This is a genomic window from Pseudomonas sp. XP2, from assembly GCF_053557975.1.
This window is the reverse complement of record NZ_JBNRIK010000019.1, coordinates 1-57,671: the sequence shown is the minus strand read 5'-3', so window position 1 is coordinate 57,671 and position 57,671 is coordinate 1. Positions and strand designations below refer to the sequence as shown.

Annotated in this window: 40 protein-coding genes and 1 pseudogene (1 of these 41 running past the window's edge); 25 read left to right on the top strand and 16 right to left on the bottom strand. The window is 62.4% G+C overall.

Annotation, left to right across the window (positions count from 1 at the left end; genetic code table 11):
- Positions 1 to 211, top strand: the final stretch of a protein-coding gene (locus ACK1VC_RS19560) for a TetR/AcrR family transcriptional regulator (protein WP_191087860.1). It extends 500 nt beyond the left edge of the window; only the last 211 of its 711 coding nucleotides appear in the window; its start codon lies beyond the left edge, outside the window; it ends in the stop codon at positions 209 to 211.
- Between the two features lie 183 nt (positions 212 to 394).
- Positions 395 to 1,621: an MFS transporter gene (locus tag ACK1VC_RS19555; RefSeq protein WP_024717803.1), complete on the top strand. Its 1,227-nt coding sequence runs from the start codon at positions 395 to 397 to the stop codon at positions 1,619 to 1,621.
- A gap of 255 nt (positions 1,622 to 1,876) precedes the next feature.
- On the opposite strand, the gene ACK1VC_RS19550 is transcribed toward ACK1VC_RS19555, so the two are convergent.
- The 4 genes from ACK1VC_RS19550 to ACK1VC_RS19535 form a co-directional block, all read right to left on the bottom strand.
- Positions 1,877 to 2,260 carry a DUF2493 domain-containing protein gene (locus ACK1VC_RS19550; protein ID WP_016486148.1) on the bottom strand — a complete coding sequence of 128 codons (384 nt, stop codon included), beginning with the start codon at positions 2,258 to 2,260 and terminating at the stop codon, positions 1,877 to 1,879.
- Positions 2,261 to 2,281: 21 nt separating this feature from the next.
- The gene (mgtA, locus tag ACK1VC_RS19545) at positions 2,282 to 4,996 is read right to left on the bottom strand and encodes a magnesium-translocating P-type ATPase (protein ID WP_191087514.1); all 2,715 of its coding nucleotides are present in this window, start codon (positions 4,994 to 4,996) and stop codon (positions 2,282 to 2,284) included.
- A 765-nt stretch (positions 4,997 to 5,761) separates the two neighbouring features.
- On the bottom strand, positions 5,762 to 7,387 hold the full coding sequence (locus tag ACK1VC_RS19540) for a methyl-accepting chemotaxis protein (RefSeq protein ID WP_016486146.1): 1,626 nt from the start codon (positions 7,385 to 7,387) through the stop codon (positions 5,762 to 5,764).
- A 155-nt stretch (positions 7,388 to 7,542) separates the two neighbouring features.
- A complete protein-coding gene (locus tag ACK1VC_RS19535; protein WP_016486145.1) occupies positions 7,543 to 8,433 on the bottom strand; it encodes an alpha/beta fold hydrolase in 891 nt (296 codons plus the stop codon).
- 226 nt (positions 8,434 to 8,659) lie between these two features.
- Here ACK1VC_RS19535 and ACK1VC_RS19530 point away from each other — a divergent pair, with 226 nt between their 5' ends.
- The gene (locus ACK1VC_RS19530; RefSeq protein ID WP_191087513.1) at positions 8,660 to 9,904 is read left to right on the top strand and encodes a DUF1835 domain-containing protein; all 1,245 of its coding nucleotides are present in this window, start codon (positions 8,660 to 8,662) and stop codon (positions 9,902 to 9,904) included.
- Positions 9,905 to 10,066: 162 nt separating this feature from the next.
- Here ACK1VC_RS19530 and pdxR read toward each other — a convergent pair whose 3' ends face one another.
- Positions 10,067 to 11,542 (bottom strand): MocR-like pyridoxine biosynthesis transcription factor PdxR, encoded by a 1,476-nt coding sequence (pdxR, locus tag ACK1VC_RS19525; RefSeq protein ID WP_016486143.1) that lies wholly within the window; start codon positions 11,540 to 11,542, stop codon positions 10,067 to 10,069.
- Between pdxR and ACK1VC_RS19520 the strand changes: the two genes are divergently transcribed.
- The 4 genes from ACK1VC_RS19520 (at position 11,543) to ACK1VC_RS19505 (ending at position 23,446) form a co-directional block, all read left to right on the top strand.
- The gene (locus ACK1VC_RS19520; RefSeq protein WP_060518577.1) at positions 11,543 to 13,327 is read left to right on the top strand and encodes an NAD(P)H dependent flavin oxidoreductase family protein; all 1,785 of its coding nucleotides are present in this window, start codon (positions 11,543 to 11,545) and stop codon (positions 13,325 to 13,327) included.
- A complete protein-coding gene (locus tag ACK1VC_RS19515) occupies positions 13,299 to 13,751 on the top strand; it encodes a GNAT family N-acetyltransferase (RefSeq protein ID WP_060518579.1) in 453 nt (150 codons plus the stop codon). Before ACK1VC_RS19520 ends, ACK1VC_RS19515 begins: the two co-directional genes overlap by 29 nt.
- Positions 13,752 to 13,982: 231 nt before the next feature.
- Positions 13,983 to 22,628, top strand: a complete 8,646-nt coding sequence (locus tag ACK1VC_RS19510) for a GH36-type glycosyl hydrolase domain-containing protein (protein ID WP_191087512.1) — start codon at positions 13,983 to 13,985, stop codon at positions 22,626 to 22,628.
- A gap of 92 nt (positions 22,629 to 22,720) precedes the next feature.
- The gene (locus ACK1VC_RS19505) at positions 22,721 to 23,446 is read left to right on the top strand and encodes a Crp/Fnr family transcriptional regulator (RefSeq protein WP_016486139.1); all 726 of its coding nucleotides are present in this window, start codon (positions 22,721 to 22,723) and stop codon (positions 23,444 to 23,446) included.
- 195 nt (positions 23,447 to 23,641) lie between these two features.
- On the opposite strand, the gene ACK1VC_RS19500 is transcribed toward ACK1VC_RS19505, so the two are convergent.
- The 7 genes from ACK1VC_RS19500 to dapA all read right to left on the bottom strand — a co-directional run bounded on the left by ACK1VC_RS19500 (position 23,642) and on the right by dapA (position 30,899).
- Positions 23,642 to 26,065 carry a TonB-dependent siderophore receptor gene (locus tag ACK1VC_RS19500; RefSeq protein WP_449118021.1) on the bottom strand — a complete coding sequence of 808 codons (2,424 nt, stop codon included), beginning with the start codon at positions 26,063 to 26,065 and terminating at the stop codon, positions 23,642 to 23,644.
- Positions 26,066 to 26,137: 72 nt separating this feature from the next.
- Positions 26,138 to 27,097, bottom strand: coding sequence for a FecR family protein (locus tag ACK1VC_RS19495; RefSeq protein ID WP_016486137.1), 960 nt, complete (start codon positions 27,095 to 27,097; stop codon positions 26,138 to 26,140).
- A complete protein-coding gene (locus ACK1VC_RS19490; RefSeq protein ID WP_016486136.1) occupies positions 27,090 to 27,614 on the bottom strand; it encodes a sigma-70 family RNA polymerase sigma factor in 525 nt (174 codons plus the stop codon). Before ACK1VC_RS19490 ends, ACK1VC_RS19495 begins: the two co-directional genes overlap by 8 nt.
- Positions 27,615 to 27,899: 285 nt before the next feature.
- Positions 27,900 to 28,286 carry a cupin domain-containing protein gene (locus tag ACK1VC_RS19485; RefSeq protein WP_016486135.1) on the bottom strand — a complete coding sequence of 129 codons (387 nt, stop codon included), beginning with the start codon at positions 28,284 to 28,286 and terminating at the stop codon, positions 27,900 to 27,902.
- Positions 28,287 to 28,358: 72 nt separating this feature from the next.
- On the bottom strand, positions 28,359 to 29,183 hold the full coding sequence (locus tag ACK1VC_RS19480) for an AraC family transcriptional regulator (RefSeq protein ID WP_023049340.1): 825 nt from the start codon (positions 29,181 to 29,183) through the stop codon (positions 28,359 to 28,361).
- Positions 29,184 to 29,265: 82 nt separating this feature from the next.
- Positions 29,266 to 29,817 (bottom strand): YdeI/OmpD-associated family protein, encoded by a 552-nt coding sequence (locus ACK1VC_RS19475; protein WP_060518599.1) that lies wholly within the window; start codon positions 29,815 to 29,817, stop codon positions 29,266 to 29,268.
- A gap of 212 nt (positions 29,818 to 30,029) precedes the next feature.
- Positions 30,030 to 30,899 (bottom strand): 4-hydroxy-tetrahydrodipicolinate synthase, encoded by an 870-nt coding sequence (gene dapA, locus ACK1VC_RS19470; RefSeq protein WP_095114886.1) that lies wholly within the window; start codon positions 30,897 to 30,899, stop codon positions 30,030 to 30,032.
- Positions 30,900 to 31,261: 362 nt separating this feature from the next.
- Between dapA and ACK1VC_RS19465 the strand changes: the two genes are divergently transcribed.
- Positions 31,262 to 33,115 carry an ABC transporter ATP-binding protein gene (locus tag ACK1VC_RS19465; RefSeq protein WP_191087511.1) on the top strand — a complete coding sequence of 618 codons (1,854 nt, stop codon included), beginning with the start codon at positions 31,262 to 31,264 and terminating at the stop codon, positions 33,113 to 33,115.
- Positions 33,116 to 33,277: 162 nt separating this feature from the next.
- Here the strand turns inward: ACK1VC_RS19465 and ACK1VC_RS19460 are convergent, their stop codons facing one another.
- On the bottom strand, positions 33,278 to 34,048 hold the full coding sequence (locus ACK1VC_RS19460; protein WP_016486129.1) for an IclR family transcriptional regulator: 771 nt from the start codon (positions 34,046 to 34,048) through the stop codon (positions 33,278 to 33,280).
- A 153-nt stretch (positions 34,049 to 34,201) separates the two neighbouring features.
- On the opposite strand from ACK1VC_RS19460, the gene ACK1VC_RS19455 reads away from it, so the two are divergent.
- From ACK1VC_RS19455 to ACK1VC_RS19440, 4 genes are read left to right on the top strand one after another with little or no spacing between them, the layout of a single operon-like run.
- Positions 34,202 to 35,011 (top strand): shikimate dehydrogenase family protein, encoded by an 810-nt coding sequence (locus ACK1VC_RS19455; RefSeq protein WP_145914363.1) that lies wholly within the window; start codon positions 34,202 to 34,204, stop codon positions 35,009 to 35,011.
- 4 nt (positions 35,012 to 35,015) lie between these two features.
- Entirely contained in the window at positions 35,016 to 36,749 is a 1,734-nt protein-coding gene (locus ACK1VC_RS19450; protein ID WP_016486127.1) for an FAD-dependent oxidoreductase, read from the top strand.
- Positions 36,734 to 37,054 carry an NIPSNAP family protein gene (locus ACK1VC_RS19445; RefSeq protein ID WP_060518607.1) on the top strand — a complete coding sequence of 107 codons (321 nt, stop codon included), beginning with the start codon at positions 36,734 to 36,736 and terminating at the stop codon, positions 37,052 to 37,054. The genes ACK1VC_RS19450 and ACK1VC_RS19445 overlap by 16 nt, the downstream gene beginning before the upstream one ends.
- 42 nt (positions 37,055 to 37,096) lie before the next feature.
- Positions 37,097 to 38,779: an FAD-dependent oxidoreductase gene (locus tag ACK1VC_RS19440; protein WP_197884266.1), complete on the top strand. Its 1,683-nt coding sequence runs from the start codon at positions 37,097 to 37,099 to the stop codon at positions 38,777 to 38,779.
- A 19-nt stretch (positions 38,780 to 38,798) separates the two neighbouring features.
- Here ACK1VC_RS19440 and tssM read toward each other — a convergent pair whose 3' ends face one another.
- From tssM to vasI, 3 genes are read right to left on the bottom strand one after another with little or no spacing between them, the layout of a single operon-like run.
- Positions 38,799 to 42,425, bottom strand: a complete 3,627-nt coding sequence (gene tssM, locus ACK1VC_RS19435; protein WP_191087509.1) for a type VI secretion system membrane subunit TssM — start codon at positions 42,423 to 42,425, stop codon at positions 38,799 to 38,801.
- Positions 42,422 to 43,885, bottom strand: a complete 1,464-nt coding sequence (tssA, locus tag ACK1VC_RS19430; protein WP_070086878.1) for a type VI secretion system protein TssA — start codon at positions 43,883 to 43,885, stop codon at positions 42,422 to 42,424. The genes tssM and tssA overlap by 4 nt, the downstream gene beginning before the upstream one ends.
- Entirely contained in the window at positions 43,873 to 44,523 is a 651-nt protein-coding gene (gene vasI, locus ACK1VC_RS19425; protein WP_172455913.1) for a type VI secretion system-associated protein VasI, read from the bottom strand. Before vasI ends, tssA begins: the two co-directional genes overlap by 13 nt.
- Before the next feature lie 327 nt (positions 44,524 to 44,850).
- Between vasI and tssB the strand changes: the two genes are divergently transcribed.
- The 13 genes and pseudogenes from tssB to ACK1VC_RS19360 all read left to right on the top strand — a co-directional run.
- Positions 44,851 to 45,354, top strand: a complete 504-nt coding sequence (gene tssB, locus ACK1VC_RS19420) for a type VI secretion system contractile sheath small subunit (RefSeq protein ID WP_102689613.1) — start codon at positions 44,851 to 44,853, stop codon at positions 45,352 to 45,354.
- Between the two features lie 17 nt (positions 45,355 to 45,371).
- Positions 45,372 to 46,862 carry a type VI secretion system contractile sheath large subunit gene (tssC, locus tag ACK1VC_RS19415; protein WP_102689612.1) on the top strand — a complete coding sequence of 497 codons (1,491 nt, stop codon included), beginning with the start codon at positions 45,372 to 45,374 and terminating at the stop codon, positions 46,860 to 46,862.
- Positions 46,859 to 47,269: a type VI secretion system baseplate subunit TssE gene (gene tssE, locus ACK1VC_RS19410; RefSeq protein ID WP_031312002.1), complete on the top strand. Its 411-nt coding sequence runs from the start codon at positions 46,859 to 46,861 to the stop codon at positions 47,267 to 47,269. Before tssC ends, tssE begins: the two co-directional genes overlap by 4 nt.
- 3 nt (positions 47,270 to 47,272) lie before the next feature.
- Positions 47,273 to 49,039 (top strand): type VI secretion system baseplate subunit TssF, encoded by a 1,767-nt coding sequence (tssF, locus tag ACK1VC_RS19405; protein ID WP_023048043.1) that lies wholly within the window; start codon positions 47,273 to 47,275, stop codon positions 49,037 to 49,039.
- On the top strand, positions 49,003 to 50,019 hold the full coding sequence (tssG, locus tag ACK1VC_RS19400; protein ID WP_096425931.1) for a type VI secretion system baseplate subunit TssG: 1,017 nt from the start codon (positions 49,003 to 49,005) through the stop codon (positions 50,017 to 50,019). Before tssF ends, tssG begins: the two co-directional genes overlap by 37 nt.
- Positions 50,016 to 50,585, top strand: a complete 570-nt coding sequence (locus tag ACK1VC_RS19395; RefSeq protein ID WP_096425930.1) for an FHA domain-containing protein — start codon at positions 50,016 to 50,018, stop codon at positions 50,583 to 50,585. The genes tssG and ACK1VC_RS19395 overlap by 4 nt, the downstream gene beginning before the upstream one ends.
- Entirely contained in the window at positions 50,582 to 51,379 is a 798-nt protein-coding gene (tssJ, locus tag ACK1VC_RS19390) for a type VI secretion system lipoprotein TssJ (protein WP_023048046.1), read from the top strand. Before ACK1VC_RS19395 ends, tssJ begins: the two co-directional genes overlap by 4 nt.
- A gap of 55 nt (positions 51,380 to 51,434) precedes the next feature.
- Positions 51,435 to 52,772 (top strand): annotated as a pseudogene (gene tssK / locus ACK1VC_RS19385) (type VI secretion system baseplate subunit TssK).
- 1 nt (position 52,773) lies between these two features.
- A complete protein-coding gene (icmH, locus tag ACK1VC_RS19380; RefSeq protein WP_096425928.1) occupies positions 52,774 to 53,643 on the top strand; it encodes a type IVB secretion system protein IcmH/DotU in 870 nt (289 codons plus the stop codon).
- Positions 53,644 to 53,774: 131 nt separating this feature from the next.
- Positions 53,775 to 54,299: an Hcp family type VI secretion system effector gene (locus ACK1VC_RS19375; protein ID WP_023048048.1), complete on the top strand. Its 525-nt coding sequence runs from the start codon at positions 53,775 to 53,777 to the stop codon at positions 54,297 to 54,299.
- 71 nt (positions 54,300 to 54,370) lie between these two features.
- Positions 54,371 to 56,539: a type VI secretion system Vgr family protein gene (locus tag ACK1VC_RS19370; protein WP_191087508.1), complete on the top strand. Its 2,169-nt coding sequence runs from the start codon at positions 54,371 to 54,373 to the stop codon at positions 56,537 to 56,539.
- Positions 56,536 to 57,459: a DUF4123 domain-containing protein gene (locus ACK1VC_RS19365; protein WP_191087507.1), complete on the top strand. Its 924-nt coding sequence runs from the start codon at positions 56,536 to 56,538 to the stop codon at positions 57,457 to 57,459. Before ACK1VC_RS19370 ends, ACK1VC_RS19365 begins: the two co-directional genes overlap by 4 nt.
- Positions 57,452 to 57,671: toxin VasX (locus tag ACK1VC_RS19360; protein WP_449118020.1), on the top strand; the 220-nt coding region annotated here is incomplete at its 3' end. The genes ACK1VC_RS19365 and ACK1VC_RS19360, both read left to right, overlap by 8 nt.

The following is a 57,671-nucleotide window of genomic DNA, read 5'->3' as shown; positions in this document are numbered from 1 at the left end:
TGGCCGGTTGGCGCCCTGTGACCCCGAACACCTGATGATTTTCATCTGGTCGGCAACGCGTACCTATACCAATCTTGCCTGGCAAATGTCGCAGCTCAGAGGCGTGGCTATACCTGACAAGTTGGACTTTGATCGCGCCACCCGCACGGTCACCCAGATGGTGCTGGGCGGTGTCTTACCGGTGAAGCAAACGGCTGTGACACCGCCCTGAAACTGGCTTCGTGGCCCCACAACGCAATAGTTTCCGCTCTAAACCAGGGGTTTCATCGATTACGCTGATGATGACTATCAAGCGGCCTGCCTGTCGGCCTGGCAAGGCCATCCCTATAATCGCCTGCAAATCCCTCCGCTCCTGCGCCTGCTACAGGCGCCATCCCTCATGGAACCGACCCCCATGCCAAGCAACCGCCAGGCCCCTCGCGGCCTTCCCGAACATAATCAGCAGAGCGTCACACAGCAATGGCTGGCAATCCTCTCGGTCGCCGTGGGTGCCTTCGCCCTGGTCACCAGCGAGTTCCTCCCGGTGGGGGTGCTCAACGATGTGGCCAGTGACCTCGGCATCAGTGCAGGCCTTGCCGGCCTGATGGTGACCTTGCCCGGTATCATGGCCGCGCTGGCCGCGCCGTTGATTTCCGTGGGGGTCGGCGCGCTGGACCGGCGCTACCTGCTGATCGGCCTGACGCTGATCATGATCATCGCCAACACCATCGTGGCCTACGCCGTCGACTTCAATTTGCTGTTGGTCGGCCGCGTGCTGCTGGGTGTCAGTATCGGTGGTTTCTGGGCAACCGCCATCGCCCTCAGCGGCCGCCTGGCCCCCGACGGCATGGGCGTAGCCAAGGCCAACTCGATCATCATGGCCGGCGTAACCCTGGCGACCGTAGTGGGCGTGCCCGTGGGCACCTGGCTGAGCGGCCTGATGGGCTGGCGCATGACGTTCCTGGTCACCGCACTGGTGGGCATACCTGTGCTGCTGGCGCAGGTATTCCTGCTGCCGCGGCTGCTGCCGGAAAAGGCCATTCGCATCAGCGACCTGCCGGCCTTGTTCATCAACCCACAAGCGCGGGTCGGGCTGATTGCCGTGCTGCTGATCGGCCTGGCGCACTTTGCCGCGTACACCTATGTTGCCCCGTTCTTCAAACAGAATGCCGGCTTTGACGGGCCTACGATTGGATCGCTGTTGCTGCTGTATGGCGTTGCCGGGTTCATGGGTAACATTTTCGCGGGCTACGCTGCCAACCGCAGCGTGCGGCATACCCTGATGCTGGTTGCGCTGATGATTGCTGTCAGCACCGCCCTGTTCCCGCACTTCGCCACCGGCATGACGGGCGCTGCCATGCTGATCGCGCTGTGGGGCTTCGCTTTCGGTGCGTTCCCGGCCTGCGCCAACATCTGGATGTTCGTGGTGGCACCTAAGGATGTTGAACGTGGCATGCCGCTGTTCGTAGCCATGTTCCAGGTGATCATTGCGCTGGGCTCTTTCTTCGGCGGGCAGGTGGTCGACCATATGGGCACGGCGGTGCTGTTGAGCCTGGCTACCGCGTTGGTGGGCTGTGGTTTTGTCACCGTGCTGGTGCTGGGGCGCAACGTGAGCAATAACCTTGCTGCGCAGCCGGGCTGAGCAGCTCGGCACCGAGGCGCCGCAAGTACAGCGCCGGCTTCGGCCCACGCTGTACTTGTACCAGCGACTGTCTCGCAAAAAACGTGAAACCTAGCGCGGTCATTGTGGGCGCAACTGTCTTGTTCAACTTCTAAAAGCTGGCGCGATCCCTGTGGGAGCGGGCTTGCCCCGCGAACACGGGCGAAGCCCGTGCCATCCACGGCGGTGTCTTCTTCGCGGGTGAATCCGCTCCCACAGGACTGGTGGCAGGCAGGCTTATCCCACGCCAGGTTCATCCCGCTCGGGCCGCCGTGGTTGCCTGCCGCAAATCACCGGAACCTCCGCGCCGCGAGCCCTGGCCAGCAGTTCCTCTGTGTCATCGCCCCCGGGCAGTGCAAGCAACAGATCAGGGCGACTGTCGTTAAGCATGAACAGGTTGCGCAGGCGTTCGGCCTGCTTGCCGTGCAACTGCCAGTTCGGCGGGTAGCGCACCAGATCGGCACCGTGCTCACGTGCCCAGCTTTCGATCTCGCCGCCCAGGAACTGGCTGCCACCGTGGATCAACACCCGGATCGGCCGCTGGCGCTGAACGTCATCCAGGGCCTGGCGGCAGCGCCGGGTGTCGGCATAGTTGCGTCCCGCACAGATCAGTACTCGCATGCTCTGCTCTCCTCGCCTGGCTCAGAACCACTGCCCGAAGCGGCGGATGTAAAGGGTCTTCATCCCTTGCGCGACCACGCAGTAGCCCAGCAGGGTAGCAACCAGCCAAGGGAAGTATGCCCATGGCAGCGGCACCAGGCCCACCATCGCGCCCACCGGCGAGAACGGGATGTAGATACCGAATGCCATCACCAGCCCCGTTGCCAGCACCACCGGCAGCGCAGCGGTGCTTTGGAAGAACGGCACCTTGCGGGTGCGCAGCATGTGCACCACCAAGGTCTGTGACAGCAACCCTTCGATGAACCAGCCAGACTGGAACAGCGCCTGCATCTCGACGCTATTGGCGGCGAACACAAACCACATCAGGGCAAAGGTGGTGATGTCGAAGATCGACGAAGTAGGGCCGATCCACAGCATGAAGCGGCCGATGTTGCGGGCGTCCCATTTGCGGGGCTTGCTGAGAAACTCCTTGTCCATGCGGTCCCACGGCAGCGACAGCTGGGAGAAGTCGTACATCAGGTTCTGCAGCAGCAGGTGGATCGCCAACATCGGCAGGAACGGAATGAACGCACTGGCCACCAGGACCGAGAACACGTTGCCAAAGTTGGAACTGGCAGTCATGCACAGGTACTTCATGATGTTGCCGAAGGTTTCGCGGCCTTTGAGCACCCCCTCCTCCAGTACCATCAGGCTTTTTTCCAGCAAGATGATATCGGCCGACTCCTTGGCGATGTCGGTGCCGCTGTCCACCGAGATACCGACGTCGGCATCGCGCAGGGCGGCGGCGTCGTTGATACCGTCGCCGAGGAAGCCGACCGTGTGACCATTGGCCTGCAGGGCCTTGAGCACACGTGATTTCTGCAGCGGGGTGAGCTTGGCGAAGACAGTGCGTTCCTCGACCTGAAGCTTCAGGGTGGTGTCGTCCATGCGCTCGATGTCCTGGCCGAGCAGTGGCAGGCCTGGCTCCAGGCCCACCTCACGGCAGACCTTACAGGTAACCACCGGGTTGTCGCCGGTCAGCACCTTCACCCGCACCCCCATGTCACGCAGGGCGGCAATGGCCGGGCCGGCAGTTTCCTTGGGTGGGTCGAGGAAGGTCAGGAAGCCCTGGATCACCAAGTCGCGCTCATCGTCGGTGTGGTACTGCGCCTTGCCTTCGGCCGACGGGATCTCGCGGGTGGCGACCACCAGCACGCGGAAGCCGTCCTGGTTGTAGGCATCGGCGCTGGCCAGAAGCTGCTGGCGGCGGAGCGGGTCCAGGGTAACGACACGGTCGCCCTCCTGCACATGGGTGGCGATGGCGAGCATTTCCTCGACCGCCCCCTTGCTTACCAGCAGGTGATCGCCAAGTGCATTTTTCACTACCACGGACAGGCGACGGCGGATGAAGTCGAACGGTAGTTCGTCTACCTTTGCGTAAGCGTAAGGCACCTGGAACTGGCTGTCCTGGCCAGCAAAATGCAGCACGGCCTGGTCCATCAGGTTGCGGATGCCGCTTTGGTGGTGGCTGTTGAGCCAGGCCAGTTCAAGGATATGCCGATCGCGCTGGCCATCGAAGCGCACGTGGTGTTCGAGGATGATCCGGTCCTGGGTGAGCGTGCCGGTCTTGTCTGTGCACAGTACGTCCATGGAGCCCAGGTTCTGGATGGCGTTCAGGCGCTTGACCACCACCTTGCGCCGGGCCATGGCCACAGCGCCCTTGGCCAGGTTGGCACTGACGATCATCGGCAGCATTTCAGGGGTCAGGCCCACTGCCACGGCAAGCGCGAAGAGGAAGGCATCCCCCCAGTCGCCCTTGACCACACCGTTGATCATGAACACTACCGGTACCATCACCAGCATGAAGCGGATCAGCAGGCTGCTGACGCTGTTCACGCCGCGATCGAAGGCGGTCTGGCTGCGGGAACCGGCGATGGCCTTGGCCAGCGAGCCGAAATAGGTACGTCGGCCGGTGGCGACCACCACAGCGCGCGCGCGGCCGCTGACGACGTTGGTGCCCATGAAGCAGATGTTTGGCAGCTCGAGCAGGTTGTCCGGGTTGGCGCCATGCCCGGTGGCGGACTTCTGGGCGACATTGCCCAAGGTGTCGTACTTCTCGACCGGCAGCGCTTCGCCAGTGAGCACCGCCTGGCTGATGAACAGGTCGCGCGATTCAAGCAGGCGGATATCGGCCGGGATCATGTCGCCTGCAGATAGCTGCACGATGTCGCCGGCCACCAGTTTGTCCATGGGCACTTCGCGCAGGCGCGGGGCCTGCCCGACCTGCTCGCGGCGTAGCACGGTTGCGGTAGTGCGCACCATTGCCTTGAGCGCGTCGGCGGCCTTGTTCGAGCGGTATTCCTGCCAGAAGCGCAGCAGGCTGCTAAGGCTGACCATGGTCATGATGATGATGACCTTGGTCAGGTCGGCGTCGTCCGTTTCGCCTGCGCTGACCGGCAGCCAGTAGTCGGTGACGAAGCTGATCCCGGCCAGAATCAGCAGTACATAGATGAACGGGTTATGCAGGGCCTTGAGCAATTGCACCAAGGCGTGGGGTTGCGGATCGTGGGCAACCTGGTTGGCCCCATCGCGCTCCAGGCGCTTGGCAGCTTCGTGCTCGGTCAGGCCCTGCTCGCTGGCATCGAGGTTGGCGAGGGTAACGGCCAGGCCATTGCGCGCTTCACGGGCGGCGCGGGTAGACAGGCGAGTTTCGCGTTCGGCCTTGGCCGATGAGGTGTTGCGGTGTTTGACAGTCATGTTGCTGTGCTCCTGCCGCTGCGGCGGCACGACACACAGACGTTTCACTCAGCCAGTGAACGAAGGCATGTCGGGTCGCAGAAAAATGCTGGGTTTTTCCGACAGTTGTCTGTCCGCTGCCGAGGGTCGGAAGTTGTGTCGGCAGCGAACTTTCTACTCGCGCAGTCCATGGATTGATTCCTTTTCATAAACACGGGGCAATAGTTACCCGGCAAACTTTCAACTTAGTAAGTTCGGGAGGGAAGATACCGCTGAATATCTTTTATTCAGTGAGAAGTCTGGGGGCTCAAGCGGGCATGAAGACGCGCCAGCGGCCCGCATCTACTTGGGGGCTCCTGGCTGTCGTCAGGGTACCCGTGCAGGCGGCACGGCCGGGCACGGGCCAGCTGCGGCGCAAGGCCGGCGAACAGGCGGTGTGAAGCGAATGAAGTGAGGTTCATGAGCTTGCCTCCAACCGGCAGACACCGGTGGCGGCAAGTCACGACGGAGCATCAGGCTCTGGCGCGGCTTGCCCGACCAGGGTGTCGGGACCGGTGTTCCGGTTCAAGTGCCTGACCAGGCCATACGGCAGGGGTCAGGCAGCGACTAGATACTGTGTCCATTGAATTCTTCAGTGAATGGAAAAAAGGCCCTTTCTCGGGGCGATCGAACTTTATTCAAGGGTAGTATCGAAGTCAACCCGCAAGGGGAACTTTAAATAAGTTTCACCCACTTTTAATGTAACAACGATCAGGTGCGAGTTTTACGCCCGTCGCCCGGCTACCCTTACACCCTGAACCGCCCCACCAATGCCGTCATCTCCCCCACCAGCCCCGACAGCGCCTTGCTCGCCTCGCTGGTCTGCTGCGCTCCTGTCGCCGAGTTGATCGACAGCTCGCGAATGTTCAGCAGGTTGCGGTCCACTTCCCGCGCCACCTGAGCTTGCTCTTCGGCCGCACTGGCGATGACCAGGTTGCGCTCGTTGATTTCGCCAATCGCACTGTAGATACCTTCCAGCACCTGCCCCGAGGCCAAGGTCACGTCCAGTGTCGACTGGGCGCGGTTGGTGCTGGCCTGCATCGACGCCACCGCCGCCTCGGTGCCCGCCTGCACGCGGCCGATCATCTGTTCGATTTCCTGGGTCGATTGTTGGGTGCGGTAGGCCAGCGTGCGTACCTCATCTGCCACCACCGCAAAGCCGCGCCCGGCCTCACCGGCGCGGGCCGCCTCGATGGCAGCATTGAGTGCCAGCAGGTTGGTTTGCTCGGACACCGAGCGGATCACTTCCAGTACTTTGCCGATATCCCGGACCTGCCCCACCAATTGCTCCAGGTGCGCACTGCTGGTCTGGATCTCGCGGGTCATGGCCTCGGTGCCATCGATGTTGTCGCTGACTTGCTGGCGGCTTTGTGCGGCCAGCTGGTTGGACTCGCTGGTGGTTTGCGATGTAGTGATAGCGTTGCGCGCAACTTCCTCCACGGCCGTGGTCATTTCGGTCACAGCAGTAGCTGCCTGCTCCAGCTCCTGCCCCTGCTGACGCAGGTTGCTGGCGCTTTCCTCGGTAACCGCGTTCAACGCAGTGGCGGCTGCGTCCAGCTGCCGGGCACAGTGGTTGATCTGCCCCAGGGTGTCGCGCTGGCTCTGCTGCATACGCTGCAGTTCATGGAATAGCTGGCCGATCTCGTTGTTGCCCTGCCCTTGCACCGGCACGCTCAGGTCACCACCGGCAATGCGCTGGAAGTGCCGACCGGCTTCACGCAGCGGATGCAGCACTCGCTGGGCAATGAAGGCCCAGCACAGTGCAGCCAGCAGCAAGGTCACCCCTAGCAGCCCCAGGCTCAGCATTTGTGCACGCGCCAGACGACGGTCTGACTCCAGCATGATCTGCTGGCCACGTTCGCTCAGTACGCCAACCAGCTGCTGGCGTAGCGCTTGCAGTCGGCCCATGGCATTGCCGGCATCGATGTTGACCTTGAAGTACTGCTCCAGCGAACGCTGGCGGGTCGCTTCGCGCTGCCCGGCTACCGCCTTGGCATATTCGGCAAAGGTAGCCTGCAGCTCGGTTGCCAGCGTGCGAAGGGCTGGCTCGCGGACATTTTCAACGAACTCGTCGACCAGCTTCTGGCTCTTGTCGTTCAGCTCGACTGACAGCGCCATGCGCTTGCCTGCACTCTCGTCATGGCCGCCCAACTGCTCGATGAAGCCCGAGGACACATTGGCGCTGGAACGGATTGCCATCAACAACGCATTGTTCAACCGGTCCGACTGGTGTGCGGTCTGGTCCAGTTCGGTGATCTGCTGACCGCTGCCCACGGCTGCCCGCCAGGCACTGACGGTGGAAAACAGCAGGGTCAGGCTGAACAACGACAGCACCCAGAACATTCCGGTACGTATCTTGAGGTTGGCAAGCATGCGGGCAGTACTCCTTATTGGCACCACTTCTGGTCGAAATTCGACGGTGGGTGTGCTGCTATCGGAGGTACCGGCGCAGGCTTGAGGCGCAGGAAGCAGGTTATGGGCGATAACCGAACAGATGTTGCCGGGCGCAGGCTGCGCCGCGGCCAACCTCAGCGATCGAGGAAATTGACTACCGTCTGCGCGAAGGCCTGCGGTTGGTCCAGCATGACGAAGTGGAAGCTGCCATCGATACGTTTGAAGCTGATGTTTCGCGTCCCGGCATAGGCGTTTGCGAAGGTTGCATCGACGCTGGTAGCGGGTATGCCATACAAGGGGTCATAGGCATAGACGACCTGCACCGGCGCCTGGATATCGCCAAGCTCCGGGCGCAGGTCGGTGGTCATCAGTTCATAGGTAGCGTCGGCTACCGCCTTGCGGTCCGAGCGCAGCGCGGCCTCTACCAATGCGGGCCTGGCCGCAGCGGTCTTGGCCAGCCGGTCAATGGCCGCACGCTGCATGGCTTCGGCCTGCGCTGCCGGGGCCAGCAGCATCCCATCACGGAATGTGGCAGCCTGGGGTGCAGCCGTTTCGGCAGTGGCCGTGGGGTCCATCAATAACGTGTAAAACGGCAGCGCATCGACAACCATCAGCCGCCCGACCTGCTCCGGGTGGCGTGCGCCAAGCATCAGCGCCACCTCACCGCCCAGCGAATGGCCAATGATGGCCGGCGCCTCAAGGCGCTGGCTACGGATATAGTCAGCAACCGCCTCGGCTACAGGAGCGGCCACGCGCCCGTCCACAGCGGGCACGGCAGGCGAACCGGCAAAGCCTGCAACCTGCACAAGGTGCAGGCGATGCTGCTGGCGCAGTGTGCTGGCGAGCCCCGCCCAAACCTCACGGGAAGAGGCCAGCCCGGGGATCAGGATGACGTCCGGCCCGGTGCCCTCGACCTTTACCGAAATACGTTCGCCCGCTACAGGCACTGGCTGGCTTGGCGCAGCCAATGCCGAGCCCAGCGACAAGCTGGTCCCGATTGCTGCAAGCAGGGTGCGTATGCGCATGGTCGCCATTCCTTTGACTTCAACGGAGAAAAGCCCGCCACTATAAAGCGCACGGCAACCCATGGGAAAACTATCATTTGCAACCCGCTGCGCTGCACCGTTAAAGTCGTGGCCTGGGCGCCGGCTGCGCCTGCGGTCCGCGCAAAGGGGTTGCCCGAGCCATGCTTCACTCCATTTCCATACCAGCTCCCGGCTTGTCGGCGGACCGAGCCCCAAAGGAGTTGGCATGCCCGCCATCAATGCTTCCCGCCACCACGGCTTGCTCGACCTGCCCGCCTTGCGCAAACGCGCCAAGCGCTTGCTGACCGAACTGAAAACCCACCAAGCCGACGACACCCGCGAGCAATTGCGCACGCTTGGCCTGCCCGGCCCCGACTACCGGCTTGCCGATACCCAATGGCTGGTGGCCCGCGAGGCCGGTTTTGCCAGCTGGCCCAAGCTCAAGGCCCATGCCGATGCCGTGGCTTTTGCAGCACGCCACCCCGGTTTTTCTGCCGATGACGAGGCTAACGTGCAGCACTGGCGCTGCGGCAACGACATCGCCCACAGCTTGCGCACCGCCGGGTTTGCCGGCGCTTTCCAGATGTTCGACGACCCCATGGTGATGGGGCCTGTACCGGCACGGCCTGATGAGCAGTACTGGCAGGTTCGCAGCGCCTACGTTCAACAAGCGTTCCGGCTGAGCCCCCAAGACCTTGAACAGCGCCAGGCAGCACAACGTAGCGCATTGGCAGGGCTTAACCGCGACAGCGAAATTGTGCTGTGGTGCGAGGCCGACGCTTACGACCAGCTGTTCCTGATTCGCGTACTCGCCAGCCTGCCTGGCCTGCCGCGTCGGCTGGAGCTGATCGAAATTGACCAGGTGCCCGGCATCGAGCGCTTTATCGGCATTGGGCAACTGGCCCCCGACCTGCTGGCTTGGTTGTGGCCGCAACGTCGCGCGCTGGGTGAGGATGCATTCGCCCTGGCCCGCGAGGCATGGGCGGCCTACACCGCACCCAATCCAAAAGGCTGGGCGAGCCTCGCTGGCCACGCACACCCGGCCTTGCCGTTGCTGGGCGGGGCATTGGCGCGCCAGCTGCAGGAGCTACCGGGGGCACATGACGGTTTGAGCCTTACCGAACGCCTGCTGCTGCGCGTGCTGGCTTCACGCGGCGCGCTACCGGCCGGCCGCGTGTTTGGCCAGTTGATGATGCAGGATGACCCGCTGCCTTACCTCGGTGACCAGATGTTCCATGTGCTGCTGCAGCCGTTGATCCACGCGCCACACCCGCTGCTGGTTGAAGGCCCGGGAGAAGCTTGGGCGCAGCGACTGCTGCGGCTGACGCCGCTTGCCGAGCAAGTGCTTGCAGGCAAGGCCCACTGGCTGGATCACAACCCTGCGCAGCGCTGGGTTGGCGGGGTGCTGGTGGATGCGGCTGACAGGCCTTGGGTAGTGACCGAACAAGGCGAGGTGTGGCAACGCCGATAACCTGCTCAACCGCAGGGCCGCTGTGCGGCCCTGCGCCGGCAAGCCAGCTCCCACCTGGACCGCATTGACCTCAGGTCTTGCATGAATGCTGTGGGGGCTGGCTTGCCGGCGATGAGGCCAGTCCAGGCGGCACCAGACAATTGAATCCCCGTGGTCGTGACATCACCTTTCTGCTGCCTGCGCCAGGCGCTGGGTGGCCTGCCGGAGCTCATCGACATCCAGCGAAGCAAAACCCAGGCGCAAGGCATTCTCGGCATGACCAAACGGCGAGAACTGGCGACCGCTGCGCACCACCAGGTCCAGCTCCAGTGCCTTGTCGACCAACTGATCCACATTGATCGTGTCGGCAAACCGCACCCACAGCGCCAGCCCACCTTCCGGCTCCTGCACGGTAATCTGCTCGCCAAACGCATCGTGCAGGCAAGCCAACAGGGTCTGCCGACGCCGACGGTACTCGCGGTTGACCCGGCGCAAGTGCTTCTTCAGCTCGCCATCATTGATCAAGTCCGCCAGCATCCGCTGCATCACCGCATCGCCCTGCCCCAGGGTCAGCGTCGCCCTGCGCTCCAGCACTGCCGTTACCTCCACCGGTGCGACGATATAACTGCAACGGAACGTGCTGCCCAAGGGCTTGGACAGTGTGCCGATGTAAATCACATGCCGCTGCTGCCGGTCGCTGGCCAAAGGCAGATAGGGCCGCCCGGAAAAGTGGTACTCGTAATCGTAGTCTTCCTCGACCACGCAGAAATCGTGCAGCCGCGCCAGCTCCAGCAACTGCTGCCGGCGCCCGGCTGGCAAGCTGACCGTGGTCGGAAACTGGTGATGGGGCGTCAAATACATCATCCGCACCTTGTGCTGCCGGCACAGGGCATCGATCTGGTCCACCCGGCAACCCTCATGGTCCAGGTCCACGGTCACCAGTCGGGCCCCCAGCTGGCGGAAAATCTCCCACGCCGGCGGATAACTCAGGCGCTCGACCAGCACCGCATCCCCCGGCTTGAGCAACACGCTGGCCAACAGTGATAGTGACATCTGCACACCCTGGGTCAGGCAGATATGCTCGGCGCCAACGTTCAGGCTGCGGTTGTGCCTGAGCATGTCGGCCAAGGCGGCGCGCAGGTAGAGGCTGCTGCAATCACTGCCGTGGCGCACGCTGTTGCTGGCAAAGCTGTTGCGCAGGGCATTGCGGTAATAGCGATGCAGAACAGCCTGGGGCAGCAGGCGATGGTCACAGGCACCGTTGTCGAAGAACAAGGCCTCTGGCCGCCCCTGCTGCGCTGCCGCCCGTTCGTTTGCCTCGAAATAGGCAACGGCGGGCTCCTCTGGCAGCGCCAAGGCGAAGGAGCGCGAGGCGGCGGGCGCCGTGATTGTGCCAGTCGCCAGCTGCTGGCTGACGAAGGTACCCCGGCGCTGCACGCTCTGCAGCCAGCCTTTGGTTTCGGCTTCCTCATAGGCAAGGATCACCGTTTTGCGGTTGACGTTCAGCAGTTGCGCCATCTCCCGCGTGCCCGGCAACGGCGTGCCAGGGCGCAGGCGGCCCTCGCTGATCGCGGCCACCAGGCCTTCGACGATCTGCCGGTATGAAGCCTGCGCGCCATCGAGCCTGAGCAGTGGCTGCCATTTGCGAAGCTGGACCATGTGAATTATCCAAAACTGGAGGTTCTGCTGGTCCTGGACTATAGCAACAATCGAACCTTCAATTGCCCCGAGGTGTTCATGCAAAACCGCCACGTCATCGAATTGTCGCCCTCGGGCAAAACCTTCGAAACCCGCCAGGAACTGCTGCTCGACGCCATGCTCGCCAGCGGCCTGCCGGTACCGTTCTCCTGCCGCCGCGGCGCCTGCGGGTCCTGCAAGGTCAAAGTCGTGTCGGGGCGGTATCAGGACAAGCAGCGAGATGCGGACACCCCCGCGCCCTCCTACCCCCTGGCCGCCGATGAGATGCTGCTGTGCCAGAGCCACGCCTGCAGCGACATGCGTCTGGAGATCCCCGGCTGGTCGCTGGACGCCCCGTCGCTGGCGTTTCACGCACAGGTTCACAGCAAGCGCGAACTCAGTGCAGATATCGTCGAACTGGTGCTGCAACCGGCTCAACCACTGGAAGTGCGGGCCGGCCAATACGTGAGATTTCGGCTCGACAACGGTGACAGCCGCTGCTTCTCCATCGCCAACCTGCCCGCTCAGGATCAGGGGCAACTGGTGTTTCACATCCGTAAGGTCAGCGGCGGCGTGTTCACCGAAGGCCTGCTGCCCACCCTGCAAGCAGGCGCTGTACTGAAGCTTGAGGGGCCGGTGGGCGCCTGTACCTGGCAGCATGAAGACCAACGCCCGCTGGTGCTGTTCGCCACCGGCACAGGTTACGCCGGCATCAAGCCATTACTGCTGACGGCCATGGCCCACGCTGCCGAGGTCACGCTGTACTGGGGTGGTTCATCGACGGCGGACTTCTATGACCGCGCGTTTCTCGAACAGGCCAGCCTTGAATACCCCCACTTTCGCTGGCACCCGGTGCTCTCGGCTGAGGCACGCGTGCAGCAGGTGGCGCTGGGCCAGGCGCATCGGTGGGCCGACACCCAGGTCTACGCGTGCGGTAATGCCACGATGATCAGCCAGGCCCGCGAGCAATGCCTCGCCGCAGGCGTGCCACCCCACCGTTTTGTCGCGGAGGCCTTTGTCGCCAGCGGCGCACTGGCGCCCCAGCTTTCAACCGCCAACACACTGCACCCAGAGCTGGAAAAGGTCGGCCCGCGTTACTCACTGGATGGCATGCTCGCTGCCCGCGAGCAGTCAGTACGGGCCGTGGCCGCGATCGCCAGCCAATTGCACGTCGGCATGACCACCGCCCAGGCACTGGAGATGGCGGCGCAAACACTGCAGGCAATGGGCGCGTCCCACACCTGGCACCCCACCTACATCCGCTTTGGCGACGACACCGTACGTACACCGCGCCAAGGCATCGACCCGGATCGTGTATTACGTACTACGGACATTGTCGTGGTCGATGTCGGCCCGGTTTGGGATGGCTACGAAGGCGACTATGGCGACACCTTCGTGTTTGGCCAGCACGAGCTGCACCACGCCTGCGTCAAGGCACTGCACGCGGTGTTCGACGAAACCCGCCTGGCGTGGGGCCGTGGGTTGACCGGACGCGAGCTCTATGACTTCGCCGAACGCAGTGCCCAGGCCAAGGGCTGGCAGCTGGAACGCAACCTGGCCGGGCATCGCGTCGCCGACTTCCCGCACGTACTGTATGGCCAGGACAAGCTGGCCGAGGTGGAAATCGTCCCGAGCGAAGTGGTGTGGGTACTGGAAATACAGTTGTGCCACCCCACCGAACCGATCGGGGCGTTTTTCGAAGACATCCTGATTACGTTTACAGACATGGACGAGCAATATGCAAATACGCAACCTCACCCCCGATGACCTCCCCCACGTCAGCGCCTTGTGCCTGGACGCCTTCACGCAGGCGGTCGCACCCTCGCTGTCTGCGCAGGGTGTCGAAACCTTCACCAGGGTGGCAGCGCCACAAGCCTTTGCCGAGCGCATGCAAGGTGACAACCTGATGCTCGCCTGTGTCGCGCAGGGCGCTATCGCGGGGCTGATCGAGCTCAAGGAAGGCCGCCACGTTGCGATGCTGTTCATTGCTCCGGGCTGGCAACGCCAGGGCATCGGCACGCGCCTGATGAATGCAGCGCTGGAACATGCCCGGGTTGACGTGGTGACGGTCAAGGCGTCGTTGTCTTCGGTGCCGGCCTACCAACGCTACGGTTTCACCCTGGCAGGCGAAGTGGGCGAATTTGAGGGACTGGTCTACCAGCCAATGGAAAAGCGCCTGCCGACAGTGTAGGCGCGCCCGTGTGGCGCAGGGATGCCTGGCTTTCAGCTGATGCGGGCATTGCTGCCCCTGCCGGATGGGCAGGCATGAAAGCACCGCGCGCCATGGCAAAAGGGTGCAGGGATTGCGGGGATTCAGCATAGGCGCAGCGCCGTGGCGGGTCTGTTCGCTAACGTACAGACGCTGCCAGGGCAACCGCCGCAGACTGAGTGCTGAAAGGCCAGATCGGCAACCCGGCACACCATGGACAATCCTTGGCTACGCGCACGCAGCTACCTTCGACGCCTGTACGCCCACGCGGGGCGCTGGCGTTCACCCCGGCATACCTTCACCTATGAAAGCCTGCTGCGCTCGGAGCTGTACAACGCCGACCAGATGGCCGAGCACGGCCTGCGGCTGGCCCAGCAGCACCACTTGAGCCTGCGGCCGGCCAAAGACGCCCTGCTGGACCGCCTGGCCGACAACGAACGCATGCTCTCTGCCAGTTGCACTGCCCTCGCAGGCGCCCTGCCCAGCTCCCGGCCAGCGTTACCGGCCGCGCAGTGGTTGCTCGACAACTTTTACCTGGTCGAAACCCATATCCGCATTGCCAAGCACGACCTGCCGGCCAACTACAGCCTGCAGCTGCCGCAACTGGACAACGGCCCTTCGACCGGCCTGCCGCGTGTCTACGACATTGCCCTGGAAACCATTTCCCACGGTGACGGGCGCATCGACGCGGAAAGCTTCAGTCGTTTCGTCGAGGCTTATCAGCAGGCCTGCACCCTGACCCTGGGTGAGCTCTGGGCCATCCCGATCATGCTGCGCCTGGCCCTGATAGAAAACCTGCGCCGTGTAGCAGCCCGGGTCATGGCCAACTGGGCTGACCGCGACCTGGCCAATGTCTGGGCCGACCGGCTTGGCGAAACCGCCGAGCGCGACGCCAAGAGCGTGGTACTGGTGGTCGCCGACATGGCCCGCTCGCAACCGCCGATGACCGCTGCCTTCGTCGCCGAACTGGCCAGGCGGCTACAGGGTCACAGTGCCTCTCTGACCCAGCCGCTGCTGTGGGTGGAACAGATGCTCAGTGAGTCGGCGCGCAGCATCGAAGGCCATGTGCAGCTCGATGCCCAGCAGCAGGCCATCGACCAGGTGTCCATCAGCAACAGCATCGGCAGCCTGCGCCTGCTGTCGACCATCGATTGGAAGCTGTTCGTCGAGCAACTGAGCCATGTCGAACAAGCGCTGAACCGCGACCCTACGGGCATTTACCCCGCCATGGACTTCACCAGCCGTGACCACTACCGGCACAGCGTCGAGCGCCTGGCGCGCCATAGCGCATTCAGCGAGGTCGCGGTGGCGCGCACGGCCATCGAACTGGCCCAGGCAGCAGGCACCGCGCCGGGCGAACCGGCTGAGCATGTGGGTTTCTACCTGGTGGGGGGCGGCCTGCCGTTGCTGGAACAGCGCCTGGCCGTACGGGTGCCGCTGGCCGAGCGCTGGCAACGCCTGCTGCACCGGGCGCCGCTGGCGTTCTACCTTGTGCCTGTGACACTGCTGTCCTGCCTGCTGGCGTGGGGCTTCATGCGCGCCATTGACCAGGAGGGCTGGCCTTTGGCAGTGCTGGCCGCCATGGCCCTGCCGGTTCTGCTGAGCACCAGCCGTCTGGCCATCGGCCTGGTGAACTGGCTGGTGACACTGACCGTCAAACCCTCCTTCCTGCCAAGGCTGGACTACACCACCGGTATTCCCGCAGACGCCCTCACGCTGGTGGTGGTGCCCACCCTGCTGGCCAATGCCGGCGATGTCGAAGAGCTGGTCGAAGGGCTGGAAGTACGCTTTCTGGCCAACCGTGACGAGCACCTGCACTTTGCCCTGCTCAGCGATTTCATGGATGCCCGTGAACAAAGCCGGCCCGAGGATGAGGCGCTGCTCGAGCAGGCCAGTGAAGGTATCCGGGCCCTCAACCGCAAGTACCCAAGCCCGGGCGGCGCGCGCTTTTATCTGTTTCACCGGCCACGCGTATGGAACGCCGCCGAGCGCTGCTGGATGGGCCGCGAGCGCAAGCGCGGCAAGCTCGCCGAGTTGAACGCGGTGCTGCGCGGGCACGGCCACGCGTGCTTCATGCGTATTGTCGGCGACCTGCAAGCACTCGGCCATGTGCGCTATGTGATCACCCTGGACACCGACACCCAATTGCCTCGCGGTGCCGCACAGCAATTCGTTGGTGCCATGCAGCACCCTCTGAACCGCCCACGGTTCGACGCGCACACGGGGCGGGTCCAGGCAGGCTACGCCATCCTGCAACCGCGGGTAGGCATCAGCCTGCCCAGCGTGTCGCGCTCGCGCTATGCGCGCCTGTTTGGCAGTGACGCCGGTGTCGACCCCTACACACGGGCCGTTTCGGATGTTTATCAGGACCTGTTTCTCAGCGGCTCCTTCATTGGCAAAGGCATCTATGCGGTGGACGCCTTCGAGCAGTCGCTGGAGGGCCGTTTTCCCGACAACCGTGTACTTAGCCACGACCTGATCGAAGGGTGTTACGCGCATTCGGGCTTGCTCAGCGATGTGCAACTGTTCGAAACCTATCCGGCCCGCTACAGTGCCGACAGCAAGCGCCGACACCGCTGGATACGCGGCGACTGGCAACTGCTGCCGTGGCTGGTGCCCTGGCTGCACACGGGCAGCCACAGCGTGGCGCAAAGCCCGCTCAGCGCCTTGTCGCGCTGGAAGATTTTCGACAACCTGCGCCGCAGCCTTGAGCCGGCGGCGCTGCTGGCCCTGCTGCTGTGGGGTTGGCTGGCCAGTGCTACGCCGCTCGCCTGGACGCTGGCCCTGCTGGCCTTGTTGCTGACGCGGCCAGTGCTGGATTCGCTGCTCGAAGTGCTGGGCAAGACCACCGATGTACCTCTGTCAGAGCACCTGCTGGCCGCTTTGCGCACCTCGGGTACCTACTTCGTGCGCGCCGGCCTGTCGCTGGCCTGGTTACCCTTCGAGACCTGGTACAGCCTGGATGCCATCCTTCGCACCTTGTGGCGGCTGGCGGTCAGCAAACGAAGCCTGCTGCAATGGAACCCCTCGCGCGAGGACGAACGCAGCAGTGCAGATACCTTGCAGGCAGTGTATCGCGAGCAATGGGGGCAACCGGCCCTGGTGGCGGTGCTGACCGGTGCCTTGGCGATGCAGCCGATGGTACTGCTGATTGCCTCGCCGATCCTTGCGCTGTGGTTGCTCGGCCCGGCGCTGGCCTGGTGGCTCAGCCGCCCGAGTGCCCTGACCGCCCTCATGCCCGGCGCCGAAGACATGGTCTTCCTGCATCGCCTCGCCCGCGCCAACTGGGCCTTCTTCGACCGTTACGTCTGCCCTGCCGACAACTGGCTGCCCCCCGACAACATCCAGGCACCGCCCTTCGCCAGCATCGCTCACCGCACCTCCCCAACCAACATGGGCATGGCCCTGCTCTCGCACCTGGCGGCACATGACTTCGGCTACCTCAGTACGGGCCGCCTGTTCGAGCGCCTGGCCTGCATGCTTGACAGCATGGCCCGCCTGGAACGCTTCAAAGGGCACTTCTACAACTGGTACGACACCCAGACCCTCAAGCCATTGCCACCGCTGTATGTCTCCAGCGTGGACAGCGGCAACCTGGCCGCCCTGCTGCTGACGCTCAGGCCCGGCCTGCTGGAAATGGCCGACACATCCCTGCTCGACCGGCGACTGACCCAGGGGTTGCTCGACACCTTCGACACGCTGCTGGCCGCCTATGCCCGCACAAGCGCGGACACCCAACCGATCACGGCCCTGCGCGAGCAGGTGCGGCTCGCTCATGGACAAGTGGGCGACGTATACGCCACGCTGTTGCCGATGCTGGTCGAACAGTTGCAGCCGCTGATCACGCAACGGGCTGCCTTGGCGCCTGGCACAGAAGCGGCCGACGATTGTACGTTCTGGCTGAATGCCCTGAATGAGCAATGCCTGGACCTGAACCGCGAACTGCAGCAGCTGCAATTGCCCCCCGGTAACGATCAGGCCCCCCACGCTCCGCTGACCTGGCGCCAGCTGGCACAGCTTGACGCAGACCAGTGGCCGCCCCCCGAGCGCCTGGCGGTGGCCAATGTCCGGGCAGTTGCCCGCCAGCGCATCGCCCAGGCGCACGCCTTGGCCAACCGCATTGACGCGTTGGCCAGCATGGACTTCACCTTCCTGTACGACAGCCACCGCGACCTGTTCGCCATCGGCTACAACGCCGACGAACACCGCCTGGACACCGCGTTCTATGACCTGCTGGCATCGGAGATGCGCCTGACCAACTTCGTCGTCATCGCCCAGGGCCAGGTGCCCCAGGACAGCTGGTTCGCCCTCGGCAGGCTGCTCACCAGCAATGCCGGCGTGCCTGTGTTGTTGTCCTGGTCCGGCTCGATGTTCGAGTACCTGATGCCGCTGCTGGTGATGCCGAACTATGAGGGCACACTCCTCGACCAAACCTGTCATGCCGCCGTCAAACGGCAGATCGAACACGGCAAACTGTCGGGCCTGCCCTGGGGTGTCTCGGAATCGGCCTACAACGCGCTGGACGCGCAGTTCAACTACCAGTACCGGGCATTCGGCGTACCAGGGCTTGGCCTCAAGCGTGGCCTGGGAGAAGAGCGCGTGGTGGCGCCCTATGCCAGCGCACTGGCCTTGATGGTGACGCCCGCTGCCGCCTGCCATAACCTGCAGCGGCTGGCCACACTTGGTTTGGCTGGCCGGTTCGGGCTCTACGAGGCCGTGGACTACAGCGAGGCACGCCTGCCCCCCGGGCAAGACGCCGTCGTGATCCGCTCCTTCATGGCCCACCATCAGGGCATGGGTTTTTTGGCCCTGACCGCGTTGCTGCTGAACAAGCCCATGCAACGGCGCTTCGCCTCCGACCCGCGGTTCCACGCCAGTATGCTGCTGTTGCAGGAGCGCGTGCCGAAAACCGCTGCGCCGTACCTGCATACCCTCCAGGCCCCGGCCGAGGACGCCGCCGAACGCGACCCCGAGGCACGGCTGCGGGTGTTCAAAGAGCCAAACCGGGCCCAACCGGCTGTGCAACTGCTGTCCAACGGCCGTTATCACGTCATGGTCAACCACGTGGGCAGTGGCTACAGCCAGCGCAACACACTGGCGGTGACCCGCTGGCGCGAAGACGCCAGCCGCGACGACCTGGGCAGCTTCTGCTACCTGCGCGATGTCGCCAGCGGCGCCTACTGGTCCACCTCCTACCAGCCAACACGGCACCGCACCAAACTCCAGGAAGCGATCTTCAGCGACGGCCGCGCGGAGTTTCGCGTGCGCGAACACGACTTCGACTGCCATACCGAAATTGCCGTGTCGCCCGAAGACGACATCGAACTGCGACGCCTGCACCTGACCAACCATGGCGACCAGCCCCGCACCCTGGAGCTGACCAGCTACGCCGAAGTGGTGTTGGCACCGGCCTTGAGCGATGCCCTGCACCCGGCGTTCAGCAAGCTGTTCATCCAGACCGAACTGATCCGCCCGCTGCAAGCCATTCTGTGCACGCGGCGGCCGCGCTCGCAGCTGGACGCCGTGCCGTGGATGTGCCACGTGCTGGCGGTGCACGGGGCCGACATCGAGGCGTTGTCCTACGAAACCGATCGGGCCCGCTTCATCGGCCGCGGGCGCACCCTGGCGCGGCCGGCGGCCATGGATCAAGACAGCGAGGCGCTGTCCGATAGCGCGGGGGCGGTGCTGGACCCGATCGTGGCCATCCGCTGCCGCATTACCTTGATGCCCGGCCATGCGACCACGGTCGACCTGGTCACAGGCATCGCCGACAGCCGCGACGCCTGCCTGCAGCAAGTGGCCAAGTACCGCGACCGGCACTTGGCCGACCGGGTGTTCGACCTCGCCTGGCCGCACAGCCAGGTTTTGTTGCACCAGCTCAACGGCTCGCTGGCCGACGCCAGGCTGTTTGAACAGATGGCCGCCTCGGTGCTGTACCCCAACGCCAGCCTGCGGCCCAACGCAGCGCTGCTGGCCAGCAACCGGCGCAACCAGTCCGGCCTGTGGGGCCAGGGGGTATCGGGCGACTTGCCGATCGTGCTGGTGCAGATCGGCGACCCGGCCAACATTCATCTGGTCAAGCAAATGGTGCTGGCCCATGCCTACTGGCGCCAGAAAGGGCTCGCACTCGACCTGCTGATCTGGAACGAAGACCAGGCCGGTTACCGCCAGCAACTGCAAGACCTGATCATGGGGATCGTCACCTCCGGCAGTGAAGCGGCCCTGCTCGACCGCCCCGGCGGCATTTATGTAAGGCCTGCGCAGCAACTGTCTGCCGAGGACCGGCTGCTGACCTTGTCCGTCGCCCGGCTGGTGCTTGACGACACGCTCGGCACGCTGGAAGAGCAACTGCAGCTGCGCCGTCAGCCAAAGGTCCCGGCGGCTGTTCAAGCCAACCCTGCCAGCCGCCGACCGGCACCTGCCAACCCCTCACCGACCGAACAAACCACGGTGATGCTGGGCAATCGCTATGGCGGGTTCAGCGCCGACGGCCGCGAGTACGTCATTGCGCTGCTACCCGGCTCACCGCCACCCGCGCCATGGGTCAACATCCTGGCCAACCCGCAGTTCGGCAGCGTGCTCTCCGAGGCCGGCAGCGCTTACACCTGGTACGAAAACGCCCACGAGTACCGCTTGACGCCCTGGCACAACGACCCCGTTACCGACGCCAGTGGTGAAACCTTCTACCTGCGCGACGAGGATACCGGCGAGTACTGGTCACCGACGCCGCAGCCCTGCCCAGGCCCTGGCCGTTACTGCACCCGCCACGGCTTTGGCTACAGCGTGTTCGAATATGTCGAACAAGACCTGCGCAGCGAGCTCTGGGTGCATGTGGCGCAGGATGCGCCGGTCAAGTTCAGCCGGCTCAAAGTGCACAACACGTCAGCACGGGTACGCCGCTTGTCGGTGACCTGCTTCGTCGAGTGGGTGCTGGGCGACCTGCCTGGCAAAACCGCCATGCACGTGGTCAGTGAGACCGACCCTTTCAGCGGCGCGCTGTTCGCCCGCAACAGCTACTCGGTGGAATTCTCCACGCACGTGGCGTTTCTCGATTGCGACCTGCCGATACAGGGCCTGACCTGTGATCGCGGCGAATTCCTGGGGCGCAACGGCGATTGCCAGGCGCCTTTGGGCATGCGCCAGTCACGGCTGTCGGGGCGGACCGGCGGCGGTCTGGACCCCTGCGCGGCATTGCAAGTGGCGCTGCAGCTGGAGCCTGGCGAAAGCCGGGAGGTGGTGTTCCGCCTGGGCGCCGCCCGGGACACCCGCGCCGCCACCCGCTGCGTCCAGCAATACCGGGGGTTGCAGGCCGCCATGGACGAGTTCGACAAGGTCAGCGCCTACTGGCGACGCACACTGGACACCGTGCAGATCGAGACCCCGGAACCTGCACTGGATGTGCTGGCCAACGGCTGGTTGATGTACCAGGTGATCGCCTGCCGGTTCTGGGCGCGCAGTGGCTTCTACCAGTCCGGCGGTGCCATCGGTTTTCGCGACCAGCTGCAGGACAGCATGGCCATGGTCCATGCCGCGCCGGCGGCGGCGCGCCAGCACCTGCTGGCCTGCGCTGCGCGTCAGTATGTCGAAGGCGACGTGCAGCACTGGTGGCACCCACCGTTGCAGCGCGGGGTGCGTACCCGCTGCTCCGATGACCTGCTGTGGCTGCCGCTTGCCGCCAGCCGCTACGTAGAGGCCACCGGGGACTATGCTGTGCTTGACGAGCCGGTCGGTTATCTGGAAGGTCGCGCACTAAACGCCGGGGAAGAATCCTACTATGACCTGCCTGGCCACTCGGCCCTGGTCGAGGGCCTGTACCAGCATTGTCAGCGTGCCCTCGGCCACGCCTTGCAGTGCGGGGCACACGGCCTGCCGTTGATGGGCAGTGGCGACTGGAACGACGGCATGAACAGGGTCGGCGAACAAGGGCAAGGCGAAAGCGTGTGGCTTGGCTTCTTTGGCCACGAGGTGCTGCGGGCATTCGGCTGCGTCGCCTTGCGCCAGGGCGACAGCGCCTTTGCGCTGCGCTGCACCACCCAGGCCGCCGCACTCGCCGAAAAACTGGAAGCGCACGCCTGGGACGGCGGCTGGTATCGCCGCGCCTGGTTCGACGATGGCCAGGTACTGGGCTCGGCGAGCAACCAGGAATGCCGCATCGACTCGCTGTCGCAGAGCTGGGCAGTGCTGTCGGGTGTTGCTTCGCCCGAACGAGCCCGCCTGGCCATGGCGGCGCTGGACAGCCACCTGGTACGCCGTGACATCGGCATCGTCAAACTGCTCGACCCACCCTTCGACCAGGGCCACCTGGACCCTGGCTACATCAAGGGCTACCTGCCAGGGGTGCGTGAAAACGGCGGGCAGTACACCCATGCGGCCATCTGGGCGAGCATGGCCTACGCGCAGCTGGGCGACGCTGACAAGGCCTGGGAACTGCTGCGCCTGATCAACCCGGTGCGCCAGGGCAGCGACGCGTTGATCGATACCTACAAGGTCGAGCCCTATGTGATGGCCGCCGACGTCTATGCGGTTGCGCCCCACGCCGGGCGGGGTGGCTGGAGCTGGTACACCGGCTCTGCCGGCTGGATGTACCGCTTGATCGTCGAAAGCCTGCTGGGCCTGCAACGCAGTGGCGACACCCTGCGCCTGCAACCGCTGCTGCCGGCAGGCTGGCCGGGTTATGTCCTGCATTACCGGTTTGGTAGCACCCGCTACCGCATCGAGGTACGCAACGGCAACGGTAGCGAACTGAGCCTGAGCCTGGACGGCGAACGGCTTGTCGAACCCAAGCTGCGGCTGAAGGATGACGGATGCGAGCACCACGTCATTGCCGAGTGCCGGGGCTGCTCCTTGCCTGCCATCTGAACCGTTGGGCGCGTCACGGCCGCACTTGCGCAAGCCTTGGCCCAGCTAGGCTAATCTTGTTGCCACAGCCGCTGCCATCGATGGTCCCACGCATGCAACACACGGTAAAACCCCAACACAACCACTTGCTGGCTGCCCTGTCGCCAGAGGCGTTCAGCCGTTTGGCGCCGGACCTGGAGCACGTCAACCTGCCCCTGGGCAAGGCACTGTACGAGTCCGGCGATAGCCTGCGCCATGTCCACTTCCCGGTCGATGCCATCGTTTCGCTGCTGTACGTGATGGAAAACGGCGCCTCAGCCGAAATTTCCGTGGTGGGTAATGAAGGGGTGGTTGGCATCGCCGTGTTCATGGGCGGCGAAAGCACGCCCAGCCGGGCCATCGTGCAAAGCGCCGGGCATGCCTACCGTCTGCCCGTGCAAAAGATCAAGGACGAGTTCAACCGCCATGGCGAATTGATGACCTTGATGCTGCGTTACACCCAGGCACTGATCACCCAGATGGCACAAACAGCGGTGTGTAATCGACATCACTCCATCGACCAGCAATTGTGCCGCTGGCTATTGTTGTCGCTCGACCGCCTGCCGGGCGACCGCCTGTGCATGACCCAGGAACTGATCGCCAACATGCTGGGCGTGCGCCGCGAAGGTGTGACCGACGCCGCCGGCAAGTTGCAGCGCCTGGGGGTGATCGAGTACAACCGCGGGCAGATCAGGGTACTGGACCGGGCACGCCTGGAACTGCTGAGCTGCGAATGCTACGCGGTGGTGAAGAAAGAAACCGAGCGACTGCTGCCCTACCTACCGGGCACCCAAGGTTGAAGCCTTGGGGGGGCCTTGGGGGGTCAGTCAAACCGATGAGAACCAATGGCTAACTATCGACCTGCCAGGCCACTCAGCTCGTGTCATCTCTCAAATGACCCTGCGGAACGGGTTGGCAACTGCTTCGGGAGCCCGCATGATGATCCGACAGGCTTCACGCATGTAGCGCATGCGGATCATCCAATACCCACGGCATCAATATTGGTAGCGTAGCGTGACTGCGACATTGCGCGGATCACCGTAGTACAGGCCACCGAAGTTGTTTGAAGTTGGCAAGGACTGGTAATAGACCTTGCCCAAGGCGTTGTTGAGGTTGTACTGCACGCTGAACTGTTGATTGATTTGATAATGGGCGTGCACGTTGAGCAATGCGTAGCCACCTTGTTTGATGGCATACCCGTTGACATCGGCGGCGGTGCGGCTCTGGGCATACACGTCGCCACCCACGCGCCACTGGTCGAGGGCACCGGGCAAGCGGTAGTCCGTCGACACCTTTAGCAGGCGGCGCGGGATCTTGCGATAGTAGTCCGAGCCCTTGTTACTGCCAGCCACATATTCTGGATCGCTGTAGGTGTATCCAGCGCTAAGGTTCCAGTTCTCCAGTGGTTCGCCTGAAATCTCCAGTTCAAAGCCGCGGTTACGCACTTTCGCGCCGGCTTCATGACATTTGCTGGTACCCGTCACGCCACAGGTTGGCGACACCGACAGGGCTTCGGGCATGTTCTCTAGGTTGGTCTGGAAAATGGCCAGCGTGGTGTTCAGGCGGCCATCGAAATACTCACCCTTGATGCCGGTTTCGTAGTTGTCGCCCTCGATAGGGTCAAGCAAGGTGTTACCGACACCGTAGTAACTCTGAGTCTTGTAGATCTCGGTGTAGCTGGCATACCAGCTGTGGTGCTTATCCAGGTCCAGTACCAGCCCGGCATACGGCACCAACCGGCCATTCTCCCGGTATCGATCATTGGTGTACGGGCTGGCCACCTCGTAGTCCGACCAACTCACCCGCGTGCCGAGGATCAGGCTCAGGTCATCCGTGAGGCTGAAGCGCGAGGCACCGTACAGGCCTCGCTCCTTGCGCTTGTAGTTGTAGTCCGAGCCGAGCGCATTGAGGATGGGGCTGGGCAGAGCGCTGTAGTCGAAGTCGGTGATGGTGATCGTGGGGTTGTTGACCGCGCTCTTGATGACGGCAGTGAACTCGTCCTGGCGACTGTTGGCCCCCAACATCAATTGGTGCTTGCGCCCGAACAGCTCAAAGGGCCCGGTTGCATAGAGGTCCAGCGCGAACTGGGTGTCGTCGTAGTCAGCCTGGGAGACGGTCATGCGATAGTTGTCGCCCGATACCCGACTCGGATAGGCCGAAAGGAAATCGGCGTTCGACCAGATCGCGTTCATGGCCAAGGTCAACGTCCATTCGTTGTCAAACTTGTGCGTGACATCGCCGAACAGGGTGTAGTTGTTGCGATCCAGGTGCGCCCACTTGCCGTTGAGGTTGGTGGAGCGCGAGAGCGGGTAGAAGGAGCCGTCACTGCGGGTATTCAGGCCGCCCCAGTCATAGCCGTTCTGGTTGTCCTTCTGAAGGGTGGCACCTAGCGTCAGCACGGTGGAGTCGTTCAGATCCGCCTCGCCGACCAGATACAGCAACTGGTTGTCTCGCTCGGCGCCGTCCCGGTAGCTGTTGGCGTTGTTGTAGTAGGCCACTGCGCGGCCGCGAATATTACCCGTGGCGGTCAATGGCCCGGAAACATCCACCTGACTCCGGTAGTTGTCCCAGGAGCCTGCACCCAATTCCGCGCCCAGGCGAAAGTCCTGGGTCGGCCGCTTGCGCACGAGGTTGATCGCCGCCGACGGGTTGCCCGTGCCCTGCATCAGGCCGTTGGCCCCGCGTACAACTTCGACACGGTCGTAGAGAGCCATGTTCGACGTGGACATGACGTCCATCGAGTAGTTTTCCGAGATGTTGGTCGGAATCCCGTCGTATTGCAGATCGCTGATCTCGAAGCCACGCGCGTAATAGGTGGAGCGGTCAGTGCCAATCTTGGTCAGGGTGATACCGGTTGCCGTGCGCGCGATATCGTCCAGGTTCTGGATGTTCTGGTCGTCCATCTTCTTGCGGGTGATCACCGTCACCGATTGCGGGGTTTCCCGCAGGCTCAGGGCCATCTTGGTCGCCGTATTGGTCGATCCTGTGGTGTAGGAGCCGCTATCCTCGGTAATCGAGCCGGGTGTATTGCCGGCAATGGTGGTCGCTGCAAGGTTGACTGCGCCTGTGACCGGTACGGCCTGCTGGAGTTGATAGCCATCTTCGGTTGGGCTCGCTACCAGTCCAGACCCGGACAGTACCTGTGCAAAACCGCCATCGATGGTGAAGCTCCCGTGCACACCGGGGCTGGTCAATCCTTGCACCTGACGGGACTCAAAAGAGATGGGCGTTGCGCTGGCCTGGGCGAACCGACCCAGGGCTTCGCCCAACGGCCCGGCAGCGATGTCATAGCGCTGCAGGGATTGCTCGGCCAATGCGCTGGCAGGCACTGCCAGTGGTGCCGTACAAAGTGCCAGGCGCACGGCCAGGTAGAGGCCGTGCGCGGTAGAACGGGTAAGCGCTCGAATCGGCGACTTCATGTTTTCGATACTCCTATGGTGTTGGCCATGGGAGGACGGACGAAATTCGAAAACACGAAATGATTATTGAAACTATTTCCGCCCCACCTCGGGCTTCAGGGTTACCCGGGTTATCCAAGGGGTGTACTGGCTGACCTGGATCGGCAAGGTGCGTTGCAGCAGCCGCAATGCCTGGCGCGGATCATCCAGCGGCAGCATCACCGTCACCTGTAGCCCTGCGAGGGCAGCATGATCGGCCCACAGCAGGCCTGGGTAGTGGCGCGACAAGCGCGTCAGCACATCGCTCAGTGGCTCATCTTCGGCCAGCAACTGGTGCTTGTGCCAAGCCTGTTCAAGGGCATCTGCCCGTACCTGTTCGACGTTGCCTGGGCCTTGTGCGCCAAGACGTACGCGCTGGTTGGCCGTCAGCTTCAGTGAGTGGCCGGCACTGCTGATGGCGGTGGTCGACTCGATCATGGTCACTTGCGTCGAGTCGCCTTGCCGCGCCACCGTGAAGCGCGTGCCAAGCGCCCGCACACTGCCATGTGCAGTCACTACCAGGAATGGGCGAGGGTCCTTGGCCACATCGACCAACACTTCGCCACGCAGCAGCTCGACCCGACGTTCACCTGCATCAAAATGCACGTTCACGGCCGAGTCCCCGTCCAGATGGATTTCGCTGTCATCGTCTAGTCGGCGATCAAGCCAAGCGCCCCCTGAGGTGCTCAGGTCTGCCAGCAGATATCCCTGTTGCCAGCAAGTCGTGGTGATCCAGGCCATGGGAAGCAGGGCCAGCGCCAAGGCCAGGGCCTGCATCTTGCTGGCCTGGGGCGCGCGTGGTGCGTGGCGGAGGGCTTTTCCGGCAGCCTGGCGGGGTAGTTGCTGCAACGAACTCAGACGCCCTTGCAAGCGCGCGACCGCTGCCGCATGTTCAGGGGCCGCGCTGATCCATGCCTGGAATTGCGCCTGTAACTGAACGTCGGCCTCGTCGTCGAGTAGCACCAGCCAGCGCGCAGCCTCGCGCAGGACCGAATCGGCAGTCTGGTCAGGCATCGCTCACCTCCATGGCAGCGTCGCAAGCCAGCATGGCCTCGACTAAATCGGCCTGTACAGTCCTCACCGAAATGTCGTGATGGCGTGCGATGTCATCCTGGGACAAGCCTTCAAGGTGACGGAGGATAAAGGTTTCACGAACTCTGTGCTTCATGCGTGACAGCGCTCGGTCGATACGTTCCAGCAGCTCTATGGCCTGCAGGATTTGCTCGGGCGAGAACGCCTGCTCCATATGCTCGACACTGGCCTCAAGCGCCTCCCTGTATGCCTGCTCCAGGCGCAAGCGGCGGCCGTTGTCGATCAGGATACGGCGCGCAATGGTCGCAAGAAATGCACGAGGCTCACGAGGGGAAGCATACTGCCCGGCGGTGAGTACACGGTAGAACGTGTCCTGGGCGAAGTCCGAAGCCTGATGCGGACATTGCAGGCGCCGCCGCAGCCACGCCACCAACCAGGGGTGGTGCCCCGCATACAGCTCGCCAATGGGATCGGAAGAAGGTGATCGAGGTCGGTCCATGACAATTGGCTGCAAATGAGAATTAATCTAAGTTATCACTTATGCAGGAGCCTCGCCATATCCTTGTCAACCGCTGGCGGATGACGATTGTCGACCTCATCTGGTCAAATACCGGCCTCATCGCCTGAAAGCCGGCTCCGACAAGAATTGCACCAAAACCTCCAGGGCTACGCAACACTGACGGAAGCTGAACTTGTCGCCAGTGACTCGCGAAACGGCCCCTCCACCTCGGATAGTTGTCTGTTCCAAGTCTTGAAGAAGCCAGCCAATATCAGAGACGTCAACTTAGATCCAGACGTCATTCACAGCCGTTCGCTCCCCGCCTTCATGACCGGTATTCAACACACCTCGCGGCTCGATCATCATGAGTTTCGTCTCCGTCTCTGCCGCTGTTCTGTGCTCTACCCCACGCGGCACCACATACAGCTCGCCCGGCTTCACATGCACGCAGCCCTCTGGGAGATCGATGCGCAAGAGGCCTTCGAGTACCAGAAACGCTTCATCGGTCTCGGGGTGCGAGTGCCAAATGAATTCACCTTCGATGCGAACCACCTTGAATTGGTAGTCGTTCATTTCCGCGACCACCCGTGGACTCCACTGTTGCTCGATAAGCGAAGCTTTTTGAGTCAGGTTCACAGGCTGCGGTACGCATTGCTGATGTATGCCGGACATGGCCGATCCTCTCTAGTTGGAGCGACCAGCCTATCGAATGGGAAACACGGCTTTCTTGTACGATCCTGCAACTCAGCGAACAGCACGCAAGCGTTCCAACCAACGCAATGGCGGTACGCCGTAGGTGCGAGTGAAGTGCCGGGTCATGTGGCTCTGATCGTGAAAGCCTGCGGCGAGGGCGGCATCGACCAGGGTGAAGCCGTCCAGGATCAGCCTGCGAAAACAGTCCAGGCGCCGTAGCGTGACAAACCGGTAAGGGCTGGTGCCGTAGAGGGCGCGAAAGTCCCGCGACAAGCTCCATTGCTCACGCCCGCTGGCCTGTTCGAGCATCTCCAGCGTGATGCCTACGTGCAGATGCTCCATGATGAACGCTCTGGCGCGCTCGGCGCTGCGGTAGTCCAGGCGTTTGCGGCCACGTGGCTTACCACCGACGGCACGCAGCGCCATGGCCAGGTCATACACGGCGTCCTGCTCCTCCAGTGTTTCCAGAGGATGGTCCAAGGCTTGTACGAACGCCTCGCTGGCGCGGTACAAACGCGGGTCGCAGGAGAGCCCGCCGGCGATGAAAGGCAACGGTTCGCCCCCGAGCACGTTCTGGATCAACGACGGGTCGATGTAGGCCATACGGTATCGAAAGCCCACCTCCGTGCCAGCCATGCCGTCATGTACTTCATCCGGGTGCAGCACAAGGGTATTGCCTGGCACGCCGTGGCACAGCGCCCCCTTGTAGTGAAAGCTCTGAACACCGGCAAGGGTACGGCCTATCGAGTATGTGTCATGACGATGCGGGTCGTAGCCATGGCCACCAAACCAGGCTTCGATGCGCTCCACGCTGCCAGGCGTAGTGCTGCGTATGACCCAGTCAGGGGTGGATGACGGGTTTGCTTTTCGATCCATGAGTATGCTTGCTGCTAGTGAGGCATCTGGGATGGGTGGTTGACCCCTTGTGCTTCAGGATTCCCACCCGCGGCGGCGTTTCTCAATCTTGCGCCTCAGGCGCACGGAAGGCCTTGCTGTAGTAACCAGACGGGTCGAAACAGCAAACGTGCTTCTTGCCGGAGGCAAGCATATCGCATGCATTGGCGATTCGTTTTGTGCGCGTCTGGGCCTGCTTGGCTGACGTGATCCAGTGTATCCAGTCTACTCGTGCGAGGGTCGTCGTATTGGTCCAGACCAGACGAGCCTCAGGCGTGGCTGCCAGTGCCTCCTGAAAATCGGGAGGGATGCCAGGTTCGGGCTCCTTCGGCACAGGGCTCACCTCCAGTGTAACGATGTCGCCAATGGCAGCATTTGCAGCGTCGAGTAACGTAGAGCTGATCTGCAGCCAATGGCTCAGTTGACCATCCGGTTCAAGGGTTGCCTGGAAAGGGTATCCATTCAATGTGCCTTCAACTGTCGTCCTTCCGCGCCTGGGAAGCTGTGCACTCGCCTCTTTTGGCAGTACCACGAATGCCCATGACGAATCATCCCCAGGGTTTACCGGACGAAGAAGCGTTGCTTCGAAGCGGGCTTTCACAACGGTCTTTGTCATTGCAACGCCTCCAGTCACGATGCCAGCTTCAGTCGCAGTAAAGACACTTTAACCCGGCAGGGCCGCCAGCACCGCACCCACCCTACTGTTGAACGCAGCGGGGGAGTCCACGACGCGCGCAGGGGCTTTTACCTCGCCGTCGGCACGCGTGGCGCGCCGGGCCTGAAGGCCTTGTTCGGCTTCAAGGCCTCCTCGCAGCAAAAAGGCTACTCCTACAGGGCTCCGGGTAGCGCCAGCACCGCCAGCAATTTGTCTCTGGTTGGTTGAGTGCAAGGCTGCATCGGTTCGCGCAGCTCGTCGGTCATCAAGCCCTGTAACTGCAATGCCGCCTTGACCACAGCCGGGTTGGGCTCGGCAAAGGCCATCCTGATCCAGGGCAGCAGCTGGTAGAACGTGCCACGCGCAGCCGCCCAGTCACTGCTATCGACCTGCCGCAGCATGCGCACGTAAAGGTGCGCATGTACATGGGCCGAGGCCGAAATGGCCCCTGCACCGCCCAGGCACAGGTTGTTGAATATCTGCAGGTCTTCACCGGCCAGCACCTGGGCATGGCCGTCCTGGATCAAGGCCATCGTGGTTTCGCTGTCGCCGCTGCAGTCCTTGACTGCCGCGATGCGCGGATGGCGCACAATCCGGCGCAAGGTTTCGCGCTCGATGCGCACGCCGGTGCGGTAAGGGATGTCGTACACGATAAGCGGCACGCTGGCGGCATCGGCTACCGTGTTGAAGAAGGCTTCGATACCGGCCTGCGAAGGGCGGATGTAGCAAGGCGCCGGTACCAGAAGCCCAGCAATGTTGCGCCGCTGGATCTCGGCCTGGAAGGCCAGCAATTCACGCAAGTTGTAACCCGACAGGCCCATGACCACCTTGTCTGGCGCCACCCAGGCCAGCACGGCGTCCAGCACAGCCAGTTGCTCGGCCTTGGACAGTGCCGCCGCCTCCCCCGTGGTACCGCACACCACAAAACCGGCCACGCCTTCTTCGAGCAGCTTCTTCACCAGCTTTTCAAGGGCGGCGAAGTCAACTTCATTGGCGCGCAGGGGTGTGACAAGGGCGATCCAGATACCACGAAAATTCGACATGCATAAACTCCTGATGTTGACCGAAAGTCAGCGTCAGCGGGTGAAGAGTCGAAGTGGTCTGGCAGGGATACCTGGCGCCTTCTGTCTCGTCAGCCCACCTGACGAGACAGCGCGCCTCGGTCAGATGAGCGGCTGTTTCTTGGATTTCTTGGCAACGGCAACGCACGCACCTGCCTGAGCAATGAAGCCCGAAGCGGAAATGGCGTGGTTGGACATGGACATGCTGGCAAACCCGTTGCGTAGGTATGGCTGGATAATGCTCGGGCGGCGGACAAGCTGTCAACCTGCTGTAGCGCAGGTCGAACATGCCGATGTGCGGTATGGTTACCTGTCAGGCAGATGCTGATTTACCGGAGACATGCATGCTTCGCATTTTTGAACGCTGGCTAGACCCCTTCCCCCCCGACGAGGTACCGCCGCCGCCGGTTGGCCTGCTGCGCTTCATGTGGGCCTGCACCCGGGGCGCCCGCGGCTACATTCTTGCCCTGGCACTGCTCAGTGCCGGGGTGTCGATTTACGAAGCCTGGCTGTTTGCCTTTCTCGGCCAAGTGGTCGACCTGCTCTCGGCCTGGCAGGCCGGTGGCGCGGCAAGCACACAGGAAAGCCACGTACTGTGGGGGATTGGCATCGTTCTGGTGACCAGCATCGGGCTGGTGGCCCTGCGCACCCTGGTGCAGCACCAGGTGCTGGCAATCAATCTGCCGTTGCGTCTGCGCTGGGACTTCCATCGCCTGATGCTGCGCCAGAGCCTGTCGTTCTTCTCCGACGAGTTCTCTGGCCGGGTTACCACCAAGGTGATGCAAACGGCGCTGGCGGTGCGCGAGGTCTTGTTCACGCTCATCGAAATCCTGCCCGGCATCGGCGTGTACTTCATTGCAATCATCGCCCTGGCCGGTGGCTTTGCCTTGAAGCTGATGCTGCCGTTCATTGCCTGGCTCGTGCTGTTCGGGCTGGCCATGCTGTATTTCGTGCCCCGCCTGGGCAAGGTCGGGCAAGAACAGGCCAACGCACGGTCGTCGATGACCGGGCGAATTTCCGACGCCTACACCAACATCACCACGGTAAAGCTGTTCTCGCACTCCAAACGCGAAGCGCACTTTGCCCGCGCGGCCATGGAGGACTTCAAGCAGACCGGCTTTCGCCAGATGCGCCTGGTCAGCCAGTTCGAGATCGTCAACCAGGCACTGGTGGTGGGTTTGATCTTTGGTGCCGGCGGCTACGCGCTGTGGCTGTGGCACCAGGGCCAGGTCGGCACCGGGGCAGTCGCGGCCATTACCGCCATGGCCCTGCGTATCAATGGCATGTCGCACTGGATCATGTGGCAGATGACCTCGCTGTTCGAGAACATCGGCACCGTGCAGGACGGCATGGCCACCCTCACCCGCGGTCCCAAGGTACAGGATGCGCCAGGTGCCACCGAGCTGGTAACCCGCGGCGGCGCGGTGAGCTTTGACAAGGTCAGTTTCAACTACAACGGCGAGCGCCAGGTGCTCAACGACTTGAGCCTGCACATTCACCCAGGCGAAAAGGCCGGGCTGGTCGGCCGCTCTGGCGCCGGCAAGTCCACCTTGATCAACCTGCTGCTGCGCTTCTACGACGTGGACAGTGGCGAAATCCGCATCGATGGGCAGAACGTCGCCAAGGTCACGCAAGACAGCCTGCGCAGCGCCATCGGCATGGTCACCCAGGACACCTCGCTGTTGCACCGCTCGATTCGGGATAACATCGCCTATGGGCGCCCGGACGCAACCGACGCCCAAATCCGCGCCGCTGCAGCCAATGCACAAGCGGATGGTTTTATCAGCCAGCTCAGCGACCGCCAGGGCCACAACGGTTACGACACCTTGGTGGGCGAGCGCGGTATCAAGCTGTCCGGCGGCCAGCGCCAGCGCATCGCCATTGCCCGGGTAATGCTGAAGAACGCGCCGATCCTGCTGCTGGACGAAGCCACCAGTGCGCTGGACTCGGAAGTGGAAGTGGCCATTCAGGAAAGCCTGGACGAAATGATGCAAGGCAAGACCGTCATCGCCATCGCCCACCGGCTGTCGACAATTGCCGCCATGGACCGGCTGATCGTGATGGATGAAGGGCGCATCATCGAGCAAGGTACACACGCCGAACTGCTGGCGAAGAATGGCACCTATGCCCGGCTGTGGCAGCACCAGAGTGGTGGGTTCCTGGGTGAAGACCAGGGCGTGGCCGAGGTGGTTGAATAGGCTCAGCTGAAGCTGACGCGGACAGTGTGGGAGCAGGCGACGCGAAGGATGGCACCGGCTGCGCCGGTGTTCGCGGGCATGCCCGCTCCCACAGTGGTCGCGCGTGCGCCAGGCCAGCTATCGCAGCTCGGATCGCAGCGGGCTACCTGCGGTATGAACGCCTCAATCCAGCACCGGCCGCAACAGCGCCTGCGCCTCATAAAGCGGTGGCAGATAGCGCAAACGGATTTCATCAACACTCAACCGCGAAGCGTGGGTTGTGATGGTCAGCGTCGCTTTCAACTGACCGGCCCGGTCCAGCAACGGTACACCCAGCACCCGCATGCCGATTTCAAATTCCTGATCAACGATACAGAAACCCTGCCCCTTCACCCGCTGCAACTCCGCGTCCAGCTGCGCCCGGTCTGTCAGCGTATAAGGCGTCAACGGCCGCAGGGGGTTGCGTGCAAAGTACGCCTCCCGTTCCCCCTCACCCAGCCAGGCCAGCCAGATCCGCCCCCCGGCCGTGCAATACATCGGCACCCGCGAGCCGGGCCTGATCGACAACGAAGCCACATGGCTATAACGGCTGCGCACCAGGTGGATGATTTCGTCCCCATCGCGGGTACCCACCGACACATGTTCCTGGGTCTGGCGCGCCACCTGCTCGATGATCGGCCGCAGCATGCGCGGCAGTTGCGCCGAGTCCACATACGCCTGGCCAATACGCAAAGCCTTGGGTGTCAGCCAGTATTCGCGGCTGTCGGTTTCGGCAAATCCCTCGTGCACCAAGGTCAGCAAAAACCGCCGTGTGGCGCTGGGGGTAAGGCCAGACAACCTGGCCGCCTGCGGCACGCTGAGGCGTGGCTGCTCGGCGCTGAACAATTGCATGAGGGCCAGGCCTTTCTGCAACCCGGCGATCAGGTCCCGGGAGTGGATGACGGACGTGTTCATTGTTTTGGCTCATAACGGGTTGCAAAACTGCCGTTCACTGCGATAACCGGCTCATGATTGCGATTATCGCACTAAAAGCCCGATCAGCGCATTGTTGACGCCCCCGCCCGTGCAGCACGCTTGCCTCCACAACAAAACAATAAGGAGGTCAGCATGATTCGTGGTTCCACTGAACTCGTCGCAATCGTCGGTTCGCCCATCGCCCAGGTGAAGTCCCCCGAGAACTTCAACACCTGGTTCGCCAACAACAACTGCAACATCGCCATGCTGCCCATCGACCTGCACGAAGCAGCGCTGGGCAGCTTTGCAGACAGCCTGCGCGGCTGGCAGAACCTGCGTGGTTGCGTGGTCACTGTGCCCTACAAACAAGCCCTGGCCAACTGCCTGGACGGCCTGAGCGCGCGCGCGGCCGCCCTGGGGTCGGTCAATGTGATTCGCCGCGAGCCTGGCGGGCGCTTGCTGGGCGACAACGTGGACGGCGCCGGCTTCCTGGGGGCTGCGCGCAAGCATGGCTTCGAGCCGGCGGGCAAGCGGGCCTTGGTGGTTGGTTGCGGCGGAGTCGGCAGTGCCATCAGCTATGCACTGGGTGAGGCCGGTATTGCCAGCATCACCCTCCATGACCCCAGTGCTGCACGCTTGGGCGCGCTATGCGAACTGCTTGGCAGGGCCTTCCCCGGGCTCGGCATCAGCACGCAGGTCTGCGGGCTTGAAGACTTCGACCTTGTGGCCAATGCCTCCCCCGTCGGTATGGGCACAAGCGCAGAGCTGCCATTGTCTGCCGCGCTGCTGGCAACCCTGCAGCCCGACACCCTGGTCGCCGACGTGGTCACCTCGCCCGAGATCACCCCGCTGTTGCACCGGGCTCGGCAGGTTGGCTGTGCGATCCAGACTGGCCCGGAAATGGCCTTCGCCCAACTGGGCCACCTCGGCGCCTTCATGGGCGTGACGCCACTGGAGATCTGAGGCCATGGCCACTATCGAAAACACACAGCAGCGCTTTGACCTTATTGTGCTGGGCAGCGGCGCCGGAGGTTTTGCCGCTGCAGCCACGGCAGCGCGGCGCGGGCTGAAGGTGCTGGTGGTGGAAAAGGCCGAGCACTTCGGCGGCACGTCGGCGATTTCCGGCGGGGCGGTGTGGCTGTATGGCACCGACCAGGCCCGCGCCGCTGGCGCCAAGGACTCCCCCGAGGCCATGCGCACCTACCTCAGGCACGTTATCGGCGATGGCTACGAGCCTGCATTGGCAGACGCCTTCATCGAGCAGGGCCACCAGGCGCTGCGCTGGCTGGAACAGCACACCGAGCTGCGCTACGCCCTGCGCCCGCACTCACCGGATTATTACCCCGATGCGCCCGGCGCCACCCAGTTTGGTCGGGCGCTGGAAATGGTCGAATACGACGGCAAGCACCTCGGCCCGCGCTTCAAGGACCTGCAGATGCCACCGCCCGGGATGCTGCTGTTCGGCGGCATGATGGTCAACCGCGTGGATATCCAGCATTTTCTCAGCATACGCCGCTCACCCAGGTCGCTGTGGCACTGCCTGAAACTGATGGCGCGTTACGCTCGGGACCGCCTGCAGCACCCACGTGGCACCCGACTGACTACCGGCAACGCCCTGATCGCACGCCTGGCCACCAGTGCCTTCGCCCATGGCACCCAACTGTGGTTGCGCAGCGAGGCCCTGGAGCTGATCGTTGAACAGGGCGTGGTCACGGGCGTGGTGGTACAACACGAGGGGCGCCGTGTGCGGGTACTGGCGCGTGGCGGTGTGGTGTGCGCCATGGGTGGGTTCGCGGCGGGCGCGCTCGCCGCTGGCTACCGGCCCGCTCAGCCAACACCGCACCTGACCATGTCGCCCGCTGCCAACGACGGCGCTGCCCTGCGCCTTGGCCAGGCTGTGTCGGCAGCCCAGGGCGAGGGCCTGGCGGCCAACTTCTTCTGGGCGCCGGTTTCCGAACTGCGCCATGCCAGTGGCGAGCGTGAACGCTTCCCGCACCTGGTCACCGACCGCGCCAAGCCTGGCGTGATCGCGGTAGACCCGACCGGGCGGCGCTTCGTCAACGAGTCGGACTCTTACCACCACTTCGTGCAGACCATGTTCGCCAACGGCATTGCCAGCTGCTGGCTGGTCTGCGATGCCGAGGCCATGAACCGCTACGGCCTGGGCCTGGCGCGGCCTAAACCGGTAAACAACCAGGCGCTGATCGACGCCGGCTACCTGTACCAGGCCGCAACACCAGAGGCCCTGGCCCAAGCCATCGGCGTTGACCCACAGGTGCTTGCGCAAACCCTCGAGCAGTTCAACGCAGATGCCCGCAATGGCATCGACCGCGCGTTCGGCAAAGGCGGCAACAGCTACAACCGCTACATGGGCGACCCGCAACACACCCCTAACCCGTGCCTGGCGCCACTGGCAAGCGGGCCGTTCTACGCCATTCGCATTCACACCGGCGACCTTGGGTCGGCCTGCGGCCTGGTGACCAACGCCGATGCCAATGTACTGAACCGAAGCGGCCAGCCGATTGCCGGGCTGTACGCGGTCGGCAATGACATGAACTCACTGATGAAAGGCACTTACCCCGGCCCCGGCATCACCCTGGGCCCTGCGCTCACCTTCGGCTGGCTCGCTGCCAACCACATCACCGCGCGCCTGCAGGCGCCGGCCACCCAAACGGAGACCTCTGCATGTACTACGAATTGAGAACCTACACCCTAGACCCCCTGAAAATGGCCGACTGGCTGGCCCTGTACCAAAGCCATGCGCTGGAAGTGCAAAGCGAACACCTGGGTAACCTGGTGGGCTTTTTTACCAGCGAGTTTGGCGACGTGAACCAGGTGGTGCACATCTGGGGCTATACCAGCCTCGATGAGCGCATAGCGCGCCGCGCCGCGATGGCATCAGACCCGCGCTGGGCAGAATTCTCGCGGCGCAACCGCGAACTGGGTGCGGTAGTACGCCTGCAATCGCGACTGATGCGGCCCACCGGCTTTTCGCCGCTGAAGTAAACCGTAAGCGACCTTCTATCAACCCCTGAGCGGAACCCCTGCATGCAACCCCTCGAATGTGACGTACTCGTCATCGGCTCCGGTGCTTCTGGCCTGGCAGCCGCCGTTACCGCTGCGCATCACGGCCTGCGCGTGATCGTTGCGGAAAAAGCCAGCCAGCTGGGCGGCACCAGCGCCTGGTCGGGGGGCTGGCTATGGGTACCGCGCAACCCGCTGGCCATTGCCGAAGGCATCGTCGAAACCGACGATGCCCCAGAACGCTACCTGCGTGCGCAAACCCACACCCACGAGCTGGACCCACGTCAGCGGGCATTCCTGCGCTACGGCCCCGAGATGGTGGCGTTTTTCCAGCAGCACACTGCTGTGCAGTTTCAGTCCGGCAGCCGCATGCCCGACATGCGCGAAGGTGACGGCAGCGCACACGGCGGCCGTTCACTGTGCGCACTGCCCTACGACGGCCGCCTGCTAGGGCCCTGGCTGCACAGGCTGCGCCCACCGCTGGACATCGTCAGCCTGGCCGGCCTGGGCATTGCCGGCGGCACCGACATGGCCGCCTTTTTCAATGCCACGCGCTCGTTCAAGGCAGCGTTGCATGTAGGTAAGCGCCTGCTGCGCCACGGGCGCGACCTGCTGCTACACCGACGCGGCCAGCAACTGGTCAATGGCAACGCACTGGTGGCACGCCTGCTGCGCAGCGCCCTGGACCTGGGTGTGACGCTGCTGACCGACAAGCCGGCCAGCCGCCTGTTGGGAGAAGGCCGGGTCAGCGGCGCGCTGTTTGCCGATGGCCAGGCGATTCACGCACGCCGGGGTGTGGTGCTGGCCTGTGGCGGCTTCCCGCACGACCGCCAGCGCATCGCTCAATTGATGGCGCATGCGCCGGATGGCACCCGGCATTACTCTGCCGCGCCCAAAGAAAACAGCGGCGACGGCCTGCGCCTGGGCGAACAGGCCGGTGGCCTGGTAAGCACCGAGCTGGCCCAAGCCGGCGCTTGGGCACCGGTTTCGCGGGTACCACGCAAAGATGGAACCTTCGGCCATTTCCCGCACCTGATCGACCGCGCCAAACCCGGCTTCATTGCCGTGCGCCGCGATGGCCGACGCTTCGTCAACGAAGCCGATTGCTACCATGACTTCATGAACACACTGTTCGCTGCCACGCCGCAAGGCGAGCCGCCTGAAGCCTGGCTGATCTGCGACCACGCGGCGCAGCGCCGCTACGGCATCGGCTGGGCCAAACCGTTTCCCTTCCCTACCCGCTTTTACCAACGCTGTGGCTACCTGCACAGCGGCGCTACGCTGGCACAGCTGGCGAAGCGCTGCGGGATCGATGCCGGGCAGTTGCAGCGCACTGTGGACGGTTTCAACCACTTTGCGGCACAGGGTGAAGACCCGACCTTCCAGCGCGGCACGTCGGCCTACAACAGGGCTCAGGGTGAACCGCAGCAGGCACCCAACCCGTCGCTTCGGCCCTTGCTGGAGGGGCCGTTTTATTCGGTTAAACTGCTGCCAGGCAGCCTTGGCACCTTCGCCGGCCTGGGCACCGACGCCTCGGCCCGGGTGCTGGACCACGCGGGGCAGCCGATACCCGGGCTGTTTGCGGTGGGTAATGACATGCACAGCGTGATGGGCGGGTATTACCCGAGTGGTGGTATTACCCTTGGCCCGGGGATGACCTTTGGGTATCTGGCCGGTAGAGCGTTAAGTGGCCTGCGTTCACAGTGAACACCGCAAGGGCTGGTTTTCATAAAGGCTGCCCATGCGCCTGCTCTACCTGAGCCACCTTGGGCGGCTGTTGCAACAACCCTCGCGGCAACCGGAAGCTTTTGAACGGTTGCTGGGTGATGGGATTGAAGGCTTTTTCAGCATTCAGTCGATAGCGCATCACGCCATCACCGGTCCGGAAGCTCAGGTCTACGCTGGTTGGCGTCCGCCCATTGAGTGAGCCGCGGCTGAGCAAGCGGAACATCGACCACGGCCCGCGGTACTCCAGGCTGCTGCTGTTACCGTTCTGCCTCAGCAAGGTAAGGTTGCTGCGCACCTGCTGCCCCAAAGTATTGGGCCAGACGATCCCGGTGATCTGGCTCGGCCCATGGGTGTAGGAAATCAGCTGACCATCGAGGTCCAGCAGACTGGTGCGCTGGTTAGCGCTGAGCCCCAACGGCTCGATGCTGAACTGCACACTCAACTTGCCGCGCTGGTCAAAGAAGGTTTCGCGGATGCGATCCGCCAGCTCGAGTTGCTCGATCACGTCGGCGCGAATCAAGGATTGCCCGTGCTGAGCGGATTGCAAGGCCTCAAGGTTCTCCTTCAGGAAGACCTCCAGGTATTGATCATGAAACTGCTGCAGCCTCCCTTTCGGCCCGAAGAACGCCTCGAAGTCATCGAGTGAAGCATCGGGTGCCTTCACCATAAAGGGATAGCGGCCTGCCAGACGTTGCTGGAAGAAACTGTAAACCTCAGCATCCCAACGCCGCTCCAGTTCGCGCAGTGCTTCAACGTTCAGCACCTGGGCGGTCTGGTCGGCGAGCTTTCTGACCTGGTGGTTGATGGGCTCCGGCAAGCCTGTGGCAATACGTTGAAGGGTGCCTATCGGGTCATGCCCGGTCATCGCAAAGCGCTGATGCACAGCTTGCAGTGCGGCCTTGCCGCGGTCCGGGCTGTCCTGTACGGCCTTGGCGTAGTCCAGCACGGCCGCAACAGCGCCGAGGGTTTCATCGTAGTAGCTCGGCTTTTCTCCTGTGGCCTGCAGCATCGCGCCCAAGCCTGCAAACGCCCGCTGGATGGCCAAGGCTTGCTGTTGCTCGGGTTTGCGCGTTGCTGAGCGCAGCGTATTCAGTTCACCCGTTATTTCAACACCAGCCGGGGAAGCGAGTGAGGTGTTATCCCTCACCGTATCCAGCAGCCGCTGCAAAGGTGCTGCTGGGCCGGTCAACTGCTGCAGGACCGTGACACCATGGTCCAGATCACGGAAGTCGGCGACGGTGAATGCATTCAAGGCGCGTCGCCAGCTGTCAATGTAATCGGCGCTGTAGAGGTTATGCAGCCGTTCGGTCAACGCATTGCGGTCGACGTCCGAATAGTCGAGTTGGCTGCGCTCGCCCAAGGCCCACTGATCGACCATCGCCATTTCAGCGAACCGCTGGCTGCGCGGCTCGAAGTATTCCCTGAAGCCTTTGGCGGTAAGCATGGCGGCCAGCAGTACCTCCTCCTCCCCTTGCCTGGCCCCGGAAGACGGCTGGTACACCACATCGAACGCAGGCCCTACCTGGTGGCGCAGGTCCAGACCGCTGTGCAACTGCTCTTGCGCCTGTTGCTTCAGCCCTGCATAGACCCGCTGTGGCAACGGCAATTTGCGCAATGCCTGCTGCACTTCGCTGACACGCTGGCGGTACTGCGGCAAATCCGTGTCTGCATAGGCCAAGGCGTACTTCAAATGCTGCATGAGGTCACGCTGCAGTTGCCCTTGCCCAGGAAATGCCCGTTGCCAATGACGGGCCATCCAGTCCTCGACCCATTCGGGCCGGCGGCTGTCGCGGTCCTCGATCATCCGGTAAACCCTGAGCGCGGCCATTTGCTGCTCGCTGCCAGAAGGTGCTGCGTTCATGGCATCGATCACACCACTGGCCAACGCCGGCAAGAAACGCCTGGACAACAAGCTCAGGTACGCCTCATCAACCAGGGGGCCAATGTTGCGCCCTTGATACAGACCAAAATCGGCAACACCCAGCCACGCCGCGCGATAGTCGCCAAACACCGCCACCGCATCGCGAATCTGGTCCAGTGGCTCCAGCAGGTTGCGCCCGGTCGGATCAAGCCGCAGATCGACTTCGTGACGGCTGTACTCCTGGCTTTTGGCGAACACACTGGCAGCCTTGGAGCTATTGATATCGAAGTAGCGCTGCCAGCTGGCGATGGCGATACTGAACGCCAGGAGGCCTACGCCAGAACCAATCCACAGCAATTGGCGCTTGCTGCGCGCTACCCGGACGTTGTCGCCCGCCAGGCCGGCCTCCTGATAGATAACCCGCCTGAATGCTTGCTGGATGAAATAGACCAACGCCTTGCCCTGTGCCTTGCCCTCACGCAGGGGAAGTTTCGTCTTGTAGGGCTGTGCCGCTTCACGGACAAATGCATTGCTCATGTCGCCGTGCTGCACCACTGACGACCAATACACACCACGTACCAACGGTGGCGTGGTGAAACGGTCACTTGCCAAGGCTTCGCGCAGAAATGCCAGCAGTATGGGTCGCAACCCGACCAGTTGGGCTCGCAGTGAGAACAGGCGCCCGCGCGGCGCTGTTTTGCCCAGTACGTCCAGGCGATCGATCACCTGCTCGTTCAATGTGGCGAGAAGCTGTCCGTAGTGCTCGTCATACTCATCCAGCCAGGCATCGAACGCCTCAACTGCATCCAGCTTGAACGTGAATCCCAACAGGCTTTCACGCTTGGCGGCGGGAAGCTTGCCGTAGAACTGATCGAAGCCGTCCAGCAGATCGAATTTGGTCAGTACCACGTACAGTGGCAGGCGCGACCCCAGCTGGGTGCTGACTTCGTACAGGCGTGTGCGCAACCCATGGGCCAGCGCGACGCGTTGGTCGGGCTTGCCATTCAACAGCGCCGGCAAGTCGACGACCAGCAACACACCATTAAGCGCCCGCTGGCTTCGATTACGCACAAGCCAGCTCAACAAGTGCTCCCACAACCGGGCCTCGGTACCGAGCGTCGCGAAGGGTTCAGACTCGGAGGGGTCGTTGGCGGCCGAACCAGCCGGGGGCTTTTGACTGATGAAGATACCGGGCGGATCAATGATCACGGCATCGTCGCTGACCCACCAACCGACCGGGTAGGCCAGTGCTTCAGCCTGTCGACCCCGTGCCTGGGCCTGGTCGATTCGCGTCAGGGTAAAGCGCTGATCGGTGCGGTCGATGAAGCTGGTTTTACCCGATTTTTCATCGCCCAACACCAGGTACCAGGGCAGCCGGTACAGGGCGCGTCGCCCACCGGCATTGTCGAGGTATCGCTCAAGCCCTTGGCTCAACGCCTTCTCTTGCGCCTGCATGAACGGTAGCGTGCCATCCAGTTCGACGGCGCGTGCCTGCCGGCGTTCTGCTTGCAGGCGGCGTAAGCGCCGGCGCACCACCACAAGCCAGCACAAAAGCGGCACCAGCACGAGTACCAGGCTTGCCACGCTGCGATGAGCCACACTTGCCAGCGGCTGTTGCTCACGCCACATCCATTGCGGGCCAAGCCACCAAATAGCGACCAGCATCAGCAAGGCGCCAAGCCCAAGCAGCAGCGGCAGCGCCAGGCCAATGCGCGTTACCCACGGCAAGCCCCAACGTTTGAGTTGCGTCCATATTTGATTCATCGAGGCTCCTGTTCCTTGTCTTGAACTGCCAGCGCTGGGGATGTCGCGTACTGCTGAAGCCGCTGGAACACTTCTGGCTCCCACGCGCTGGCGGTGGTTTGCTGCATCGTTTGGGCAACGCTGGCGCACAGGTTCTGGGCCAGCCACGACACCCCCCGCGCGGCCAGCAGGTCGGCAGCGATCACGGTGGCGTGGCAGCGCTCACGGGGAGCACGAAAGCCCGCTTGCAGCCCTTGCAGCCTGAGGAGCACCGGCTCTACACCAGTGGTTTCCAGCTGGCTGACCAGCTCCTCGCGCAGGCCGCCAAACTCGTGGGAGGTTGAACTTTGCTCGGAGGGCCCTTGCATGCCTTTGAGCCAGGCCAGGCATTGGTCGTCGACAAACACCGTGCCGTCACTGAAGCACAACTGCTGCAGCGCCGGCATTCGCTGTACAAACCGGGCAGTCGCACAACGGATGGCTTCAGCCACCTCGCCCATCGCCAGCCGTGCGGCAACGGTCGCAGCCAGAAAGCTGCCACGAATCCAGTAGGGGCAAGCCGTCACGCTTTTTTCAATACGCTGAAGCAGTGCAGGGTCAAATGCCGTACTGGCAATGGCCTCTTCATAGACCCGCGTGATATCCAGCGGAACCGCCATCAATTCCGTACGGTTGCCCTGCCTGGCCGGGGGAGCAGCCTGAATGTGCGCCCACAACCCAAAACGCCGTAACTGGTAGCCAGTAGCGTCATAAGGGTCCTGCTGGTTGATGAGCTCGGCCATGGCGAGCACAGCCCGCCGTGTCTCACGCTCATTGCCCATCGACAGGTGTGACGCGGGTGTGGCGATGACGTCGGCCAGCGGCGCAGGTTTCACGCTCGCCGCCGGTGGCTTGGGTATCGCACCCTCGCCGACACCGTTGGCGAGCTCTATGTGCTTTCGCAGCAGGCGCCCCAATTCGTCGAGAACAGCTGCCTCCAGCTGTGCCGTGCCCTGTTGCTGCAGGTGGTTGAACGCCGCCTGCGCCGCCGCTGCATGAGTAGGACTAAAGGTGAAACGGTCAAGACGCGGTAGCGCCTCGACCAAGCGGCTGACCACCAGGCCAACCAACTTGCGCTTGCCCAGAAAGCCTTTCGGCCCAGGCTTGGGATGAGCAGTTTCCCAGTAGCACTCGATCATGCCGGCCAACAGCGCCAAGCTGAATCCCCAACGCTGCCAGCAGCCGCTACGCAGCCATGCGGCACTCAGGTGCGCAACAATTCGCAAATGCTTGCATTGCTGGCTCAGGTACTGTCGGGACGCTTCTTCGATGTAGACCCAGTCGATCGAGGCGTCCTGCAGCCCACCCAGCTTGACCATTTCCTGGTCTATGGCCTGGTAGGTTTCGTCCTCGACATCGAACAGCCCGGCAGGCACCGCTGGATCAATCGGTGCGAGCAGCCGAGCGACTTCGGCCGCGGATACCTGCGCTACCACCGGCATGTGCTTCGCGCCTGGCTGATCAGCGGATCCAGGCCTTGAGCATCGAAGGTCAGCCCGTCGACCTCGCCGTGCTCACTCACAACCTCGATACGCTGGGCACCGATCAGCTTCCTGATCTGCTCGATGGCTGGCAGGCCCCGCCCGGCATCGAGCACCTGCCCGTTCTCCATCACCTGCCAGGACGTCTCACGGGTAGACCAGCCCTCCCCGGTCAGCCGTACCTTGACCCAACTTGCATCGATCGGGCGCCTGGCAATCAGCTGTAGCCGGGAGATGGCCTGGATGCAACTGATCGCCATGTAGGTACGTTCATCACCCGATGCAATGGCGGGTGCCGAAATCACGAGCGCTGGTGCGCCTGGGCTGTCCTGCGTCTGGCTGCCGATGCGAAACGTCAGGTCATCCGGTGCCCGTGCAGCTTCATTTGCCATCACGCGCAACACACTGGGGGCCTGCTGCTCCGGTGCTGACCACTGTCGCTTTGGTGTGTACGCAGGCGTGCCCGCGGCCTGATCGAAACAGGCCAGTCGCTCGACGTTGGACACAATCCGGGGGCAGTCCCGCGTGGGCCCCGCCAGCACCGATTGCAGACAAAACAGCAACGAGAGACCAGCGCCATATGCACAGCGGTTAATCATCCTGAACTTACTCTCTGAAATAGTACAAACGGCCTATATTACGGCGCGAAATTTCCTACAAAAAAATGCCAATGCACATATGCGCATGCCGCCAACTCGAACACATCCAGCGGAAGCCTAGTACAGAGTTCCGAATGCACACAAACAAATATTTACTTACATCTTCACGCTCGACCACCGGACACTTTTCCATGCATGGTTTTTATAGAAGACGGGCAGCCAGCCCGACCAATTAAACATATGCAGGAAACTTCCTACAAGATCACAACAACATTAAACACAACTTGATTCTAAATCTCCTACAACTCAACAGGGAGTTACGTACTGATGTCTAAAAGCACGGGATCCGTCGCACCTAAAGAACGCGTCAATATCAAGTATGTCCCCGCGACGAGCAATGAGCAGGCTGAGGTGGAGCTGCCCCACAAGATGCTGGTTCTGGGCGACTTTGGCCTGGATGACAGCCGTGCGCTTGAGGACCGCCAGGTCGTGCGCATTGATAAACACACATTCAATAGCGTGTTGAACGACGCCGACGTGAGCCTGGACGTGTCTGTGCCCTCCAGGCTCAGCACCGCCCCGGATGCCGAGCTGGCGGTCCACCTGCAGTTCAGGTCCATCAACGACTTCGGACCGGACCGGATCGCGCGCCAGGTGCCTGAGCTGAACAAGCTGCTGGAGCTGCGTGAAGCGCTGGTCGCCCTGAAAGGCCCGCTGGGCAACGTCCCCGCCTTCCGCAAGCAACTGCAGCACCTGCTTAACAACGAGCAGGCCCGTAAACAACTCGCCCAAGAACTGGACCTGGTGCTTGAAGCACCCGACAAAGACTGAGACAACGGAGCGTCCCCATGCCTAAGCCAAGCAACACCACCATCACCACTGACGCAACGACCGACACGTTGGGCAGTACCTCCTTGCTGGACCAGATCATGGCAGAAACCAAATTGGTACCTGCTCAAGAGGGCTACCAGGTTGCCAGGCAGGGCGTATCTGCGTTCATTGCCGAAATCCTCAAAAGCAATGACCCGGATCAACTGATCAACAAGCACCGGGCCGACCAGATGATTGCCGAAATCGACCGGGTACTCGGCAAACAGATGGATGCCATTCTGCATCAGCCTGAGTTCCAGCAGCTCGAATCATCATGGCGCAGCCTGAAACTTCTGGTCGACCGCACGGACTTCAGGGAAAACATCAAGCTCGAAATCTTGCATGCCAGTAAAGAGGACCTGCTGGACGACTTCGAAAATGCTGCGGACATTACCTGCAGCGGTATCTACAAACATGTTTACACCGCAGGTTACGGCCAATTCGGGGGGGAGCCGGTTGCGGCCATAGTTGGCAACTACAACTTCGGCCCCTCTTCCCCTGATATCAAGCTGCTGAGTTACATGGCCTCCGTTGGCGCCATGTCCCATGCTCCATTTCTTGCCGCACCTGCCCCCGAGTTCTTCAACTTGAGCAGTTTCGAGGAGCTGCCCAACCTCAAGGAAATAAAAGACCTCTTCGCCGGCCCACGGCATGCCAAGTGGCGTGCATTTCGTGAAAGCGAAGACGCCCGCCACGTCGCCTTGGCCGGGCCTCGCTTCATGCTTCGTTCCGCTTACCACCCGCAGGAACAACCGATCCAGAGCTTCAACTACGACGAAGATATCGCCGGGCAGCACGACAACTACCTGTGGGGCAATTCTGCGTTTCTGTTGGCCAGCTGCATCAATGACAGCTTCGCCCGCTACCGCTGGTGCCCGAACATCATCGGCCCACAATCGGGCGGCGCCGTCGACGACTTACCGGTTCACCTGTACGAATCCCTCGGCCAGTTGCAGGCCAAGATTCCTACCGAGGTGCTGATATCCGACCGCAAGGAATTCGAACTGGCCGAAGAGGGCTTCATCGCCCTGACCATGCGCAAAGACAGCGACAACGCGGCGTTTTTCTCGGCCAACTCGGTGCAAAAGCCCAAGAACTTCCCGAAAACCCCCGAGGGTCTGGAGGCTCAGACCAACTACAAGCTGGGTACCCAGTTGCCCTACCTGTTCATCGTCAACCGGCTGGCTCACTACATCAAGGTGTTACAGCGCGAGCAGATCGGTAGCTGGAAGGAGCGCCGTGACCTTGAGTCCGAGTTGAACAAATGGATCAAGCAGTACGTCGCCGACCAGGAGAATCCATCTGCCGACGTTCGCAGCCGCCGGCCACTTCGAGCCGCCAGAATCGAGGTCTCGGATGTTGCCGGTGACCCAGGCTGGTACCAGGTTTCGCTCGCCGTGCGCCCGCACTTCAAGTACATGGGCGCGAATTTCGAAATCTCCCTGGTCGGGCGGCTCGATACGCAATGAGTGGTCTTTTTGATCGTTTGATGCGGGATCAGGATACCAGCCGGGAGCCTTCCCGACGGGAGAGCGCTTCCCACAAGTTCGCCGCCATCAAGTGCCACCTCGAAACGCTGCTGAATGCCCGCCTGGGGTGCTCCCAGAGCAGCCCTGAGCTGGGCCTGCGCGACTTCAACGGGCATGACGTGAACAACGGCGACCTGCTTGTACAGGTGAGCGCGGATATCCGCCGCACCCTACAGCGCTTCGAGCCACGCATACAGATACGCACGCTCAAAGCAGTGCCCGATGCTCATACGCCGCTAGAGCTGCATTTCAGGCTGGATTGCCTGGTCCAGGTCAACAACCACGCAGAGCACCTGCAGCTCGAGCTGATGGTCAACGGGCACAACCGCTACACCCGAGTGAGGTGACCGATGTCACTGAAAGACAGTTTCAGCGAAGAACTGCGTTACCTGCACGAACTCGGCAACGACTTCGCCAAAGACAACCCACAACTTGCCCGGTTGCTTGGCAAAGGTGCCAGCGACCCCGATGTCGAACGCCTGATGGAAGCCTTTGCGTTCCTCACCGCCAAGCTACGGCTGAAGCTGGAAGACGACTTGCCAGAGCTGACCCATCCCATGCTGCAGCTGTTGTGGCCGAACTATTTGCGGCCCCTGCCCAGCGCGACAATCATCCAGTTCAGCCCGGTCAGGCAATCCCTCAGCCAGTCACAGCGCATCCCAAGAGGGTCGCGGCTGTTCTCGAAACGGGTGGACGGTGTGGCCTGCGAGTTTCGCACCTGCACAGCGGTCAACATTCATCCGTTCGAGATCGACACGGTGGGCGCCACCCAGACACTCGACAGTTCCGTGGTCTGCATCGGCCTTCAAACACTGGTCGAGCGGCCGTTGAACAGCCTGGGCTGTACCAGCCTCGACTTTTACCTCAGTGGCGATACCCTCAGCGCGCGCACGCTTTACCTGTGGGTTTCTCAATACCTCAAGCATGTCAGCGTGACCATCAATGGCGAGGTTCGCCGGCTGCCGGCAAACAGCATCGCATTCCCGGGGTTCAGCCCCGACGACGCCTTGCTGCCTTACCCGCAGAACGTCTTTGATGGCTACCGAATCCTGCAGGAATACTTCGCCTTCCCCCAACGTTTCCATTTTTTCAGCGTGACCGGGCTGGAAAAAATCTGGCCAGCTCACTACAGCCAGCAGGTAAGCCTCGAATTTCACTTCACCCGCCAGCTACCCGACACGCTGCGTGTCGGCAGAGCAGATTTCAACCTGTTCTGCGCACCTGCGGTCAACCTGTTCCAGCACAGCGCCGAGCCCATCGACCTGTCCGGCCAGGAGGCCCTTGTTCCACTGAAGCCCAAGGGCACAGAGCCGCACGGCTACGAAATCTTCAGTGTCGACCAGGTCATCAGCACCCGAACGACGACTGACGGGAACACCGGTGAGCAGCTGCGAACCTTCCGCCCCTTCGAGTCGTTCGCCCATGAAATCGAGCAGGTTCAGGGGCGCACAGCGCTGTACTACCGCTGCCAGCTGGAAGAGTCTCTGCGCGGCGATGGCGTCACGCATCGAATCGCCTTCGTCCGCGCCGATGCCAACAGCTACATAGGCGAACTGGAAACCGCGTCCATCGACCTGACCTGCACCAATCGGGACCTGCCGCTGGCGCTGGGCATCGATGACATCAACGTCCTGACCGAACTGACGCCCCCGCTGGCCACCTACACCAATCTCTGTAAGCCCACCCGCCCCTGTCGGCCGGTGCTGGACGGCCAGTTGCAGTGGGCATTGATCTCCAACATGTCGCTCAACTACCTGTCCCTGCTCTCGGTAGAGCCGTTGAAAGCCGTGATCCGCGCCTACGACTTCATGGCCCTGCACGACATCCAGCAGGCCCGCACCACCCGTAAACGCCTGGCCGGCATGCGCGACATTCATACACAGCCCATGGATTGGCTGATCAAGGGGCAGCCCATTCGCGGCCTGCACACCCGTCTGAAACTGGACCAGACCGCCTTCCTCTGCGAAGGCGACTTGTACCTGTTCAGCTGCGTGCTGGCCCACTTCTTCGCCCTGTACGCCAGCATCAACTCCTTCCATCAGCTGGAAGTGATCAACACCACCAATAACGAGCACTACACATGGCCAATACAGACCGGCAAGCAACCGCTGATCTAGCCGACAAGCTGCTCTCGGAGGCGCATCAGTACAACTTCTTCCAGTTGCTGGAGCGGCTACACGGGCTGCATGGCGATGACCTCGAACCCCGTTGGCCAGACGAAGTCACCCGGCGGCGGGTGCGCCTGGCCTGCGACCCACGGCTGAGCTTCCCGGTGTCGGACGTGTACAAAGCCCAGAGGATGCCCGCTGAGCAAGAACGCTACCGCGTCGTTGCCACGTTTCTGGGCTTGCATGGCACCGATTCGCCACTGCCCACCTACTACCTGGAACAGGTGGCCTATGAACATGCGCAGGGCATCGGTGTACGCCCGGCCTTCTTCGACTTTTTCAACCACTACCTGCTCAGCCTGTTGCACCGTATATGGCGCAAGTACCGCTACTACATCCGTTTCCAGCCGGGTGCCAGTGACGGGTTTTCGCAGTATGTGTTTGCCCTGCTGGGGCTTAACGACGCGCAGTTGCGAGGGGACACGGCGCTGCCCTGGAGCCGCCTGCTCAGTTTTGCCGGGGTGATCGCCAGCCGCAGCCGTGCGCCGGGCACTGTGGCCGGCATCATTGCGCACTGCTTCGACCTCAAGCATGTGCAAATCCGCGAGTTCGAGACGCGCTCAGTCACCACCACATCCAGGCAGCTTGTAACCCTGGGGCGTGCCAACGGGCAGTTGGGCAGCACGTTCATGGTCGGCAGCCGCACGCGCACCCGCAGCAGCAAGTTCACCATCGTGATCAGCGAGCTCGACCAGGCGCAGCTGCGGGACTTGTTGCCCAGCGGCATCAACTTCGGCCGTTTGCGCGCACTGATCGACTTTCTGCTGCGTGACGGTCTGGCCTACGACCTGGAGCTGCGATTGAAACAGAACGCGTTGTCACCCTTCTGCTTGCACCGCAGCCAGGGCGCTTACCTGGGCTGGACCAGCTTCGTCGATGATCGGCATGGCCAGATCAGCCCGATTGTACGCTTCCGGGGACGTTCATGAATTCAGTGACCTTGAGCATCACCAACCTCGACCAACTGCAGCACGACGTTACTGCCCGGCACCGGTTCGATTGCAAGGGCGGCACCATCGGCAGCGAACGGGCAAGCTGGCGGATCAATGACCGTGCTCAGACCGTTGCGCCCCTGCACTGCGAAATACGCTGGCTCGAAGGCAGCTTCTGCGTGATCGACCACTGCCACCGCACCTACCTTAATGACAGCTCCACCAGCCTGGAAACGCTTGCACCCAGGCGGCTTGTTGAAGGTGACCAGCTTCGCATTGGTGCTTACCGGCTACAGGTTCAGTACGCCCAGGATCAAGCCTGCACACGCTCGCTGGAGGACCTGTTCAACCCGGACCAAAGGGTGCTCGACCGCCTGATAGCCGAAGAGCCTGCCACCCCTTGGCCAAAAAATCCTTCTGCCCCTCAACCAGCGGTCGAGATCTGCTCGGTCTTCAAGGCAGCCGTGGGCAATGACCCTCTGGCAGCGCTGGACGCAGCGGCTGATGCCGAGGCATTCGGAGAATGCCCACTGCAGCGCCTGATTGCAGGAGAACACCCATGACGCGTCATCCACTACTGATCGCGCCGCTGCTGCTTGCGTTGGTCGGGCTCACCGGCTGCACCTCTTTGAGCAGAGCGAGCCAGGTCGTCATGGACCCTTCGTTGCCCATCGGGCCGCCCAAGGATCATGCGACCCAGGTCGCGTTCAGCATCAATGCCAGCCCTACCCTCAACGGCAATCCGAATAGCCTTGACGTAGCGGACGAACAGGAGCCGGCCCTGGAACCCAGCCCCTACGCAGTGACCCTGAGTGCCGGGGACCCCTATGCGCTGACCGAAAAAATCGGGACCCTGTTCGAATACCTGCAGGTGCAATTTCCTGCGATGTCCCCGGTCGAAATGCACGACGAAGACGAAAGCGACCCGGCACGCTCGCCCCTGGAAGAAGGCGCACCTGGCAGCTACGACGACCCTGCCGTGGTGCTGACCTTGCCGCGCACCACGGCCGTTACCTCAGAGCCTGTGGCCACGCCTATCGCCATCAAGATCCTGCAACTGCGCGACGACTCACTGCTGCGCAACACGGTGTACCAGCTGCTGGACCAGGACCCGGCCAAGGCACTGCGCAGTACCTACATCCGTGGTGACGACTACCTGCTGCGCCCTGGCCAGTTCAAGTACATCCCGTTCGAGCCCATCCACGCCGAAACGCGCTTCGTCGCGGTGATTGGCGACTACCGAGGCCATGAAAACGCCACCTGGCGGCAAGTGCTGCGCATTCCGCCGCGCGGCCGCCAGATCATGCTGTCGGTGCTGGTCAACGACACGCACATCCTGCTCAAGGAAGAAGACTGATGGCGCCTCGACACCCTTTGCCCTTACTGCTTACGCACGCTGACACGGAGCGCCCATGAGTTCACGTAACCCCGTCCTCTGGCCCGAAGGCCTGTTCGTCAAACCACAACATTTCCAGCAGGCGGCCAGGGCCAGCGAAGCAGCCCTGCACCAGCGCCTCGCCAGCCTCAATGCAGCCTTCTAAGGCTTCAGCGAACTTCAGCTGAACGACGAATACCTGAGCCTGGGCAAGATCGCCATCACCCGGGCGCGGGGCGTCATGCCGGACGGGACGGTGTTCGATATTCCCGCCGACCTGCCTCCACCGCCGCCACTGGAAATCGACGACGACGCCTGTAAAGACAGCGAGGTGTATCTGTGCCTGCCGCTGCGCACCAATGGCGGCCGCGAAGTGAGCTGGCCCGACAATGCCGCCAACTTCCGCTACACCGCCCAGGCACAGGAAATCAAGGATACCCACACCGCTGACGGTGACCTGGTACAGGTAGACCTTGCCGTGCCCAACCTGCAGCTCAGACGCACCACCGAAGACAGCAGCGCCTACACCCGCCTCGCCCTGGCACGTATTCTGGGACGACGCCCCGACGGCAGCGTGCAACTGGACGAAGCGTTCTACCCCACCAGCGTGTCGGTGCGGGCGGTGCCGGCACTGCAACGGTTCCTTGACGAAATCACCAACACGTTGCGCGAGCGGGCGCGCGGCCTTGCCACGCGTATAGGCGCTTCGGGCCAGTCCGGTATCGCCGACATCCGCGACTTCAACCTGCTGCAGGCAATGAACCGTTGGTGGCCGTGTTTCCAGCATCTGGCCAGGCAAGCGCAAACGCACCCCGAGCAGCTGTACCTGTGCATGAGCCAAGCCTGTGGCGAATTCGTCACCTTCACCGACCAGAACAGGCTGCCGCAAGAGTACCCCGCGTACCACCACACTGCGCTGCGCGCCTCGTTCAAGCCCCTGGAAGACACCCTGCGCCGGTCCCTGAGCACCGTGTTGCAGCCACGCGCTGTTTCACTGCCGCTGGAAAGCGAACAATTCGGCGTGATGACGACCACGCTACAAGACCGTCGGCTGATCGACGAAGCCGACTTCATCCTCGCCGTGCGCGCCGACCTGCCACCGCAAACGTTGCGCCAGATGTTCATCCAGAAAGCCAAGATCACCTCGCTTGAGTCACTGAGCAACCTGGTGCCGCTGCAACTGCCGGGTATCCCTCTGTTGCCATTACCGGTGGCGCCACGCGACCTGCCCTTCCATGCGGGCTTCAGTTACTTCGAGCTGGACCGGCGCGACCCCGCCTGGGCATGCATGGCCAAGGCGAATGGCTTCGGCATCCATATTGCGGGCGATTTCCCAGGGCTTGAACTGCAGTTCTGGGCGATCAGGAGTGAGTGAAATGGGAGAAGACAATAAAACGCCCATCGATGACAAAAACGCTGAAGTCAGCCCGCTTGATCCAACCCTTAAAAAGCCGGCATCCAGCGCCCAGGCCACGGCAACCAATGCGCAAGCATCCACGGCAACCCCTGAACCAGAGCCCGCCTCGGAAGGCTACCCCGCCGACCCGGAATTTCAGCTGCGGGGCGGCTTCGCCAACCTGATGCTGGATGCCGCGTCACCGTTGTTCGGCTTGGTCATACGCCTGCGCACGCTGGACGAACTGCCAAACATCAAGGATGTGCACCAGCAAGTACGTAACCAGATCGACAATATTCAGGAAGAAATGCGCCAGCACGGTTACGAGCCCGCTCAGTTGCTGGCGTATTCCTACGGCCTGTGCCTGTTCATAGACGAGGCCGTCATGGAACGATCCTGGGGCAAGAGCAGTTGCTGGAGCCAGGAGCCACTGCTGAGCATCTTCCACGACGAAACCTGGGGCGGGGAAAAAATCTTCACCGTGATTACCCGCCTGATGCAGGAGCCCACGCGTTATCAGGACGTACTGGAGTTCATGTACTACGCCCTGTGCCTTGGGCTGAAAGGCAAGTATGCGCTCGCGCCAAAAGGCGAAGAAACACTCAACGCACTGATTCACCAACTGCACGAAATCATCCGCGAACTGCGCGGCCCCACGCCAGAAGAAGTCTGCGACCCCTACACCAACGTGGCCCCACGCAATTTCCGCATGAACCGGCAGTGGCCCTGGTGGAGTCCTTTGGTGATCTCGGCCATCGCCATGGCGGTCGCTTACGGCATCTACAGCTATCGCCTGCACCTGATTACCACCGAGGTACTGGAGTCGCTCAACGGCATCTTGCAGCAGTAAGCCGCGGTTATCCAGGCCAACAGAAATCAACGAATTGATGAGGCTTCGGCCTTGTTGAAAAGCCCATCGTTTCCGATGGCCACGCCACTGTTGTGCGCGTGTCAATCCACATGGACGCAGGAGAAACTGCCATGCCAACACCCGCTTACATCGCCATCGAAGGCAAGACCCAAGGCAACATCACCAAAGGCGCCTTCACCGCCGACTCAGTCGGCAACATCTACGTAGAAGGTCACGAAGACCAGATCCTGGTGCAGGAAGTCAATCACCGCATCACCGTGCCCACAGATCCGCAAAGCGGGCAGCCGGCCGGCCAACGGGTACACGGGCCGTTGATTTTCACCTGTGCCCTGAACAAGGCGGTACCGCTGCTTTACAGCGCGCTGTCCAGCGGAGAAATGCTGCCCAATGTCGAGCTCAGCTGGTATCGGACCTCGGTTGAAGGCACCCAGGAACGCTTTTTTACGACCAAGCTGATCGACGCTGTGATCATCGATATCGACCTCGAAATGCCACACGTGCAGGACAAGGACAACAGCGACTTCACCCAGTTCTTCAAAGTCTCGATGGCCTACCGCGGCATTGAGTGGGAGCACATTACGGCAAGTACCGCAGGTGCAGACGACTGGCGCAAGCCCAAAGAAACAGCTGTGTGATCTAGCTGCGGAGCCGGGCAGGCTTGCCTGCCCGGACTTCTGATACTTCAGACGGCGGACAAGGACTGCTTATGCCTACCCAATCTGATTTGCGATACAGCTTCCAGCCCGTGGTCGGAAAAACTGAATTCGAAGTGGTGTCGTTCGAGCTCAAGGAGGAACTCAGCCAACCGTTCAAGTTGACCCTGAAACTCATCAGCTTCGAACACGATGTCGACTTCGGCCACCTGCTCGACAAGCCCGTGCTGTTCACCATCTGCGATGGTGAACGCCCCGTCCGCTACGTGCACGGCTTGGTCAGCAGTTTCAGCCAGGGCGAGAGCGGCTTACACCGCACTTACTATCACGCATTGGTCGAGCCGCAACTGGCCCGCGCCAGACTGCGCTCGAACTGGCGCATCTTCCAGCACAAGACCGCGCCGCAAATTCTCGAAATGATGCTGAAACGACAAGGCATCACCCAGTATCACTTCGGAACTGGCTTCAACTATCACCCGCGGGAATTCTGCGTACAGGCCGGCGAAACCGATCTCGACTTTTTTGCGCGCATCGCTGCTGAAGAAGGTTTGGTCTATCGGTTCGAGCACACTGAAAAGCATCACAAGCTGATCATCACCGACCGACTGCTGACATTGGGGCACATCGAGTGCAACGCAGCTAAAGCAAAGATCATCGATGAAGGGTTTGTCGATGGCGATGAATCAACCAAACCCTACACAGTGCTGTACCACGCCAACAGAGGCGGCGACCAGCCCCAACCCTGCCTGCGGCGCTTGCGCTACAGCGAACAGGTGCGTCCCGCACGGCAGGTTCAACGCGACTACACCTTCACCCACCCCGCCTACCGCCAGGAACACAGGGCCTCAGGCCCCTATCTGAAGCACCAGTCCGCCGACTATGAGTGCTTCGACTACCCAGGCCGCTACAAACGCGATGCCGTTGGCAAGCCGTTCACCGAAAACCGCATCACCGCCTTGCGCCACGACGTGCGCATTGCCGAGGTGCAAGGCGACGATATACGCCTGCAACCGGGCCTGAGCTTCACCCTGACCGGCCACCCGCGCGAAGACCTGAATGTGCACTGGCGAGTGAGCACAGTCAGCCACGAAGGCAGCCAGTTCACCAGCCTGCAGGAAGAAGCTGCCGGGGCTGACCAGAGCACACGATACGAGCAAAAGGCGGTACTGGTGCCGGGCAGAACCGAGTGGCGCCCGGCACCGTTGCCCAAACCACGCGTTGACGGCCCGCACATGGCCACTGTGGTCGGGCCACCCGGTGAAGAGATCTACTGCGACGAATGGGGCCGGGTCAAGGTCAGCTTCCCCTGGGACCGCGAAAGCCAGGACAACGAATTCAGTTCCTGCTGGATTCGGGTATCCCAGGGCTGGGCCGGCGGCAGCTGGGGCTCGATGGCCATCCCGCGCATCGGCCAGGACGTGATCATCCATTACGTCAATGGCGACCCCGATCAGCCGATGATCACCGGCCGTACCTACTGCGGCAACCAGCTGCCGCCGTATGACCTTCCCCGCCACAAGACCCGCATGACCATCAAGAGCCAGACCCACAAGGGCGATGGCTTCAATGAGCTGCGCTTTGAGGACGAACTGGGTCAGGAGGAAGTGTTCATTCATGCCCAGAAGGACCAGAACAATGTGGTCAGGCACGATGAGAATACGCAGGTAGGCAATGACCGCAAAGAACAGGTCAATAACGACGAATCAATCCTGATCGGCCACGACCGTAATGAAACGGTTGGCAACGATGAGCACGTCACCATCGGGCATGACGCCACGCTCGACATCGGTCAAAACCACACAATCAAGATCGCCAAGGATCGTGTGGAAACCATCGGCAATCACCGCCACGACCAGATCACAGCCAATCACCACACCCGCATTGGCGGCAACCTTGAGCAGCAGGTCGAAGGGCATGCCGAGCTTGAAGCCCGAGGGGAAATCCGCAGACGTACTCGCCGTTATGAACTTCGAGCATCGGAAGCAGTGGTCATCCAAGGCCCTGGGGGCTCCATTCGAATCGATGAAACCGGCATCACACTGGACAGCCCGACGATTCGCATCACCGGCCAGATGCTCAAGTCGGCAGATGGGGCAAGCAACCTCTTTTCCATCAGCGGCGCGCCGGTCAATGGGAAGCCCCTGGAGCGCCAGTGCGGACGCCGGCCCGATGGCACCTGCACTTTGCCCGACTGCCGCTGCATCAGAGGGCCAGGCCAATGAAAACAGCCCTTTCAAATGCGCGGCCAGACGAGCACTTCGCAAATAACGCTCGGTTCATGTTGCTGTTGACCCGCGTGCTCGAGCACTGGGCCTACCGACCAATACCTCAAGAGGGCGAACGGGTCCCGGCCTATGCCCCTTCGGTACTCGAGCTCGTCAATGAAATCAGCCGAAATACCCAGCACGCCTGGCTGTGGAGGCGCAGCACCCTGGACGACCGTCACGACTTTGGACCATTGCTGGTAGACGTGTCAGAAGCGCCCGAACTGCTTGCCCATGCAATATCGACCTGGATGCCCATTGGCGGTGCCATCGCGCTGGATGCCGAGATCGGCCTTGCCCCGTTGGCAGACCACTTCACCAGCCTTGTGCAGATCGCGCTTCCAGACCAGGGGCTGGCCACTTACCAATTCAAACCTGACCACCTTGCGGCCTGGCTGGATGCACTGGATGAAGACCATGCAGCTACGTGGCTTGGCCCTGTGACGTCGCTGGCCTGGCGAATCAACTGGGGGCCGGTGCACGCGTGGAAAAAGCTCGAGCGCAGCCCGACCACTGCCCGCTCTTATCAGGAACCTGCATTACCCCTTCGCCAGCTTGAACTTGAGCGGCTGCAAGCAGGCATGCACGAGCACTTCGTGCTCACGTTGGCGCATGAGGTGTTAGCACTGCCACAACACGCCACCCACACATTGGCCGACATCCGGCAATGGATCGAACGCCTGCTGCCGCAACTGAAAGCCCTCAACTTTGGCGATGAGGAAGTCACTGGGGAATTCATCAGGCTGGTTGCCAGGCACAGGTGGCTCATGACCGATGACCACGCGGGGAAGATCTACACCAACCTAGAGGAGTCACCCCAAGGCCGCCTCCGCGAGCTGCACGCACTGATCGAAAGCAAGGAACCCACCCATGAATGACGCCAGTGTCAGCAGTGCCACCTCCGGCCCTGCCTGCAGCGCACGCATCCCCATCCTGCCGGTGCGCTATGCCATCGTGCCACGCACCGGCGACACACCCGCCTGCCGCTATGCCAGTGCGGGTTTCAATTTGGACCAAAGCTTCCCCCCGCTGCAACACTCTGCCTACACCCTGCGCGCTTTGCGCCCGGGTTATGTCTACGTGTTCATGA

Coding starts and splice junctions, on each gene's coding strand:
- ACK1VC_RS19440 (WP_197884266.1), top strand. CDS start 37,097: ATGCAACCCCTCGAATGTGACGTACTCGTCATCGGCTCCGGTGCTTCT.
- ACK1VC_RS19500 (WP_449118021.1), bottom strand. CDS start 26,065: ATGAAGTCGCCGATTCGAGCGCTTACCCGTTCTACCGCGCACGGCCTC.
- ACK1VC_RS19450 (WP_016486127.1), top strand. CDS start 35,016: ATGGCCACTATCGAAAACACACAGCAGCGCTTTGACCTTATTGTGCTG.
- mgtA (WP_191087514.1), bottom strand. CDS start 4,996: ATGACTGTCAAACACCGCAACACCTCATCGGCCAAGGCCGAACGCGAA.
- ACK1VC_RS19395 (WP_096425930.1), top strand. CDS start 50,016: ATGAATTCAGTGACCTTGAGCATCACCAACCTCGACCAACTGCAGCAC.
- ACK1VC_RS19375 (WP_023048048.1), top strand. CDS start 53,775: ATGCCAACACCCGCTTACATCGCCATCGAAGGCAAGACCCAAGGCAAC.
- ACK1VC_RS19445 (WP_060518607.1), top strand. CDS start 36,734: ATGTACTACGAATTGAGAACCTACACCCTAGACCCCCTGAAAATGGCC.
- vasI (WP_172455913.1), bottom strand. CDS start 44,523: ATGATTAACCGCTGTGCATATGGCGCTGGTCTCTCGTTGCTGTTTTGT.
- icmH (WP_096425928.1), top strand. CDS start 52,774: ATGGGAGAAGACAATAAAACGCCCATCGATGACAAAAACGCTGAAGTC.
- tssE (WP_031312002.1), top strand. CDS start 46,859: ATGAGTGGTCTTTTTGATCGTTTGATGCGGGATCAGGATACCAGCCGG.
- ACK1VC_RS19530 (WP_191087513.1), top strand. CDS start 8,660: ATGCCCGCCATCAATGCTTCCCGCCACCACGGCTTGCTCGACCTGCCC.
- ACK1VC_RS19475 (WP_060518599.1), bottom strand. CDS start 29,817: ATGACAAAGACCGTTGTGAAAGCCCGCTTCGAAGCAACGCTTCTTCGT.
- tssC (WP_102689612.1), top strand. CDS start 45,372: ATGCCTAAGCCAAGCAACACCACCATCACCACTGACGCAACGACCGAC.
- dapA (WP_095114886.1), bottom strand. CDS start 30,899: ATGTCGAATTTTCGTGGTATCTGGATCGCCCTTGTCACACCCCTGCGC.
- ACK1VC_RS19480 (WP_023049340.1), bottom strand. CDS start 29,183: ATGGATCGAAAAGCAAACCCGTCATCCACCCCTGACTGGGTCATACGC.
- ACK1VC_RS19555 (WP_024717803.1), top strand. CDS start 395: ATGCCAAGCAACCGCCAGGCCCCTCGCGGCCTTCCCGAACATAATCAG.
- ACK1VC_RS19515 (WP_060518579.1), top strand. CDS start 13,299: ATGCAAATACGCAACCTCACCCCCGATGACCTCCCCCACGTCAGCGCC.
- ACK1VC_RS19540 (WP_016486146.1), bottom strand. CDS start 7,387: ATGCTTGCCAACCTCAAGATACGTACCGGAATGTTCTGGGTGCTGTCG.
- ACK1VC_RS19495 (WP_016486137.1), bottom strand. CDS start 27,097: ATGCCTGACCAGACTGCCGATTCGGTCCTGCGCGAGGCTGCGCGCTGG.
- ACK1VC_RS19365 (WP_191087507.1), top strand. CDS start 56,536: ATGAAAACAGCCCTTTCAAATGCGCGGCCAGACGAGCACTTCGCAAAT.
- ACK1VC_RS19490 (WP_016486136.1), bottom strand. CDS start 27,614: ATGGACCGACCTCGATCACCTTCTTCCGATCCCATTGGCGAGCTGTAT.
- tssG (WP_096425931.1), top strand. CDS start 49,003: ATGGCCAATACAGACCGGCAAGCAACCGCTGATCTAGCCGACAAGCTG.
- ACK1VC_RS19550 (WP_016486148.1), bottom strand. CDS start 2,260: ATGCGAGTACTGATCTGTGCGGGACGCAACTATGCCGACACCCGGCGC.
- tssM (WP_191087509.1), bottom strand. CDS start 42,425: ATGAATCAAATATGGACGCAACTCAAACGTTGGGGCTTGCCGTGGGTA.
- ACK1VC_RS19460 (WP_016486129.1), bottom strand. CDS start 34,048: ATGAACACGTCCGTCATCCACTCCCGGGACCTGATCGCCGGGTTGCAG.
- ACK1VC_RS19465 (WP_191087511.1), top strand. CDS start 31,262: ATGCTTCGCATTTTTGAACGCTGGCTAGACCCCTTCCCCCCCGACGAG.
- tssA (WP_070086878.1), bottom strand. CDS start 43,885: ATGCCGGTGGTAGCGCAGGTATCCGCGGCCGAAGTCGCTCGGCTGCTC.
- tssJ (WP_023048046.1), top strand. CDS start 50,582: ATGACGCGTCATCCACTACTGATCGCGCCGCTGCTGCTTGCGTTGGTC.
- pdxR (WP_016486143.1), bottom strand. CDS start 11,542: ATGGTCCAGCTTCGCAAATGGCAGCCACTGCTCAGGCTCGATGGCGCG.
- ACK1VC_RS19370 (WP_191087508.1), top strand. CDS start 54,371: ATGCCTACCCAATCTGATTTGCGATACAGCTTCCAGCCCGTGGTCGGA.
- ACK1VC_RS19485 (WP_016486135.1), bottom strand. CDS start 28,286: ATGTCCGGCATACATCAGCAATGCGTACCGCAGCCTGTGAACCTGACT.
- ACK1VC_RS19455 (WP_145914363.1), top strand. CDS start 34,202: ATGATTCGTGGTTCCACTGAACTCGTCGCAATCGTCGGTTCGCCCATC.
- ACK1VC_RS19510 (WP_191087512.1), top strand. CDS start 13,983: ATGGACAATCCTTGGCTACGCGCACGCAGCTACCTTCGACGCCTGTAC.
- tssF (WP_023048043.1), top strand. CDS start 47,273: ATGTCACTGAAAGACAGTTTCAGCGAAGAACTGCGTTACCTGCACGAA.
- ACK1VC_RS19505 (WP_016486139.1), top strand. CDS start 22,721: ATGCAACACACGGTAAAACCCCAACACAACCACTTGCTGGCTGCCCTG.
- ACK1VC_RS19535 (WP_016486145.1), bottom strand. CDS start 8,433: ATGCGCATACGCACCCTGCTTGCAGCAATCGGGACCAGCTTGTCGCTG.
- tssB (WP_102689613.1), top strand. CDS start 44,851: ATGTCTAAAAGCACGGGATCCGTCGCACCTAAAGAACGCGTCAATATC.